Source organism: Eggerthella sinensis, from assembly GCF_003339815.1.
Taxonomy (GTDB): domain Bacteria; phylum Actinomycetota; class Coriobacteriia; order Coriobacteriales; family Eggerthellaceae; genus Eggerthella; species Eggerthella sinensis.
In genome coordinates, this window is record NZ_PPTT01000002.1 from 1 (window position 1) to 57671 (window position 57671).

Annotated in this window: 49 protein-coding genes and 2 pseudogenes (1 of these 51 running past the window's edge); 15 read left to right on the top strand and 36 right to left on the bottom strand. The window is 63.9% G+C overall.

Translation table 11 applies throughout. The features are described 5' to 3' along the window. Positions 1–30 precede the first annotated feature (30 nt). Together C1876_RS00985 and C1876_RS00990 are read right to left on the bottom strand one after the other, a co-directional pair. A complete protein-coding gene (locus C1876_RS00985; protein WP_114544867.1) occupies positions 31–369 on the bottom strand; it encodes a P-II family nitrogen regulator in 339 nt (112 codons plus the stop codon). 13 nt (positions 370–382) lie between these two features. Then, positions 383–1657, bottom strand: a complete 1275-nt coding sequence (locus C1876_RS00990; RefSeq protein ID WP_114544868.1) for an ammonium transporter — start codon at positions 1655–1657, stop codon at positions 383–385. Positions 1658–1833: 176 nt separating this feature from the next. On the opposite strand from C1876_RS00990, the gene C1876_RS00995 reads away from it, so the two are divergent. Continuing rightward, on the top strand, positions 1834–2361 hold the full coding sequence (locus tag C1876_RS00995; protein WP_114544869.1) for a GNAT family N-acetyltransferase: 528 nt from the start codon (positions 1834–1836) through the stop codon (positions 2359–2361). 76 nt (positions 2362–2437) lie between these two features. Then, complete coding sequence (locus C1876_RS01000) at positions 2438–2614, top strand: YegP family protein (protein WP_114544870.1); 177 nt, start codon at positions 2438–2440, stop codon at positions 2612–2614. A 103-nt stretch (positions 2615–2717) separates the two neighbouring features. Here C1876_RS01000 and C1876_RS01005 read toward each other — a convergent pair whose 3' ends face one another. The 7 genes from C1876_RS01005 to accB form a co-directional block, all read right to left on the bottom strand. Next, positions 2718–3770 (bottom strand): inorganic phosphate transporter, encoded by a 1053-nt coding sequence (locus C1876_RS01005; protein WP_114544871.1) that lies wholly within the window; start codon positions 3768–3770, stop codon positions 2718–2720. Positions 3771–4016: 246 nt separating this feature from the next. Further along, the gene (gene dxs / locus C1876_RS01010) at positions 4017–5894 is read right to left on the bottom strand and encodes a 1-deoxy-D-xylulose-5-phosphate synthase (protein ID WP_114544872.1); all 1878 of its coding nucleotides are present in this window, start codon (positions 5892–5894) and stop codon (positions 4017–4019) included. 18 nt (positions 5895–5912) lie between these two features. Beyond that, complete coding sequence (locus C1876_RS01015) at positions 5913–6173, bottom strand: exodeoxyribonuclease VII small subunit (RefSeq protein ID WP_114544873.1); 261 nt, start codon at positions 6171–6173, stop codon at positions 5913–5915. Then, positions 6163–6711 carry a transcription antitermination factor NusB gene (nusB, locus tag C1876_RS01020; RefSeq protein ID WP_114544874.1) on the bottom strand — a complete coding sequence of 183 codons (549 nt, stop codon included), beginning with the start codon at positions 6709–6711 and terminating at the stop codon, positions 6163–6165. The genes C1876_RS01015 and nusB overlap by 11 nt, the downstream gene beginning before the upstream one ends. Positions 6712–6735: 24 nt before the next feature. Beyond that, on the bottom strand, positions 6736–7083 hold the full coding sequence (locus C1876_RS01025; protein WP_114544875.1) for an Asp23/Gls24 family envelope stress response protein: 348 nt from the start codon (positions 7081–7083) through the stop codon (positions 6736–6738). Continuing rightward, on the bottom strand, positions 7080–8432 hold the full coding sequence (gene accC / locus C1876_RS01030) for an acetyl-CoA carboxylase biotin carboxylase subunit (RefSeq protein WP_114544876.1): 1353 nt from the start codon (positions 8430–8432) through the stop codon (positions 7080–7082). The genes C1876_RS01025 and accC overlap by 4 nt, the downstream gene beginning before the upstream one ends. Beyond that, positions 8432–10324 (bottom strand): acetyl-CoA carboxylase biotin carboxyl carrier protein, encoded by a 1893-nt coding sequence (accB, locus tag C1876_RS01035; RefSeq protein WP_114544877.1) that lies wholly within the window; start codon positions 10322–10324, stop codon positions 8432–8434. The genes accC and accB overlap by 1 nt, the downstream gene beginning before the upstream one ends. 253 nt (positions 10325–10577) lie before the next feature. On the opposite strand from accB, the gene C1876_RS01040 reads away from it, so the two are divergent. Further along, positions 10578–10868 (top strand): helix-turn-helix domain-containing protein, encoded by a 291-nt coding sequence (locus C1876_RS01040; protein ID WP_244909983.1) that lies wholly within the window; start codon positions 10578–10580, stop codon positions 10866–10868. Between the two features lie 62 nt (positions 10869–10930). Here the strand turns inward: C1876_RS01040 and C1876_RS01045 are convergent, their stop codons facing one another. The 16 genes and pseudogenes from C1876_RS01045 to C1876_RS01120 form a co-directional block, all read right to left on the bottom strand. Further along, entirely contained in the window at positions 10931–12685 is a 1755-nt protein-coding gene (locus C1876_RS01045) for an FAD-binding protein (protein WP_114544879.1), read from the bottom strand. Between the two features lie 136 nt (positions 12686–12821). Beyond that, positions 12822–14246: a helix-turn-helix transcriptional regulator gene (locus C1876_RS01050; protein WP_148044495.1), complete on the bottom strand. Its 1425-nt coding sequence runs from the start codon at positions 14244–14246 to the stop codon at positions 12822–12824. Positions 14247–14325: 79 nt separating this feature from the next. Further along, positions 14326–14886, bottom strand: coding sequence for an elongation factor P (efp, locus tag C1876_RS01055; RefSeq protein WP_114544881.1), 561 nt, complete (start codon positions 14884–14886; stop codon positions 14326–14328). Positions 14887–15089: 203 nt separating this feature from the next. Continuing rightward, a pseudogene (locus C1876_RS01060) lies at positions 15090–16211 on the bottom strand (M24 family metallopeptidase); the annotation flags it as partial. A gap of 249 nt (positions 16212–16460) precedes the next feature. Then, positions 16461–16931: pseudogene (gene aroQ, locus C1876_RS01065) on the bottom strand (type II 3-dehydroquinate dehydratase); the annotation flags it as partial. Then, complete coding sequence (aroB, locus tag C1876_RS01070; RefSeq protein ID WP_114544882.1) at positions 16861–17985, bottom strand: 3-dehydroquinate synthase; 1125 nt, start codon at positions 17983–17985, stop codon at positions 16861–16863. The pseudogene aroQ and the gene aroB, both read right to left, overlap by 71 nt. Then, a complete protein-coding gene (locus C1876_RS01075) occupies positions 17967–18536 on the bottom strand; it encodes a shikimate kinase (RefSeq protein ID WP_244909984.1) in 570 nt (189 codons plus the stop codon). The genes aroB and C1876_RS01075 overlap by 19 nt, the downstream gene beginning before the upstream one ends. Continuing rightward, entirely contained in the window at positions 18533–19705 is a 1173-nt protein-coding gene (gene aroC / locus C1876_RS01080) for a chorismate synthase (protein WP_114544883.1), read from the bottom strand. Before aroC ends, C1876_RS01075 begins: the two co-directional genes overlap by 4 nt. A 120-nt stretch (positions 19706–19825) precedes the next feature. Further along, the gene (locus C1876_RS01085; protein WP_114544884.1) at positions 19826–20770 is read right to left on the bottom strand and encodes a shikimate dehydrogenase family protein; all 945 of its coding nucleotides are present in this window, start codon (positions 20768–20770) and stop codon (positions 19826–19828) included. Beyond that, the gene (locus tag C1876_RS01090) at positions 20767–21360 is read right to left on the bottom strand and encodes a YqeG family HAD IIIA-type phosphatase (RefSeq protein WP_114544885.1); all 594 of its coding nucleotides are present in this window, start codon (positions 21358–21360) and stop codon (positions 20767–20769) included. The genes C1876_RS01085 and C1876_RS01090 overlap by 4 nt, the downstream gene beginning before the upstream one ends. A gap of 18 nt (positions 21361–21378) precedes the next feature. Further along, positions 21379–22530, bottom strand: a complete 1152-nt coding sequence (gene mltG / locus C1876_RS01095) for an endolytic transglycosylase MltG (RefSeq protein ID WP_114544886.1) — start codon at positions 22528–22530, stop codon at positions 21379–21381. Between the two features lie 16 nt (positions 22531–22546). Further along, a complete protein-coding gene (gene ruvX, locus C1876_RS01100) occupies positions 22547–22966 on the bottom strand; it encodes a Holliday junction resolvase RuvX (protein WP_114544887.1) in 420 nt (139 codons plus the stop codon). Between the two features lie 246 nt (positions 22967–23212). Beyond that, a complete protein-coding gene (alaS, locus tag C1876_RS01105) occupies positions 23213–25849 on the bottom strand; it encodes an alanine--tRNA ligase (RefSeq protein WP_114544888.1) in 2637 nt (878 codons plus the stop codon). A 110-nt stretch (positions 25850–25959) separates the two neighbouring features. Further along, complete coding sequence (locus tag C1876_RS01110; protein ID WP_114544889.1) at positions 25960–27249, bottom strand: AI-2E family transporter; 1290 nt, start codon at positions 27247–27249, stop codon at positions 25960–25962. Between the two features lie 35 nt (positions 27250–27284). Then, a complete protein-coding gene (locus tag C1876_RS01115; protein ID WP_114544890.1) occupies positions 27285–28094 on the bottom strand; it encodes a DUF948 domain-containing protein in 810 nt (269 codons plus the stop codon). Positions 28095–28198: 104 nt separating this feature from the next. Then, entirely contained in the window at positions 28199–29539 is a 1341-nt protein-coding gene (locus tag C1876_RS01120) for a replication-associated recombination protein A (RefSeq protein WP_114544891.1), read from the bottom strand. 345 nt (positions 29540–29884) lie between these two features. On the opposite strand from C1876_RS01120, the gene C1876_RS01125 reads away from it, so the two are divergent. The 3 genes from C1876_RS01125 to C1876_RS01135 all read left to right on the top strand — a co-directional run bounded on the left by C1876_RS01125 (position 29885) and on the right by C1876_RS01135 (position 31234). Then, a complete protein-coding gene (locus C1876_RS01125; RefSeq protein WP_114544892.1) occupies positions 29885–30250 on the top strand; it encodes a winged helix-turn-helix transcriptional regulator in 366 nt (121 codons plus the stop codon). Positions 30251–30339: 89 nt separating this feature from the next. Continuing rightward, on the top strand, positions 30340–30852 hold the full coding sequence (locus tag C1876_RS01130; protein WP_114544893.1) for a YbhB/YbcL family Raf kinase inhibitor-like protein: 513 nt from the start codon (positions 30340–30342) through the stop codon (positions 30850–30852). Between the two features lie 4 nt (positions 30853–30856). After that, a complete protein-coding gene (locus tag C1876_RS01135; RefSeq protein ID WP_114544894.1) occupies positions 30857–31234 on the top strand; it encodes a VOC family protein in 378 nt (125 codons plus the stop codon). Between the two features lie 49 nt (positions 31235–31283). Here C1876_RS01135 and C1876_RS01140 read toward each other — a convergent pair whose 3' ends face one another. From C1876_RS01140 to C1876_RS01150, 3 genes are all read right to left on the bottom strand, one after another. Then, positions 31284–31910, bottom strand: a complete 627-nt coding sequence (locus C1876_RS01140; protein ID WP_114544895.1) for a hypothetical protein — start codon at positions 31908–31910, stop codon at positions 31284–31286. 2 nt (positions 31911–31912) lie between these two features. Continuing rightward, positions 31913–33607 (bottom strand): FAD-dependent oxidoreductase, encoded by a 1695-nt coding sequence (locus C1876_RS01145; protein WP_158544546.1) that lies wholly within the window; start codon positions 33605–33607, stop codon positions 31913–31915. 215 nt (positions 33608–33822) lie between these two features. After that, the gene (locus C1876_RS01150; RefSeq protein WP_158544520.1) at positions 33823–34695 is read right to left on the bottom strand and encodes a MarR family transcriptional regulator; all 873 of its coding nucleotides are present in this window, start codon (positions 34693–34695) and stop codon (positions 33823–33825) included. Positions 34696–34799: 104 nt separating this feature from the next. Here C1876_RS01150 and C1876_RS01155 point away from each other — a divergent pair, with 104 nt between their 5' ends. Further along, complete coding sequence (locus C1876_RS01155) at positions 34800–35015, top strand: helix-turn-helix domain-containing protein (protein WP_114544898.1); 216 nt, start codon at positions 34800–34802, stop codon at positions 35013–35015. 37 nt (positions 35016–35052) lie between these two features. On the opposite strand, the gene C1876_RS01160 is transcribed toward C1876_RS01155, so the two are convergent. The 6 genes from C1876_RS01160 to C1876_RS01185 are packed head-to-tail and all read right to left on the bottom strand — an operon-like array spanning position 35053 to position 40877. Then, the gene (locus C1876_RS01160) at positions 35053–36468 is read right to left on the bottom strand and encodes a sensor histidine kinase (protein WP_114545047.1); all 1416 of its coding nucleotides are present in this window, start codon (positions 36466–36468) and stop codon (positions 35053–35055) included. Positions 36469–36476: 8 nt separating this feature from the next. After that, the gene (locus C1876_RS01165) at positions 36477–37169 is read right to left on the bottom strand and encodes a response regulator transcription factor (RefSeq protein ID WP_114544899.1); all 693 of its coding nucleotides are present in this window, start codon (positions 37167–37169) and stop codon (positions 36477–36479) included. Between the two features lie 45 nt (positions 37170–37214). Continuing rightward, the gene (pstB, locus tag C1876_RS01170) at positions 37215–38093 is read right to left on the bottom strand and encodes a phosphate ABC transporter ATP-binding protein PstB (protein ID WP_114544900.1); all 879 of its coding nucleotides are present in this window, start codon (positions 38091–38093) and stop codon (positions 37215–37217) included. Beyond that, on the bottom strand, positions 38086–39069 hold the full coding sequence (pstA, locus tag C1876_RS01175; protein WP_114544901.1) for a phosphate ABC transporter permease PstA: 984 nt from the start codon (positions 39067–39069) through the stop codon (positions 38086–38088). Before pstA ends, pstB begins: the two co-directional genes overlap by 8 nt. Beyond that, positions 39069–39929, bottom strand: coding sequence for a phosphate ABC transporter permease subunit PstC (pstC, locus tag C1876_RS01180; RefSeq protein WP_114544902.1), 861 nt, complete (start codon positions 39927–39929; stop codon positions 39069–39071). The genes pstA and pstC overlap by 1 nt, the downstream gene beginning before the upstream one ends. Positions 39930–39962: 33 nt before the next feature. Next, positions 39963–40877 (bottom strand): substrate-binding domain-containing protein, encoded by a 915-nt coding sequence (locus tag C1876_RS01185; RefSeq protein WP_114544903.1) that lies wholly within the window; start codon positions 40875–40877, stop codon positions 39963–39965. 219 nt (positions 40878–41096) lie between these two features. Between C1876_RS01185 and C1876_RS01190 the strand changes: the two genes are divergently transcribed. After that, positions 41097–41309: a TOBE domain-containing protein gene (locus tag C1876_RS01190; protein WP_114544904.1), complete on the top strand. Its 213-nt coding sequence runs from the start codon at positions 41097–41099 to the stop codon at positions 41307–41309. Positions 41310–41392: 83 nt separating this feature from the next. On the opposite strand, the gene C1876_RS01195 is transcribed toward C1876_RS01190, so the two are convergent. Together C1876_RS01195 and C1876_RS17805 are read right to left on the bottom strand one after the other, a co-directional pair. Continuing rightward, positions 41393–41989: a hypothetical protein gene (locus C1876_RS01195; RefSeq protein WP_114544905.1), complete on the bottom strand. Its 597-nt coding sequence runs from the start codon at positions 41987–41989 to the stop codon at positions 41393–41395. A 10-nt stretch (positions 41990–41999) separates the two neighbouring features. Then, positions 42000–52481 carry an SHIRT domain-containing protein gene (locus C1876_RS17805; RefSeq protein WP_114544906.1) on the bottom strand — a complete coding sequence of 3494 codons (10482 nt, stop codon included), beginning with the start codon at positions 52479–52481 and terminating at the stop codon, positions 42000–42002. Between the two features lie 727 nt (positions 52482–53208). On the opposite strand from C1876_RS17805, the gene C1876_RS01205 reads away from it, so the two are divergent. The 7 genes in view from C1876_RS01205 to C1876_RS01235 are tightly spaced (at most 50 nt apart) and all read left to right on the top strand, a layout consistent with a single transcriptional unit that may run on beyond the window. Further along, complete coding sequence (locus C1876_RS01205; RefSeq protein WP_244909985.1) at positions 53209–53952, top strand: transglutaminase-like domain-containing protein; 744 nt, start codon at positions 53209–53211, stop codon at positions 53950–53952. 50 nt (positions 53953–54002) lie between these two features. Further along, on the top strand, positions 54003–55055 hold the full coding sequence (locus C1876_RS01210) for a type II secretion system F family protein (protein ID WP_114544908.1): 1053 nt from the start codon (positions 54003–54005) through the stop codon (positions 55053–55055). Between the two features lie 3 nt (positions 55056–55058). Next, positions 55059–55385, top strand: coding sequence for a hypothetical protein (locus C1876_RS01215; protein WP_114544909.1), 327 nt, complete (start codon positions 55059–55061; stop codon positions 55383–55385). An 8-nt stretch (positions 55386–55393) separates the two neighbouring features. Continuing rightward, the gene (locus tag C1876_RS01220; RefSeq protein WP_114544910.1) at positions 55394–55906 is read left to right on the top strand and encodes a DUF4860 domain-containing protein; all 513 of its coding nucleotides are present in this window, start codon (positions 55394–55396) and stop codon (positions 55904–55906) included. Continuing rightward, the gene (locus C1876_RS01225) at positions 55906–56370 is read left to right on the top strand and encodes a hypothetical protein (RefSeq protein ID WP_114544911.1); all 465 of its coding nucleotides are present in this window, start codon (positions 55906–55908) and stop codon (positions 56368–56370) included. Before C1876_RS01220 ends, C1876_RS01225 begins: the two co-directional genes overlap by 1 nt. Next, complete coding sequence (locus C1876_RS01230) at positions 56367–56831, top strand: FixH family protein (protein WP_114544912.1); 465 nt, start codon at positions 56367–56369, stop codon at positions 56829–56831. The genes C1876_RS01225 and C1876_RS01230 overlap by 4 nt, the downstream gene beginning before the upstream one ends. Positions 56832–56850: 19 nt before the next feature. Continuing rightward, positions 56851–57671, top strand: the 5' portion of a protein-coding gene (locus tag C1876_RS01235; protein WP_114544913.1) for a type IV pilus twitching motility protein PilT. It continues 253 nt past the right edge of the window; 821 of the gene's 1074 nt are visible here — the first part of the coding sequence; its start codon is at positions 56851–56853; the stop codon falls past the right edge of the window.

Genomic DNA, 57671 nt, shown 5'->3' on the forward strand with positions numbered 1-57671 from the left:
GGGGGCAAGGAGCAAGGAGCAAAAGCCCCTCTACACTGCCGCTTCCCCTTTCTCACCGGTGCGTATGCGCACCACTTCTTCCACTGGGGAGATGAAGATCTTGCCGTCCCCCACCTCTCCGGTGCGCGCGGTGGCGCGGATGAGGGCCACGAGGGCGTCCACGTCGGCATCGTCTACCACCAGCTCGAACTTCACCTTCGGAATCATGTTGAGCAACACCTCGGTGCCGCGGTAGTACTCCTTCCACCCGTGTTGGTTGCCGCAGCCCTGCACCTGCGAGATGGTCATGCCCGACACGCGCGCGGCGAACAGGGCTTCCTTGAGCGGCTCAAGCTTCTCGGGCCGCACGATGGCCGTGATCTTCTTCATCCAAACGCTCCTCTCAGTCCAGGCCCACGTAGGCGGGATACGCGCTCTCGCCATGCACGGCCACGTCGAGGCCCTGAGCCTCCTCTTCCTCGCTCACGCGCAGGCTGCCCCTGAAGCACGCCCGCACGATCGCACCCAGCACGAGACCGGCCACGCTCACGAACGCCACGGTGACCAGGATGCCCAGCACCTGCGCGCCCAGCAGCGCAGGGTCGCCCGTGTAGAACAGGCCGCCAGAGTCGGTCCACGACAGCTCGGGCACGCAGAACAGGCCGGTCAAGATGCCGCCCGTCACGCCGCCGACCGCATGGCATCCGAACGCGTCAAGCGCGTCGTCGTAGCCGATCTTCACCTTGAGCAGCGAGATGGCGCCGTAGCACACGGGCGACACGATGAGCCCCATCACCACCGCGGCCCACGGTTCCACGAACCCTGCAGCCGGCGTGATAACCACGAGTCCCGCCACAAGACCGGTAGCCGCACCCACGAGCGTGGCCTTGCCCACGCGCACACGCTCGACCACCATCCAGGACAGCAGGCCCGCCGCCGAAGCCGCCACGGTGTTGAGCAGCGCGAGCGCCGCCACGCCGTCGGGGGCGAATTCCGAGCCCGCGTTGAACCCGAACCAGCCGAACCACAACAACGCCGCGCCCAGCGCCACGAACGGCACGTTGTGCGGGCGATAGCTCAGCACCGCGAAGCCGCGGCGCTTCCCCAGCAGCAGGCACAGGACGAGGCCCGTGAGGCCCGAGCTGATGTGCACCACGTCGCCGCCAGCGAAGTCGAGCGCACCGATCACATCGCCGATGAGGCTGCCCTCGCCGCCCCACACCATGTGCGCGAGCGGCGCGTACACTGCCATCACCCACGCCGTCAGGAACAGGCACAGCGCGCCGAACTTCATGCGCCCCGCCACCGCGCCCGTGATGATGGCGGCCGTGATCATGGCGAACGCCGCCTGAAACACGACGTCGGCCAGCACGGGGTACGCGTCGTGGCTCAGCGCTTCGGGAGCCTCGCTCGTCATGGCGGCCACGAGGCCCTGCAATCCCAGCTGATCGAAGCCTCCGAAGAACGGAAGGGAGCCGTCGCCGCCGTACGCGAACGACCATCCGGCCACCACCCACACCACGCCCACGATGCCGAGCGCGGCGAACGTCATGATCATCGTGTTCACCACGTTCTTGCGTCGCGACAGGCCCCCGTAGAAAAACGCGAGCCCCGGCGTCATCAGCAGCACGAGCATCGCGCACCCCAGCATGAACGCGGTTGTTCCGGCGTCAACCATACGCATCTACCTCCTTCGATCGTTGCCCATTCCGTTGGGATCGCCCCGATGATGCCACGATATGCGCAGGTGAACGGCCATACCGCTCAGAGTTAACACGTCGAAAAAGGACTGGTAACAAACTCGAAGCGCACACGTTACAATAGGAGGGTTCGCACGATTGAAAGGTATCCGCCATGAGCATCGCATTCGACCCCATCGAAACCGACGACGACCGCGCGCGCCTTGCCGCGCTCGCCGACGAAATCTGGCACGAGTACTGGCCCGCCCTCATCGGCCCCGAGCAGACCGACTACATGGTGGCGAGCTTCCAGAGCCTCGAAGCCATCGAGCGCGACATGCGCGAACACGCCTACGAATACTGGTTCATGCGCGCGGAAGACGGCGGGCGCATCGTGGGCTACACGGGCGGCCATGCCGAGCCCGAGACGAACCGCTTCTTCATCTCGAAGGTGTACCTGCTGGCCGACGAGCGCGGCAAGGGGTTCGCGTCGAAGGCCATCGCGTTCTACGAGCGGCTTTGCCGCGAGCGCGGGTTCGAAGCGATGTATCTCACGGTGAACAAGCACAACGACCTGGGTATTCGCGCGTACCTGGGCAAGGGGTTCCAAACCATCGACGCGGTTGAGACCGATATCGGCAACGGCTTCATCATGGACGACTACATCATGGAGAAGCGAGTTGATCCTCAACCCCTGGTTTAATCGCTTGAGCTGGCACGATCGAGGTTACCCGGCGGTGTATGATCGTCGCACCAACTAAGAGAAAGGGTGCGGTCGTATGGGAAAGTTCGTGATCAAGACCACCGATTCGGGGTGCCATTTCGTCCTGAAAGCCGACAACGGCGAAGTCATCGCCACGTCGCAGGTGTACAAGTCCAAGGAATCCTGCAAGAAGGGCATCGAGAGCGTCAAGAAGAACGCCCCCGAAGCCGACGTGGTGGAAGAGGAAGCGTAAGCCGTCCCTCGCCTCACCACCGCGCTTATTCCCCATCTTCGCTCCGAAAACACGCCTCAGCGCACGTGGCGTGTTTTCGGAGCGAAGATGGGGTTTCTTTTCCCTAGAAGAACATCAAGAACAAATGCGTGAAGGCGAACGCTAGCAAGCCGCAGCCGGGGAAGGTGAGGACCCAGGTGAACACCATGCGTCCGGCAAGGCCCCATTTCACCGTGCGCAGGCTCTTCTCAGCGCCGACGCCCATGATGGCGGTGGTTTTCGTGTGCGTCGTGGACACGGGCATGCCGGTGAACGTGGCAAGGCCGATGCAGAAACAAGCCGACAGGCACGCGGCGAAGCCCTGATACTGCTCCATCTTCACCATGTTCATGCCCACCGACTTGATGATCTTCTTGCCGCCCACGGCCGTGCCGAGCGCCATGGTAGCCGACACGAGGATGATGAGCCAGAAGGGGAATTCGACGTTCGCGTCCACCGCCCCGCTCATGCCGATCATGATGCCCAGCATGCACAGCGAGAGGAACTTCTGGCCGTCCTGCGCGCCGTGCAGCACGGCCACGCCGGCGCCCGAGATGATCTGCGCCCACTTGAAGAAGGAGTTGGCCTTCGCGCGGCTGGCGCGCCAACACAGCTTCTTGATGAGCCTCGTGAACAGCCAGCCGGTGCCGAATCCCAAAAACGTGGAAATAACCAGACCGTAGATGACCTTCATCCACTCGTCGCCGTTCACGCCGGCCAGGCCGCCCTGCAGCGCGATGGCCGCGCCGGTGATGCCCGCGATGAGCGAATGGCTTTGCGACGTGGGAATGCCGAAGTACCACGCCGTCACGCCCCACACGATGATGGCCACCATCGCCGCGGCAAGCGCCACGAGCGCAGCATGGTTGTCGCCTCCGAAATCGACCATCTTGAAGATGGTGAGGGCCACCGCCGACGAGACCATCGTGATGGCGGCGAGGCCCACGAAGTTGCATACCGCCGCCATGGCGATGGCCGGCCCCGGCCGCATGGCCTTCGTCCCCACCACGGTGGCAATGGCGTTGGGAGCGTCGGTGGCGCCGTTCACCACGGTCGCGCCCAACGTCAGCACGACGATGATGGCAAGAACAGGATCCCCGATGAACGCTGCGGCGAACGCCCCTAAATCATAGCCCATGCCGCTCCCCTTCCGTCAGGGGTGCGCACGCGCTTGCGGTTGCTTTCAACTGCCGTCCCTTTCCGTTACCAAACAAGACAAAGCACTCGGAGCCATGATAGAGATACATTGTCAGGATTGGGCAACGAAAAGATCAAGTTTAGGTAAAATCGCTCGTCGAACGCGTATATCGGGCGCGGCGAATGTAAAGAAAAGCGCCGACCGCGGCAGGCGGACGGCGCTTCAACAACACGTTGAAGAAGGCGGTTAGCGTCCGAGACGCTCCCGCACCAACGCGGCAATACCCTCGGCATCGAGGCCCAAATCGTGCAGCAGATGATCGGTCTTGCCCTGCGGCACGAACCGGTCGGGAACGCCGAGCGTGAGCGTGGGGACGATGCGACCCTGACGCGCCAGTTCGCCGATCACGCCCTCGCCCACGCCGCCGGAGAGGATGCCGCCCTCGACGGTGACCACGAGCTTCGTCTCGGCCGCGCGGGCGATAGCCTCGGCGTCGAGCGGCTTGACCCAGCGCATGTCCACCACGCGCGCGTCGATGCCATCGAGCGCCAGCAACGCCGCAGCGCCCTTCGCCCGCGACACCATGCGCCCGAATGCGAGGATGGCCACGTCGTCGCCTTCGCGCACCACGCGCGCCTTGCCCTCGTCGAGCGTCTGCGCAACCTCGGGCAGCGCCACGCCTTCGGCCGCACCGCGCGGATAGCGGATGGCGAAGGGGCCACCCAGCTCGAGCGCCGTGTGCAGCGCGTGGACGAGCTCGGCTTCGTCGGACGGCGCGAGCACCCGCATATTCGGGATCATGCGCATGTACGCGAGGTCGAATATGCCGTGGTGCGTAGGCCCGTCCTCGCCCACGATGCCGGCGCGGTCGATGGCGAACACCACGTCGAGATCCGGAAGCGCGTTGTTGATGATGACCTGGTCGAACGCACGCTGCAAGAACGTGGAGTAGATGGCCACCACCGGCTTCTTGCCGCCGAGGGCCAACCCGCTTGCCAGGCCCACCGCGTGTTCCTCGGCGATGCCGGCGTCCACGAAGCGGTCGGGGAATTCCTCGGCGTACGCGTCGAGGCCCGTGCCGCCCTTCATGGCGGCCGTGATGGCCACGATGCGCTCGTCGCGCCGCGCCTCGGCGGCCAGCGCCTTGCCGAACACGCTCGTGTACGACGGAGCCGACGCGGGCTTCTTCTTCACCTCGCCCGTGGCGATGTCGAACGGCGCAATGCCGTGGAACTTCTCGGGGTTCTCCACCGCGGGCGCGTACCCGGCGCCCTTGCGCGTGACCACGTGCACGAGCACGGGCACGTCGGTGGACAGCACGGTTGCCAACGTCTCCTTGAGCAGCCCGATGTCGTGGCCGTCGATGGGTGCCGTACACAGGATGCCCAGCTGTTCGAAAATCATCGAACGCGGAATGACGAACTGCTTCATCGATTCCTTCATGTTGCGTCCGAAGTTCGCCAACGCGGTGCCGAGGGCGCCACTGCTCTCAAGCACCTCCTGCACGGAGTCGCGCGTTTGGCGGTACTGCGTGGAAGCGCGCATGTAGCCGAGATGCTTCATGAGCGCACCCACGTTGCGCGAGATGGACATCTCGTTGTCGTTGAGGATGATCACCATGGGTGTCTGCGCCTGACCGATGTGATTGAGCGCCTCGAAGGCCATGCCGCCCGAGAGGGCCGCATCGCCGATGACGGCCACGATCTTCTCGTCGCCGCCCGACAGGTCGCGCGCTTCGGCCAAACCGAGCGCCACCGACAGCGAGTCGGACGCGTGGCCGGACGGGTGCACGTCGAAGGGGCTCTCGTCGGGCTTCGGGAAGCCGGACAGGCCGCCGTAGGTGCGCAGTGTGGAGAAGTCGTCGAGACGACCGGTGATCAACTTGTGCGCGTAGGCCTGATGGCCCACGTCGAACACGATTTTGTCGTGCGGGCAATCGAGCATGCTGTGCACGGCCAGGATGATTTCCACCGCACCGAGCGAGGAGGCCACGTGTCCGCCCGTCTCGGACGCAACGGTGACGATCTCCTCGCGCACTTCCTGCGCCAGAATGGAAAGCTCCTCGTTCGTGAGCAGCTTGAGGTCGGCGGGCGATGACACCATATCGAGAATACGCGTATCCATATGCATCCTAACCAGGGGCTACGCCGAAACCGGCGCGCCCGCCTCCTCGGCAGACTCCGCGTCGGAGGAAACGTCCGACTCCTCGTCCGCGTCCTCGGCGCCATGCTGCGCTTCGATATTGTCTTCAAGCAGGTCGCTCGCGCGAAGCCCCAGGCCCACCGCTTCCTCGTAGAGGGCGAGGGCGTCGTCGAGCGCGAGATTGTCGTCACCCACGGCGTCGACAATCTCGTCGAGCCGCGCCTTCACCGACTCGAAGCTATCGTAAGATTCAAGCGCCATGAGCAGACTCGCAATCGGAAGCGGCTCCCCCATCTTGCGCTGCGCAGGGGGCTTCCGGGTCGCACGCCTCATCCGCGGCGCAAGGGGTGGGGCTCGGGACGGCAGGGTCTGCGTCCGCTTCCCCCTCGAGCATCTTGGCTATCCTACCGAGCACGCCGTTGACGAATCGATGCGATTCGTCTTCGCCGCCGAAGTCTTTCGCCAGCTCAACGGCCTCGTTGATGGTCACCGAGGTGGGCACGTCGTCGACGTACATCATCTCGAAGGTGGCCAGGCGCAGGATGGAGCGGTCCACGATGGGCATGCGGGCGAGCGACCAGTTTTCCGACGTCGCCGCCAGATGGTCGTCGATTGCGCAGCGGTGCGATTCCACGCCGAGCACAAGCTTCAGCGCGTACTCGGGCAGCGGACCGTCTTCCTCAAGACGACGATTGCCCTCGGCGATGGCCGCGGGCGATTCGTCGGTTATCTCGCTCGTGTAGAGCACCTGGAGCGCCGCACGGCGCGCGCTTGTTCGTTCATGTCGTTTTGCAGCCATATAAATCTTTCAATGCCTCCGAGCCTAGCGGGCGAACTGCATGCCTTCGATGTATACGTCTACGGCACCCACGGGAATGCCCACCTGGCTGGTCACCGCATCGGAGATCGCCTGGCGAATGTTGGCGGCGAGGTCGGGCAGCACATAGCCGTAGTACACGTCCACGCGAATGGAAATGTGCAGCTTCTCTTCCTCGTCAACCGTGATATCGATGCCCTGCGTGGACGGCTTGCTGCCGAACACGGAGCGCAGGCCGCTCGTGGAGGACGGGCCGATCGAGGCCACGCCGTCCACTTCGCCCACCGCAATGGACACGATGGTTTCGACGACGCCCGGCGCAAGCGCCATGCCGTCGACGTTCAAATCTGTCATAGTACATCTCCCATCTGGGTTTCGATGAAATCGGTGGTCACATCGCCCTCGCAGAACACGGCGTTGTCGAGCACGCGACGATGGAACCCGATCGTGGTCTCGATGCCCTCGATCACGAACTCGTCGAGCGCACGGCGACCGCGCTGCAGCACCTCCTCGCGATTCGACCCGTACACCACGAGCTTCGCCACAAGCGAGTCGTAGTAGGGCGAGATGCGGGAACCGGTGCGCACGTAGCTTTCCACGCGCACGCCGGGCCCTGCCGGAGCCTCGAACTTGGTAATGGTGCCCGGGCACGGACGGAAGCCGTGCTTGGGGTCTTCAGCGTTGATGCGGAACTCCATCGCGTGGCCCATCGGCGAGAACGGCGCACGGTCGGCGCAGCTCATAGGCTCGCCGGACGCGATGCGCAGCTGCTCCTTGATGATGTCGGTGCCGGTGATCTGCTCGGTCACCGGATGCTCCACCTGCACGCGCGTGTTCATTTCCATGAAGTAGAACGACCCGCGCTCGTCGAGCAGGAACTCGATGGTGCCCGCGTTCTTGTAGTTCGTGGCGCGCACGGCCTTGATGGCGGCCACGCCCATGGCGCGACGCAGGTCCTCGGTGAGGGCCGGCGAGGGCGCTTCCTCGATGAGCTTCTGATGGCGGCGCTGCACGGAGCAGTCGCGCTCGCACAGGGCGATGTTGTTGCCGAAGTCGTCGGCCAGCACCTGAACTTCCACGTGGCGCGGACGCAGCACGAGCTTCTCGAGGTACACGCCGTCGTTGCCGAACGCGGCACCGGCTTCGGTGCGCGCGGCCTGGTACTGCGCCTCGAGGTCGGCCGGGTCGTGCACTTCGCGCATGCCCTTGCCGCCGCCGCCTGCCGTGGCCTTGATGAGCACGGGGTAGCCCACGGCGTCGGCGAAGGCCTTGGCCTCGGCCGCCGTGTCGATGCAGCCGTCCGAACCGGGAACGGTGGGAACGCCGCAGCCCTTCATGGTCTCGCGCGCCGAGCTCTTGTCGCCCATGCGCTCGATGCACTCGGGCGAGGGGCCGATGAACACGAGATCGTTATCGGCGCAGGCGCGGGCGAAGTCGGCGTTCTCGGCGAGGAAGCCGTAACCGGGATGCACGGCCTCGGCGCCGGTCGTCTTCGCGGCCGCGATGATATTCGGGATGACGAGGTAGCTCTTGTTCGCCTGAGCGGGGCCGATGCACACGGCCTCGTCGGCGTACTGCACGGGATAGGTTTCGGCGTCCTCGGTCGAGTAGACCGCGACCGTCTTCACCCCCAGCTCCCGACAGGCGCGCATGATGCGCAGCGCAACCTCGCCGCGGTTGGCGATCAGAATCTTGTTAAACATTATGCCGTCTCCGGGGCCGGGGCAGGTGCGCCGTGCGGCTCGATGTAGAACAGCACCGTGCCGAACTCGACGGGCGAAGCGTCCTCGAGGCAAATCTCGCGGACGGTTCCCATTTCCTCAGCCGTGATCTCGTTCATGAGCTTCATGGCCTCGACGATGCACAGCGTTTGGTTGGCGGCAACCTCGTCGCCCACCTGCACGAACGCGGGCTCGCCCGGTGCGGGGGACGAGTAGAACGTGCCCACCATGGGAGCCGTCACGGCATACCAGTCGCTCGGACGATCGGTCTCGTCGGCAGCGGCGGCCGGCGCAGCAGCGGCGGGAGCCTGGGCAACGGCGGCAACCGGGGCGGCCGCAGCAGCCACAGCAGCGGCCTCAGCCGACATCGTACCCGGCATGCGCACGGCGATGCGCGTGCCCTCTTCCTCCACTACGATCTCGCCAACGCCGCTTTCCTCTGCGACGCGAACCAGCTCGCGAATCTGATTGATGTCCACGTAATCGTCCTCCTTGGTGTGGCTCGACTCCTGCTCCATGAGGAAGTCGACCTTCTCCGATGTACGGTGCTTGCTCAGGAACGTGCGCGCCTCGTTCGGGAACAGGGCGTACATAAGCACGTCTTCCTCGCTCTTCGCGAGGTCGCCAATCTCGTCCTCCACCTGGGAGTACGTTGTCGTTACCAGCGAACCGGGCGCCACGTCGGGCGGCAGCATCTCGGAGTTGCCCACGACCTTCGCCACGATATCCTTGTCCATGCGGCCCGGCGCCTTGCCGTAGTACCCGCAGATGTAGTCCTTCATCTCCTTGGACACGACGCTCCAACGCTTGCCGGTGAGCACGTTGAACACGGCCTGCGTGCCCACGATCTGCGACATCGGCGTGACGAGGGGCGGATAGCCCACTTCGGCGCGCACCTTCGGAATTTCCTTCATCACCTCGGGCAGGCGGTCGGCCGCGTTCTGGATTTCCAGCTGCGACACGAGGTTCGACATCATGCCGCCCGGCACCTGGTGCGAGTACACCTGCATGTGCGTGAGCGACGAGACGCCGCGCTTGTAGTGACCGCGCTTGCGCACGCCTTCCCAGTATTCGGCGATCTCGAACAGCAAATCGAGGTCGAGACCCGTGTCGTAGCGGCTCTCCTGGAGCGCGGCGACAATCATCTCGACGGCCGGGTGCGAGTTGCCGAATGCGAGCGGCGCGCTGGCCGTGTCGGCAATGGCGGCGCCGGCTTCGGCAGCCTTGAGGATGTTGGCGGGGGCCATGCCGCCCACGTAGTGACAGTGGATGTGCAGCGGCAAACCGATTTCAGCGTTGAAGGCCTTCACCATGCGCTCGGTGCGGTACGGCGTGAGCATGCCGGCCATGTCCTTGATGCAGATGGAGTCGGCACCGAGGTCCTTGAGCTTCTGACCGTAGTCGAGGAAGCTGTCCAGCGTGTGCACGGGCGACATCGTGTAGGAGATGGCACCTTCGAAGTGGCCGCCGCATTCCTTGATGGCTTCGGCGTTGTCGACGACGTTGCGAATGTCGTTGAGCGCGTCGAACACGCGGAAGACATGCACACCATTGCGCTTCGCGGCCTTGATGAAGTGATTGCAGATGTCACGCGAATAGTGCTTGTACCCCACCAAGTTCTGACCGCGAGACAGCATCGAGAGCGGCGTGTTCGGCGTCTGCGCCTTGATAGATCGCAGTCGCTCCCACGGGTTCTCGTCAAGGAAGCGCATGCACGTGTCAAACGTCGCACCGCCCCACGCCTCGATGGCCCAATACCCGACACGGTCCATTTTAGGCAGAATCGGCAGCATGTCGCCGATCTGCATACGCGTGGCCCAGAGGCTTTGCTGGCCGTCACGGATGGTGGTATCCATGATCTGAAGCCTTGGCATGAACTCACACCCCCTTCGGTTTGCAGTTAGTCAAAGATCGAACCATGAATTATAGAGTAACCCCTCGCCGCACGAGTCACAACGGAGCAAATTCACCGACAAGCAACAGATTTTGAGCGGCGGGAGGTCACCGAGGGTGCGCGTGCACGAAAACGCGCTAAAAAAGACGGGCAGTTGTATCCAACCGATTACGGGTCATCAGGCGTGCCGTCGTACCCTTTTCCCCATGGCTGGTCAGAGCAAAAAGGAAGCGATGGCGAACGAGGATATCCTCGTGCAGCTCATTGCGGCCGATTTCGGCAAACGCCTGCACGAAGCGCGCGATCGCGAGGGGCTTCCCCAAACCATGCTGGCCGAAATGATCCAGACGAAGCACCCGCGCGTCAGCAACCTCGAAGGAGGCCTCGTCGACGTGCGCATCTCCGACATCGTGAAGCTTGCCCGCGCCCTCGACGTGAACCCCGGCGCGCTGCTCGACCTCACCGCCTACGAGCTGAAGGACTATCCCCCGTCCAAGCCCCCGTCGGGGCATGCCCGCCCCTAACGCCGCAACGCCCCCGCACGCCGCCCAACAGCAGCGGGATGCGAGGGCTTGTCCTTGAACGCCTACCCCAGGGGGTTGGCGTTTGCGTAGCTTTCTCCGAGAATCGACGTCATGGGAACGTCGCCCATCCAATCATCGGCAACCGTTTTGCCCAGGCGATGCTCCACCAGATGCCGAGCGGCCGCACACGAGCACCACAGGGCTACCGGCTGGTTCGTACCGCCCCCGTACACCTGGCTATCCCATCCCGCCGTTGCGATGCCCGACGCGTACAGGCCGGCGATCGCCTTCCCGTTGGGGTCCACCACCTGCGCGTGCGTGTTGATGTGGATGCCGCCGTTCGTGTTGTAGGCGTTCACGCCCGCTTTCGCGGCGTAGAACGGCGGGGTCTTCAGCGCCCAGATGAACTCCTGCGGCTTGCCGTACTCGTCTTCGGCACCTTCCGAGGCGGCATTGTACGCCTCGATCGTTTTGATGAACCCTTCCACGTCGAAGCTCTCCACGTCCGCAGCAAGAGCTCGGCCCAGTTCCTCGATGGTATCGGCCTGGTAGAACCAGTCCCTGTTCTGCACCTTCTCGATTTCCGCGCGCACCTCAAGCGGCGTGCCCTGCTTCGTCGCGCTGTCGAAGCCGTTGTGGCCGTTCTGCCACTGCCCCGCCTCCCACTTCTGGATGTACGATTCGTCGAACAGCGCAAACGCCTGACGCTGCGATAATACGACCTGCGGAATGCAGGTGAAGAACAGCTGCGACCCCGTGTTGAAGCCGAACGATTCGTCGTAGAAGCGGTTGCCGTACTGGTTCACGAAGACGCTCGAGAACTGGAAACCGGCAGCGGTGTTGAGATCGGAGTTGAACCCGCACGGGTCGTCGGCGGTGCCGATGCCCGCGAAGAAGCCGTCGATGGTCTGCAGCCCCGTGCGGCCGTGCGCGGTTTGCTCCACCATGAGGTGACCATCGCCGTCCTGCCCGATACCGAGAGGCATAACCTTGCCCAGATCCACGTTCGAATAGAGTTTGAGCAGTTCAGGATTGGTGTTCATGCCGCCCGACGCGACAACGACGGCTTTGGCGTTGAGCTGCACGACGTTGCCGTCGGCGGTCTTGTACTGCACGCCCGTCACCTGGTAGTCGTCTTCCATGACCAGGGCGAACGCTCGCGATTCGGTGCGGATGTCAACGCCGAGGGCTTCGGCTTGCGGCGTGAGCGCCGCAATGGCGGACGCGCCCGAACCGCCCTCGTAAAGGGGCTGCCCGCTGCCGTAGTCTTTGAGCGGCACCCCGTGCTTGCCGAAGAGCCAATCCGAGCAATCGCCCTGCTGCGTGCGCAACGCGTAGAAGAGCGAAGCATCCACGACGAAGTTGCGCTGGATCATATCCGCCTGCACCGCCGCACGCGCCTCCTCGGGGGACATGTTGAGGAATCCGGCACCGCCCTCGGCGAAGTTCGTGTTCCCGCCGAGGGTGCTCTGCTTCTCGAGCATGATCACGTGCGCATCGGGGTCCTGCTCCTTGGTGAGCATCGCGGCGGTGAAGCCGCCCATGCCGGACCCGATGACCACGACGTCCGCATCCTCGGTCGTGCTCGGGGTAACCGGAATGCCCACGCCGTCGGGGTTGGCGTATCCCGCTCCGACACCCGTCGCGTCGGACGCTCCGCGCGCGCCGCCCTCGTCTGCGCTGCTCGGCGTTGCCGTGGCGACCGATGCTTGCGGCGCGCACGCCGCCAACATGGACCCCGCTGCCGCGGCGGCGCCTGCGACGATGCCGCCCTTCAAGAACGTGCGTCGATCAAGATTCTTCGTGTGTTCGCCCATGGCGAATCCCTCCTTCGGGTTGTGATAGCACCTGCCGAAGGATTCTAGGAACGGCTTTTTCAGCCGACAATCGCGAATTACGTGTGATTCTCTTTCCTGCCGTTGACCTGGTGAATTGCAGGTCCGAATAGCGCGCTCACCCTTTTTTCGCGACGTCGCTCAGCTTTTCGAGCAGCTCCTCGCGCGACGACACGTCGGCCTTCTTGTAGATGTTTCGCACATGGGTCTTCACCGTGTTGTCCGAGACGAACAGCTGCTCGCCGATTTGCCGGTAGGGCGTGCGCTTCATGAGCAGTGCCACGATCTCCACCTCGCGCGGGCTGAATCCGAACCGCTCCGCCCATTGGTCCGCGGTATCGTCGGCGGGCTCCCCTTTGCTCCGCAGGGCTTTTGCGCGCCAATACATGAGCAGCGTCACCGCAAGCAGCAGCAGATACATCAGCCCGCTCGAAAAGGCGTTGGAGAAGTGCGCAGGCACAAGCGCTCCGAGGAGCTGACCCACCTGACTGCTGAAGAACAGCAGCGCCACGAGAAACGTCAGGCCGTGCCTCCGGTCGTGCACGGCCAGCACCGCCGCAAAGTACCACATAAGGTTGAAGAAGCAGGCGAATCCACCCGTATTGATGGCCATCGGCACCGTGGCGTTCACGCCTTGCAGCGAGACGAGCAGCATGCCCGTGGCAACCAGCGGTACCACGAACAGGAGGCACTGCTCGAACAGCGACTGCCTGTTTTGAAGGAAGAACACAGCCACCAACAGCAGCGCGCAGATGCAGGCGCCGAGGCACTCCGATTCCATCCCTCGCTGAATGCTCGCCTCGTCGAGGCCGCCGATGGCAAAGGTATGGATGAGCCCGTACGCGAACCCGGTGAGCACGGCAAGCACCACAAGCGGCTTGACGGTCATGTCCACTCTCGTACGCGGAAGAACGTCTTCGGCAACGGCAGAGCGTTGATGCGATCGCGCATAGGCGAAGAACAGCGCGGCGGCACCGAGCACGAACGCGGCGGCACCGAGCATTTCGATCACCACTGAAAGCCGCGAAAACAGCAAGAAGAGCGCGACGCCGGCGACGGATTCCACCGCGAACGCCATCGGCATATAGCGATACCCCATGCGCGCATGCAGTTCGCCGTACAACACGAGCGCAAAGCTGTTGCCCACGCCCGACAGCACCGCGCCAACCGCACCCGTCAGCAGATTAGCGCCCGAGAAGGAAGACAGCAAGAGCAGCCCGAGGGCACCCGACGTGCATATCGCGAAGATGAGGTAGGTTCCGCGCCATGCTGCGAATTCGAATCGCGGCTTGCGCCATGAAACGACGGCCATCACGCCGAGCGCGACCACCGTCCCCGCAAGCGTGAGCACGAACCGCCCATCGTAGCCGCTGATGAACGAGTCAACGGAGGCAATGCGCGCATTCCACAGCAGCAGATAATGGCTCCCCCACCAGGCAATGCTTCCAAGCACCAAGAGGAAGTTACGCCTGAACGCACCAAGAGCTTCAACGAACAGGCCCCTTGCCTGCCGCACATCTTCTGAAAGGACGTCTTCTTGCACGCAGCCTCCTTGCCAAAAAGGGCGCCCGTACAATCGGGCGCCCTTTCCACTGCTAATCTTCGATGCGCTGAAGCGGTGCTTAGACGCGCTTGATGAAGCGGCCGTCGCGGGTGTCGATCTGGAGGGTGTCGCCGGGCTCGACGAACATGGGCACCTGCACGGTCGCGCCCGTCTCGAGCGTGGCCGGCTTGGAGCCGCCCTGCACGGTGTCGCCCTTGAAGCCGGGGTCCGTCTCGGTCACTTCGAGCTCGACGAACATCTGCGGCTCGATGCTGATCAGCTCGTCGCCGGCGTACAGCAGCGTGGCCTCGTCGTTCTCCTTGAGCCACATGGCCGCGTCGCCCACCACGTCAGAGGGGATGGAGGTCTGCTCGAACGTGTCGTTATCCATGAAGTTGAAATCGGCACCGTCGTTGTACAGGTACTGAAGCTTCTTCGACTCGAGGCGCACGGACTCCACCTTCACGCCCGCGTTGAACGTGTTGTCGATGACGCGACCCGTCTTGATGTCGCGCAGCTTCGTGCGGACGAACGCGCCGCCCTTGCCGGGCTTCACGTGCTGAAACTCGACGATGGTGCAGAGCTTGCCGTTGTACTCGATGCACATGCCGTTCTTAAAATCGGCGGTAGAGATAGCCATACTCGGTATTCCTTTCGTTCACGGGCATCCGCTGCGTGCCGCGGGGCCCGATCAGCGTTCAAACTGGTTCATTATACTCACCGAGCGCGTCGCTGCCTATACGGCGCGCGCACCATCAGAAAAAAAGCAGCTTGCGCACCCCGGCTGCGTGCAGATCGACGCCTGCGCTGCGAGCCGACGATACCTTGAACAGAAGCCGTCGCCTACAGGATGACAAGGTCGTGCGTCGATTGCGTGAAAACTTCGAAACCGTCGCTCGTGAGTACGCCGCAATCTTCGAGACGCATGCCGAATTCGCCCGCGAGGTACACGCCCGGCTCAACCGTCACGACATTGCCGGTAACGAGGGGGTTCTCGTTGCGCGGCGACAGGACAGGCTGCTCGTGGATGTCGATGCCCACGCCGTGACCCAGCCCGTGGCCCATCTTGCCGGCGAAGCCGTGCTCCGCGAGCACCTGTTCGGCAAGCTCATGCATGGCCTTGCCGGTGACGCCGGGGCGCAGGGCGGCTTCCACCTGCTCGTTCGCGCTGCGGATGGCCTCATAGGCCGCGCGCAGACGCGGGGACGGATCGCCGAGGAACACGGTGCGCGTCATGTCCGAGCAGTAACCGTGCGCGCGTACGCCGAAGTCGAGCACGACGCACTGCCCCGCCTCGAGCACCGTTTGGCCGGGGATGGCATGGGGGCTGGCACCGTTCGCGCCGGTGGCCACGATGGACGAGAACGCGAGGCCCTCGGCGCCGTGGCGCAGCATGAAGTCCTCGAGCTCGATCTGCACGGCGCGCTCGGTCATGCCGGGACGCATGTACTCGATGATGTGGGCGAACGCCGCGTCGGTGATGGCTTGGGCGGCCTTCATGCGCGCGATTTCGTTCGAGTCCTTGACGGCGCGAAGGTCGAGGATGAAATCGGACGTCTCGCGAAGGCGCGGGCGGGCGGGCGCATCGGCGAACGCGTCTTCGAGCGCGCGGTAGCCGGCAAGGGTCATGGAATCCTCGATGCCGAGCACCACTGCATCGGCCTCGGCGGCAGGCTGCTGCGCGTGGCGCGCGGCGAACGCGTTGGCCACGAACGCGGCATGCGCGATGCGCGTGTCGTCGACGGCGATGACGCCCTCGGCGACCGCAGCCGCGCGCGCCGCCTCGCTGTAGCGCGAGTCGGTGTGGAGCACGGCATCGTGCGGCGTGACGAGCAGCGCGTGGGCCGACTCATCGTCGAACACGTCGTCGAACGCCGTGAGCCAGGTGATGTTCGAGGTGTCGCGCACGAAGAACGTGCGGATGTCGGCGTCAGCGCAAGCGGTGCGAAGCTGGGTGAGCCGCGGAAGAGAGAGGGATGGGAGGGGGGTGGGCTTGTCCTGCGGCGCGCCCGCTTGTCCCTCGTCATCCTGCGCTTCACCCCCTTGCGGCTCGTCGTCCTGCGCCTCACCCTTTTGCGCCGGCGATGAGGCTACGGGACCAGAGAGGCTTTCGGCCGGCGCAAGAGAGGGGGCGGGGGCAGCCGGCGCAAGGGCCGGGGTGGCTTCTGCGTACCTGTCCCCTAGCCGGTCGCGCTTTCCCTCGAGCAGGACGTCGATGGCGTCGCAGTATCCTTTGAATCCGCGGCCTTTGATTTGCGCTACGCATACGGGGGCTATGACGGAGATGCGGCGGAAGGGCTCGCGATTGTCGACGTCGGAGATGTGGACTTCGACGCAGGGGATGTCGATGCCGCCGACGGCGTCGCGCAGGGCGTAGGAGTAGTGGGTGTGCGCACCCGGGTTGTACACGATGCCGTCGTACACGTCGCGCGCAGCGTGGATTTTGCGGATGAGCTTGCCTTCGCCATTCGCCTGGAAGCAGGTCACGGACACGCCGCGGCTCTTGCCGTACTCCTTCACCTCGCGCTCGAGGTCGGCCAGCGTGTCGTGCCCGTACACGGACGGCTCGCGCACTCCCAGCATATCGAGGTTCGGCCCGTTGATCACGAGAATCTTATTCATGGGGTTGCTCCTTCGAGCGTTGCCAGGCGGCGAGGTGCTCGAGGATGATGTCGTCGTCCACATCGGCGAGCTGCCAAGCGCCCACGTCCTGCGGCAGCACGAACCGCACCTGCCCGTGGCGGGCCTTCTTGTCGCGCTTCATGGCTTCCAGCATAGCGGCCGGGTCGGCCGACCAATCGAGCGCAGGCAATCCCAGCTCATCGAGCAGACGATCCTGCGCTTCCACGAGATCGAGCGGCGCATCCACCAGCGAAACGGCCATGCGCGCGGCGAAGCGCATGCCCTCGGCCACGGCCGCGCCGTGCGAGAACGTGCCGTAGCCCGCGAGCGATTCCACCGCGTGCCCCAGCGTGTGGCCGTAGTTCAGGCATTCGCGCACGCCCTTGCTCTCGGATTTGTCGGCGGCCACCACGTCGGCCTTGAACACCACCGAACGCGCGATGGCCTCTTCCACCACCACCTCGTCGCGCGCCGCAAGCGCACCGGCAGCGTCCACGAGCCAGAAGAAGAATTCGTCGGAGTCGATGACGGCCGATTTCGCGATTTCCGCGCAGCCGCACGCCCATTCGCGCTCGTTGAGCGTGGCCAGCGTGGCCGTGTCGGCGCACACGTACGCGGGCTGCTTGAACGCGCCCACGAGGTTCTTGCCCGCGGCAAGGTTCACGCCGGTCTTGCCGCCCACCGACGAGTCCACCATCGACAGCAGCGTCGTGGGAACCTGCACCACCGCCACGCCGCGCATGTACGACGCGGCCACGAAGCCGGCGAGGTCGCCCACCACACCGCCGCCGAGCGCCACCACCACGCAGTCGCGCCCGAGCGCCAAACTGGCCATGGCTTCCCAGATTTCGCCCGCCACCTCGATGGACTTCGAGCCCTCGCCCGCCGGCACCGCGATGTCGCTCACGCGGAAGCCCGCCTGCACGAGCGACTCCTTCGCCGCGGCGCGGTAGAGCGGCGCCACGTTCTCGTCGGTGATGATGAGCGCGCGCTCGGCCTCGGCCAATGCGGGCACCTTGCGCAGATGCGCGCCCAGCTTCTCGAGCACGCCGGCGCCGATGCGCACGTCGTAGGCCTCTTCGCCGGGGATGTTGACGATTACTTTCGTTGCAGGCACAGGATGCCCTCCTTCTCAAGCGCGCTTTGCACCTCGCGCGCGATGGTCACCACGTTCTTGCCGGCGGTGTCAACGGTGAGGTCGGCCACCTCGGCGTACAGGGGCAGACGCTCCTCGGAGGTTCTGCGGGCGGCGTCGATGTCCTGGAACAGCGGACGCGTGGACGTGTCGCTGATGCGCGATTTCGCCTCGTCAGCCGTCACCTGCAGGTACACGACGAACCCGGCATCGCGCAGGATGGCGCGGTTCTCGTCGCGTTTCACCACGCCGCCGCCGCACGACACAAGCAGCGGCTCCTTGCCCGCCAGTTCGCGCAGCACGTCGGTTTCGATGGCGCGGAACCCGTCCTCGCCCATCTGCGCGAAGATCTCCTTCACGCGCTTGCCCTCGCGACGCTCCAGGTACGTGTCCATGTCCACCGAGGCCACACCGCACGTGCGGGCGAGTCGTCGCGCCACCGAGGTTTTGCCGGCTCCCATGAATCCTACGAAGAACACGGGGCGCGCAAGCTCCCCCACCACGCGGGGGCGCTTCGACGCGTCGTTCCTCATCGGGCCATCGTCCTCAGACGCTGACGATAGGCCTTCACGGCCGCCTTGATATCGGCCATGTTGTCGCGGCCGAACTTCTCGAGGTACGCCTCGGCCAGCACGAACGCCACTTCGCTCTCGGCGACGACGGCGCAGGCGGGCACGGCGCACGTGTCGCTGCGCTCCTTCGACGCCTCCTCCACCTCAAGCGTGTCGAGGTTCACCGTCTCAAGCGGCGTCATGAGCGTGGGAATGGGCTTCATCGCGGCCGACACGATGAGGGGCATGCCCGTCGTCATGCCGCCTTCGAGGCCGCCGGCGTTGTTCGACGTGCGCACAAAGCCGGCTTTCTTGTCGAGGGCGATGGGGTCGTGCACCTCCGAGCCCACGCGGCGCGCAGCCTCGAAACCCAGGCCGAACTCGACGCCCTTGATGGCGGGAATGGAGAACAGCGCAGCTCCCAGGCGCGACGTGAGGCGATCGCCCGCCGACGCGTAACCGCCCACGCCCGGCACGAGGCCCGTAACCACCACGCGGAAGGTGCCGCCGAGGCTCTCGCCCGCTTCCTTGGCACGGTCGATTTCCGCCTTCATTGCTTCGGTGGCCTTCTCGTCGGGGCAGCGCACGTCGCTCGTCTCGATGGCGAGCGGCTTGTAGTCGGGCGCGTTCATGAGCGCGTCGTCCTCTTCGAAGGACGCGGTGCCGATGGACGTGACGTACGAGAACACCTCCACGCCGAGGTCAGCCAGAAACTCGCGCGCGATGCCCGCCGCCGCCACGCGCGCCGCCGTCTCGCGCGCACTCGCGCGTTCGAGGATGTTGCGGCAGTCGGACGTGTCGGTTTTGAGCGCGCCCACCAAGTCGGCGTGACCGGGACGCGGCGTCACTTCGCGCGCGAGGTCGGACGGGGTGTCGCCGAACGCGGCCATGCGGTTCGTCCAATTCTCCCAATCGCGGTTGCGCACCACGAGCGCGATGGGCGTGCCAAGCGTGCGACCGAAGCGCACGCCTGACGTCACCTCCACGGTGTCGCGCTCGATGCGCTGACGACCGCCGCGGCCATAGCCGGACTGACGGCGCGCGAGATCGGTGTTGATCTGCGATTCGGAGATCTTCAGGCCCGCGGGCACGCCATCCACGATGGCCGTGAGGCAGGGGCCGTGGCTTTCGCCTGCTGTGAGGTATCGCATAGTCTGTCGCTTTCCGAGATAATCCCGAGCATGTTCATACGGTATTGTACCCCACCGCTCCCCCGTGCAACACGAGAAGCGGCCAGGTGAGCAGCGAACGTTATGCGTGCCGCGCAGGCGCTACAGATCGAAGTGCGCGGCGTCGGCCATGAGGGCGAACAACTCGTCGTCCGACAGGCTCACGTCCACCTCGGCCAGATCGCACACGGCGTGCACCGTGGCCACCGCCTGCGCCACGAGCATGCCCGCGCCGTCGTGCACCGTGCAACCCGCAGCACGCGCCGCCTGCACGAGCGCCGTCTCGCCATGGCCGTACACCGCATCGAACACGGTCTGCCCCACGCGCAGGAGCGCGGTGTCGAAGGGAGCGTCGTCGCCCTCGTTCATGCCGAGCGGCGTCGCGTTCACCACGAGATCGACGGCGGCCAGAGCTTTCGTCGAAGTCGTGTAGCTGCCGAATTTGAACGTGGTGCGCTCGTAGGCCGTGCGGAAGCTGCGATGGTGCGCCTGCGCGGCCGGCAGGTCCACCGTGGCGTTCGCCAAGAGGCCGAAGCGCTCGACGTAACTCTCGAGCACCGAGCGCGAACGCTCCTTGTCGCGCCCGACGAGCATGACCACGTCGGCGCCCGCGACGGCGCACGCGTGCAGGATGGACAGCGCCGTGGGGCCCGTGCCGCACACGGCCACGCGCTTGCCCGCGAAGCTGAAGCCCGTGCGCTCAAGATACGAGACGCAGCCCTGACCGTCGGTGTTGAAGCCGATGAGCGCGTTGCCCTTCTTCACCAGCACGTTCGCGCCCAAAGCGAGCTTCGCCGTGGCCGCCTTCGCCGTGGCCGCCGCGAAGGCGAGCGGCTTGTACGGCGTGGTGATGTTGATGGACAGGAAGTCGCGCGCATCGAGGAAGGCGCGTGCCTCGTCCTCGGTGGCGCAATCGGCAAGCTCGTAGCGCCACGGCAGCCCGAGGCGCTCGTACACGGCGTTGTACATCGCCGGCGAGAGCGAGTGCGCGATGGGATGACCCAGCAGGTACAGGTGCTCGGCAGGTCGTGCAGCGGTATCGGTCACGATGATCCTTTCGCTCGCTCGTTCATATCGGAGGCGGCGTGCGCCTCGAGTGCATCCTCCTCGCAGGGAACCGCGTTGTGCGAGGCGGACGCGGCGCCTTCGGGCTGACGCTCGCCCATGACGGCGCGCTCGAAGTTGCGCAGCAGCAGCGTGTGGGGCAGGTCCTGCTCCACGAGCGGCGCCAGCAGATACGCTTTCATGCCGAGGAGATGCGCGCCCATGACGTCGGTGACCAGCTGATCGCCGATGACCACCGTCTGAGAGCGCTTCGCCCCCAGCTTGCGCAGCGCCATGAGGAATGCGGGCGGCAGCGGCTTGACCGCTTTCGCCACGATGGGCAGCGACAGGCGGTTCGCCAGCTGGTACACCCCTTCATGCCAGTTGTTGGACACGAGGCAGAACGAAATGCCCGCGTCGCGCGCCTTCGCCAACCAGAACCCCACGTCGCGCGGCACTTCGTGCGTGTCGCGCGTGAGGATGGTGTTGTCCACGTCCAACAGTACGTTGCGGTAGCCCTGCGCTAGCAGGTCGCGGTCGATGTCGATGCGCGAGATGCGCGCAAAGTAGCGGTCGGGTTCGAGAAACGTCATAGCGGTGTGGGGTACGGCCTACGAGAACGTTTCTTGGTGCTCGTCGTACGTCTCGCTGAAGTAGTACTGGTCGCCTTCGAAGTAGAAGAAGAAGTACTTGCCGAGCGATTCCTGGTCGGGCGCGCACACGGCCTGCAAGCTGTCGATGCTGGGCGAGCAGATGGGCGTGGGCGGCAGACCCGTGTTGGCGTACGTGCTGTACGGTGTTTCGGCGTGCACTTCCTCTGCGGACGGGTCGTGACCCACTTCGTAGGCGGTGGTGGCATCGCTCTGGAGGAAGCCGTAGCTCGGGTCGCCCAGGGTGCTCAGGCGGTTGTAGAACACGGAGGCCACCTGCGCGCGAATCTGCTCGTCGCCGCTCGACTCCTTCTCCACGATGGAGGCCAGGTTCACGGCGTCGTAGACGGTGAGGCCCTGGCTTTGCGGATAGGACCAATTGAGGCTCGCTGTCTCGGTCTGGAACTGGTCGAGCATCATGCGGACGACCGTATCGGCCGTGGCTTCGTCGGAAATCTCGTACGTCTTCGGGAACAGGAAGCCTTCCAGCTTGTTCGTGCCCGCATCGGCCAAGAACGCGTAGTCGGCCGCGTACACACTGGCATCGGACGACGCGGCAGTGAAGTCGTCCACCGAGATGCGGCCCTCCGTGAAGTCGGACACGCTCTGCGCGATCTGCGCGAGGGTGTAGCCCTCGGGGATGGTGGGCGCGTTCGTCTTGGGGCCGGCCTTGAGGTCGTTGATGATCTGGTCGAGCGTGACGCCGCCCGCGAAGGTGTACGTGCCGGGTTTGAGCTGCGAATCGACGCCCAACTCGTTCACGCGCTTCGTGAAGTCGGACGCGCTCGTGACGAGACGCGCCTCTTCCAGGTCTTTGCCGACAGCCTGAGCACCCTCGCCGTCGGCCACCACCACGGTGGCTTCCTGGCCCTCGGCCAGCAGCTCGACGGGCTGAGCGGAGCAGCTGTTGAACAGCGTGAGCGCGCCGAACGCCAAACCGCCGATCACGACGATAGCCAAGATGGCGGCGAAAATGACGGGGCCCTTGCTCTTCTTCGGGCGGATGTAGCTGGTATCGTACGTTCTGAACTGGCGCTCGCCACGGGCATGCACGGAGCGGGCCGCATGATTGGGGCGCTGGGAATAGGTGACTTGCTTCCTGTGCTGGGGCATGGACTTTCCTCTACTTTCACCAAGCCTCGCGGCGCGCGTCAAGCCACGCCTGCAAAAACAAACTCGCGGCTATCATATCTATTTTGCCCCGCATGGCCTTCTCGGTGAGGCCCTTTTCACGCAAACTCCGTTTGGCCTCCTGCGAGCTCAAACGCTCGTCGACGAACTCGTGGGGTATGCCGCAGGCAGCGGAAATCTTCTGCGCCGCAGCTCGTATGCGTACGGCCTGCGGCCCCTCCGTGCCCGCCATCGTGTACGGCAGCCCGCACAGCAGCAGTTCCGGCTCCCAATCCTCAAGCACCCGCTGAAACGGTTTCGCGCACGTGAGCACCTCCGAAGCCGGCAGCACCACCACCGGAGAAGCCACCCGCTCCCCCGGATCGCTCACCGCCACGCCCACGCGCGTCTCGCCAATGTCCAAAGCCATAATTCGCATGATGAGCCTTTCTGGGGGGATGGGGATGGAAGGGGGTGCTTGGAGGACGTCGCCGGTTGGTGCGCCTCTCAGCTTGGTCTCTCAGCTTAGCCTCCCCCTGTTGCGCCTTCCCGATATTGCGCCTCCCCCTATTGCGCCCGATGGGGGTCTTGCGGACCGGGTAGAGTCACTTCGGGCGCAAGGGGAAGGGTGGGTGCAAGGGGGGGTGTACGAACGAGGAGGGGCGGCTGAGCCGCCCCTCCTCGTTTACAGCAGCAGTTCTCGTGCGGCCTCGAGCGCGGCCTCGATGCCGGAGGCGTCCTTGCCGCCGGCTTGGGCCATGGCGGCTTTGCCGCCGCCGCCGCCCTTCACATTGGGAGCGATGGCCTTGATGATGGCGCCCGCGTCGAAGCCTGCGTCCACGGCCTCCGGGCTGCCGGCCGCCAGCAGGATGGGCTTGCCGTCCTTGCTCGCCGCGAGCACGGCTGCGCCCGGCTTGCCGAGGCGCGCGCGAACGACGTCCCATGCGTTGCGCATCTGACCCGCGTCCGCCTCGCCGAGGCTGCCGATCACCACGGGATAGCCGGCCTTGGCATCGGCGGCGCTGCTCAGAAGCGCGGTGATGCCGTCGTCGGCGATGGTCTGCAGGTTGCGCTTCATCTTCGCCTGGAGCTCTTTGAGCGTCTTCACGTTCGCGGCGGTGCGCTCGCTCACGTCGAGCAGCGGCACGCGCAGCTCTTCGGCCGTCTCCTTGAGCTCGGCCTCCATGCGGTTCATGTACGCGAGCGCGTCGAAGCTGGTCACCGCCTCGACACGACGCAGGTTCGCGCCCACGCTCGTCTCGGTGGTGATCTTCACGAAACCGATCTCGCTTGTGGCGGACACGTGCGTGCCGCCGCACAGCTCCTGCGAGAACCCTTCGATGTCGAGCACGCGCACAAATTCGCCGTACTTCTCGCCGAACAGCGCCATGACGCCGGCTTCGCGAGCCGACGCGAGCGACGTCTCGTAGGCGTGCACGGGATGGTTCTCCATGATCTTCTCGTTGGCCAGGCGCTCCACTTCGGCAATCTGCTCGGTCGTCATAGCCTCGAAGTGCGTGAAGTCGAACCGCAGGCGGTTGTCCGCCACGTAGCTGCCGGCCTGCTTCACGTGGTCGCCCAGCACCTGGCGCAGCGCCCAATGCAGGATGTGGGTGGCCGTGTGGTTGCGGCGGATGCGCTCGCGGCGCGGCACGTCGATGGCGGCGTGCACGGTGTCGCCGGCCACGATGCGGCCGCTTTCCACCTGCACGGTATGGGCGATGAGGCCCTTCTCCGGCTCCTTCGTGTCAAGCACGCGCACGGTGGCGTCGTCCTTGCTCAGCGTGCCGGTATCGCCGATCTGACCGCCCTTCTCGGCGTAGAACGGCGTGGCCTCGAGCACGATGCGACCCTCGTCGCCCGCTTCGAGCACGTCCACCTGCTGGCCGTCCTTCACGAGCGCCAGCACGCGCACGTCCGCGTCGTTCTTGGTGTAGCCGAGGAACTCGGTGGCGCCCACGGCCTCGAGGATCTCGTTCATCACGCCGCCGTACGTGGACCAAGCCGCCTCGGCGTCCTTCGTGTTCGCCGCGCGAGCGCGTTCGCGCTGCTCTTCCATGCAGCGGCCGAAGCCCTCCATGTCCACCTCGATGCCGCGCTCGTCGCACAGCTCGCGCGTGACCTCCACGGGGAAGCCGTACGTGTCGTGCAGCGTGAACGCGCGGTCGCCCGGCAGCACGTCGCCTTCGAGCTCGGCCAGCGCTTCGTCGAGGTACGCACGGCCCTGACGCAGGTTCGCGCCGAAGCGCTCTTCCTCGGACAGGATGACGCGGCGCATGAGCTCGCGATTCTCCACGATTTCGGGGTACACGTGGCCCATGAGGGTCACGATCTCGTCCACGTACTCGTTGAGGAACGGCTTGTCGAGGCCCAGCAGGTGGCCCTTCATCACGGCGCGGCGCAGCAGGCGGCGCAGCACGTAGCCGCGGCCCTCGTTCGACGGCAGGATGCCGTCGGCGATCATGAACGCCACCGCACGGCTGTGATCGGCCATGATGCGCAGGGACAGATCGGTGGCGGCGTCTTCGCCGTACACAGTGCCCGTCAGGCTCTCCCCCACGGCCACGAGCGAGCGCAGCACGTCGGTTTCGTAGTTGGACTGCACGCCCTGCAGGATGGCCGCGATGCGCTCGAGGCCCATGCCGGTGTCGATGTTCTTCTTCGGCAGCGGCACGAACGAACCGTCCTCCTGGCCGTCGTACTGGGTGAACACGAGGTTCCAGTACTCGAGGAAGCGGTCGCAGTCGCAGCCCGGCGCGCAGTCGGGACTGCCGCAGCCGAAGCTTTCGCCCTGGTCGTAGTAGATCTCCGAGCAGGGGCCGCAGGGGCCGGTGGGTCCGGCACGCCAGAAGTTGTCTTCTTCGCCGAGGCGCGAGATGTGGTCGTCGGGCACGCCGAGCTTCTTCCAAATCTCGATGGTCTCGTCGTCGTCAAGGTAGACGGTGAAGTACAGACGCTCGGCGGGCAGGCCCAGCACCTCGGTGGAGAACTCGTACGCCCAGGCGCACATCTCCTCCTTGAAGTACTCGCCGAAGCTGAAGTTGCCCAGCATCTCGAAGAAGCTCTGATGGCGGCCCGTCGTGCCGATGATGTCGATGTCGTTCGTGCGCACGCACTTCTGCACCGTCGTCGTGCCGATATAGGGGGTCTCGAGGTGCTTCTGCTGCAGGAAGTAGGGCTTGAACTGCACCATGCCGGCACTCGTCAACAGCAGCGACGGATCGTCGGGGATGAGCGAGGACGACGGCCACCGCTTGCAGCCCTTCTCCTCGAAAAAGCTCAGGTACTTCTCGCGGATTTCCGCGCTGGTCATGTACTTCATATTCGTTTCTTTCTATCTCCTCGGGGACCGCGTCAGCGCGGCCCGCTGTTCCACTATCCTCGCGCAGACGCCCCGTCCGCGCTCCCCCGCTCGCGCCGCCGAGGGCTCCGTCAGCGCTTCTTGCGGTGCTGCGCCTTCTTCTCGGCTTCCGCCTTGCGCTGCTCGACGCGCTCGAACGCCGCCGACACGTCGGGATGCGGCGCTGTGGCATCGGCGATGGGGTCGACGTCGCTATCGGCATCGGCGTTACCCTGGAAGAACACGCCGTCGGACGACACAAGGCGCCTGCCGGTGCGTTTTTCGAAATAATACACGAAAACGGCCTTCGCAACGGCCACGGAGGGGATCGATGCCAACATGCCCACAAGCGAGCCCATGAAGCCGCTCATTGCGCCGCCGATGGCAGAACCCGCCATCAACGCGATGATGGTGAGCGCCGGGTGCACGTCCACCGAATTCGCCATGATCTTCGGCGATACGAACGTGTACACGATCTGCTGGATGGCGATGGTGCCCACCAGCGCGATAAGGGCAACCCAGGGGCTCACGAACACGCCGACGACGGCCGCGAGCGCGCCGCCCAGCCACGGGCCCACGATGGGGATGATGTTGAGCAGGCCGGCGATGCCGCCGAGCGCCGCGTAGTTCGGGACGCCGATGACGCCGAACAGCACGCCGCAGCCCACGCCGATGACCGCGCACTGCATGAGCGTGCCCTTGATGTAGCCGCCCATGACGCGCGTGAACGTGACGTGCAGCATCTGCAGGTCTTCCTGGCGCTTCGGGCCGGCCAGGCGCATGCTCTCGCGACCGAGCGCCGGCAGCTCCATGAGAATCCAGAACGCCACCACGAGGGCGAAGCCGATGGCCACGAAGCTGTTCACCACGCCGGTGCCGATGGCCACGACGCCCGTGGTGCTATCGCGCACGAACGAGGAGGCCCAATCGCCGAGCGCCTTGAGCGCCTGCGTGAGGTAATCCTGCACGGTGCTGTTCGACAGCACGTCGGCGTAGCGGGCGTACAGGTCGTTGCCCCAGCCGATGATGGTCTGCACGTAGCCGGGCACGCTCTCGACAAGGCTGGTGAACTGGCCGCCCAGGCCGAACGCCGGGGAGAACAGCATGAGGCCCACGAGAGCCAGCAGCACGAACATGAGCACGTAGGCGATGGTGGTGCCGGCAACGCGCGGCACGCCGAGCTTCTCCAGCTTGTTCACGGGGCCGCGCAGGCAGAACACGATGACGGTGGACCAGATGACGATGCCCACCGGCACGCTGAGGATGTTGAACAAATACACGAGGACGGCCGTGAGCAGGATGCCGCCCACGATCGTCCACACCACGAGGAAGCTGCGCTTCGCTTTGTCTGTTTTTGTCGCTTCGGAGTTGGGGTTCTCCACCGAGCCCGCCCTTTCGTACCGTCTGACGCCTGCGGTTACTTGCCCTGTTCCGTATCGGCCGCCTGCGCGCCCTTGCCGTACGTGAAGTACTGCTGCGCGGCGTTGGCGTCGGCGGTGGCGGCGGTTGCCACGGCGTCCACCATGGAAGCGGCTGCTTCGGAGGTCTTGTCGGCGGCGGCGCGCTTGGCCTCGGCCTTCTCCTCGCGCTCGACGCGCTGCTCGGCACGCTGCTCGCGCTGATCGGCGACGGCTTCCTGCGCGGCCTTGACGGACGTGGTTACCACGCCTTTGACCACGTCGGTTGCGGACACGGGCACGTCGGTGTTGTGGGAGACCGCATGCGCGGAAGCGGCCTGCTCGACGGAGCGCGGGGCCGCAGGCTCGTCGGCCGCACGTTCGGCCTTTGCCTGGCCGAGCGCCACCGATTCGTCGCTCGCGCGGCGCGACTTGAAGGCGTTGCGCACGCGGGACGTCACGTTGTTCACGAGCTCCACCGGGGCGTTCGTCACCGTGTCCACCGCTTCGACGGCCGACGATACCGAGTCGGTGATCTCGTTCACGTCTTCGAGGATCTGGTCGATACGCATGATCTCGAGATTGGCGGCATCCACCGTGAGCGACACGCGCTCCACGAGCGGGTCGACCTTCGCCGCGACGGGCTCGAGCGACGCCGTGATGCGCTCCACGCTTGCCAGCGTAGGCTCAACCTGCTTCTGCAAATCATCCACCGTCTTGCGCGTCTTGCGGACGGTCATAACAAGCTCGATGACGAGCCACACCAGCACCGCTCCGACGATCACATAGATCACCGGCAGCGCAATGCTGAGAACTTCGCTGATATCCACCGTAGGCCTCCTGTTCCGAAGCTATTACTATAGCACGAGCACCTTGGATGATATACAGACCGAGGTCAACTTTTCACCCTGCTTCCACAGGAGTAGGAAATCGGTTACCTTCCGCGCGACGTGGGGTTTTCTCCGGAATCCAAGCGGTCGCGCGCAAACGTCTCGCTGCGGTACGCCTCCCACCCGCGATCGCTCGAACGGTAGAAGCATCCGCGGTCCAGCCCTTCGGGCAGGTAGCGCTGATTCACCCACCCGCTGGGGTAGTTGTGCGGGTACTGGTACGCGCCGTAGTGCTCCGAGCCGGGACGATGCCGATCGCGCAGGTGATCGGGCACGTTGCGCGACGGGCCCCTGCGCACCTCGTTGAGCGCCGCGTCGATGCCGGCCTCGGCCGCGTTGCTCTTCGGCGCGAGCGCGAGGTAGATGGCGGCTTGCGCCAGGTTGATGCGGCATTCGGGGTAGCCGATGACCTCGGCCGACTTGAACGCGGCCTCGGCGATGAGCAGGGCCTGCGGGTCGGCGTTGCCGATGTCCTCCGATGCGGCGATGAACATGCGGCGCGCGATGAACTTCGGGTCTTCTCCCCCGTCGATCATGCGGGCGAGCCAGTAGAGGGCGGCATCGGGGTCGCTGCCGCGCATGGACTTGATGAACGCCGAGATGACGTCGTAGTGCATGTCCTTGTTCTTGTCGTAGGGCAGCGCGCGGTGCGGCGTGGCGGCCCGCACGTTGTCCTCGGTGACCGTCGCGGGCTTCTTCGCCGTGCCGGGCTCAACCATGCCGGCGGCCAGCTCGAGCGTGGTGAGCGCCGCGCGGCCGTCGCCGCCGGCAAGCAGCACGATGGCGTCGCGCGCTTTGTCGTCCAGCTGGTAGCGGCCCGCGAGGCCCCGTTCGTCGTCGAGGGCGCGCCCGACGAGGCTGACGATGTCCTCGTCCGACAGGCCGTGCAGCTCGACCACGCGGGAACGGCTGATGAGAGCCGAGTTCACCTCGAAAAACGGGTTCTCCGTGGTGGCGCCCACCAGCACGACCACGCGATCTTCCACCGCATGGAGCAGCGTGTCCTGCTGACTGCGGTTGAAGCGGTGAATCTCGTCGACGAACAGGATGGTGCGCAGGCCGAACGCCGACAGGCGCTTCTCGGCCGCGTCGATCTCGCGGCGCAGGTCCGACACGGTGCCGCCGATGGCGGACACCTCCACGAACGTGGCCTTCGTCGTTTCGGCGATGACGTGCGCGAGCGAGGTTTTGCCCGTGCCCGCGGGGCCGAACAGGATGACCGAGCTCAGCTGGTCGTGCTCGATGGCGTTGCGCAGCCACGAGCCGGGGCCCACCGCCTCGGCCTGACCGACCACTTCTTCAAGCGAGCGCGGGCGCATGCGCACCGCAAGGGGCGCGACTTCCGACTTCCGCTCGTTTTCCATATCAGTGAATAACGTATCCATGAGGGATATCGTACCACGCGAACGCCTGTTTGCCTACCAGGCATCTGAATCGTGAGGCGAAACACACAACAGAGCCGTTTATGGAATCGGTTAAACAGCAGGATGTCAAGACTTTATTTTGACCGCGCTACCCATATACTCAAGGTAGGTCCTGCCCTCGTAGCCATACTTTGCGATGGACCGATGCTGATACATGAGGGAGCTCAAGATAGCGCGTGAAATGGAGATTCGTATCCGTTGATACGAAAGCCAGGAAGCGGGCTGCGAGCACCCACCTTTTAAGGTGGGTTCATCCTTCTGGCCGGGGGTAGGGCTTTTCTTTGTCGAGCGCGCGAAGAGGTGCGTATGAAAATCCGCGAAGCGTACACCTGCCCGCTCGAACTCACCCACGACATGATCAAGGGCAAATGGAAGCCCATCATCCTGTGGCGCTTGCGTCTGGGCGGCACATCGCTTTCCAAACTTGAGAACGACATCGAGGGCATTTCGCAGAAGATGCTGTTGGAGCAGCTCAAGGAGCTCATCGAGTTCGGACTGGTGGACAAGCGCGCCTACGAGGGCTACCCTCTTCGCGTGGAATACTCGCTCGCCGCATCGCGCGGCGTGCGCATGCTGGAAGCGCTCAAGATCATGCAGGACGTGGGCATCGACTTCATGATGGAGAACGGCATGGAAGACGTGCTGCGCGCAAAGGGCGTCATCGAGGCGTAACGCCCGGTGCCGTACCCACGAAAAAGTGGGTAATGGGCGGGTGCGGCACCGTCGGCTACCATGGGCCCATCCGAAGAAAGGACGGCCCCATGCACATCACCAGCAACGGCATCATCGACGGCCACTTCGCCGACCGTTACGGCAAGCGCGGCGCGCAGTTCAACGAACACGGCATGCCCACGTTCTCCATCCCCTTCTCCATCCACGACGCGCCCGAAGGCGCCGCGACGTTCGCCATCGTGCTCGAAGACAAAGACGCCTACCCCGTGAGCGGCGGCTTCGTATGGATACACTGGATTGCCGCGAACATCGAGCGCACCGACATCGGCGAAAACGAGAGCGTGCTCGCGCGCGACTTCGTGCAGGGTGCGAACAGTTGGACCAGCATGCAGGGCGGCCAGCAAAGCATCGAGCTTTCCAGCTGCTACGGCGGCATGTGCCCACCTGACGCGCCGCACCTCTACGAGCTCACGGCGTACGCGCTCGACACGCGCCTCGACCTTGAGAACGGGTTCATGCTGAACGAGCTGTTCCATCAGATGGACGGCCACGTGCTGGCGCACGCCACGCTCAAAGCGCTCTACGACGCCGAAAAGGAATAACACCATGTACGCCATCGCCAAACTTGACCACCTCGTCATCACCACGGCGAATATCGGGGCCTGCACGGCGTTTTACCGGGCGCTCGGCTTCGAGGCGCGCAACGCCGGCGAGCGATGGGAGCTCTTCGCCGGCGACTTCAAGGTGAACGTGCATCTCCTGGGTCATGAGCTGGAGCCGAAAGCGCGCGCCGTGCAACCGGGCAGCGCCGACGTGTGCTTCGAGATTCAAGGGAGCATCGAGGACTGCCGCGACGAGCTCGAATCGCGCGGATTGACCATCGAACTGGGCATCGTCGAACGTCATGGCGTGCGCGGCGCCATGCGGTCGGTGTACCTGCGCGACCCCGACGGGAATCTGGTTGAGCTTTGCAGCTATGAGTAGCTTTCACCCCCCCCCCTGCGACCGATGGCGCAGGGGGGGGTCGTTTCGCTCAGGTGTGACACGTATGGCATTCGTAGACGCTGGCATGGTGGCACGAGAGGCAGGCGGCTTGCGATGCCTGCTCAACCGCCGCGGCGTCGGCGGTGCCTTCGCCGTGCATCGCGTGGCACGACGCGCAGGTCACGCCTTCGTCGTGGTCCTTGTGCGCGGGAAGGTCGTGCGGGTTCGCCACCGTGCCCTTGGTGTCGGTGAGCACGGTGCTCTCCGCGGTCGCATCCACGAGCGCAGCTTGGTCGTGGCACCCCGATGCCAGGCAGGAGGACCGTGCCACGTCCGTCTTCTTCAACTTGGTGGCGGGTGTTCCCGACGTGTACGTCGCATGCGCCGCGGTCAGGCCCGCTTCGTCGTCGTGGCACGTGAGACACGCCTCGTCGGCATGCGCGGCGTGCAGGCTCGTCGCGTCGGTGCGCGCGGCGGCCTCCGCTTCGTGGCAGCTCTCGCACGCCGCATCGGCGCTCCAGGCCACCTCGACCGCGGAAGCGCCGGCATCCGCCGATCCCGCATCGCCCGCCGCACCCGGCTCGGCGCCTTGCTGCGGCGCACAGCCCGCCGCACCGGCCAGCACGAGGGCGAGCGCCGCCCCGACGGCGGCCCGCCGCCTCGATCGCGCCGTCACGCTTACGCCTCGAGCGGCGTTTCCGCCGCCGCGTTGCGACCGGCAATGCGCCCGAAGTTGAAGCATTCGGCCAGGTTGGCGCCGAATATGCAGTACACCTGCGCGGCCGTGTGCCCAAGCGTGCCCGCCTCGTACAGGCGCGGAATCACCTCGCCGTGCGTGTCGAGGATCTGGGCGTTTCCGTTCTTCACCGGGCCGCCTTTCGTGGTGTTCATGCAGGGCATGAGGCGCAGCGCGTAGTACGGCGGCGTGTCGAGCGGCACGAGGTTCGGCGCGTCGTTCACCGTGGCGGGGCGATCGAACAGCGTGTCGACGCCGGCGGCGCAGTCCGCGTTGTACGCGTCGATGGTGGCCTGCAGATCGGCCGGGTCCATATGGTAGCCCTCGTCCGCGCTGTTCGCGTTCATGCGCTTCACGAGCTCCTCGACGGTGTCGCCCTTGAGAATCCATCCCTTCTCAAGCTCCTGCTTGTTGTCTTCGCTCCAGGGCTCCACCCCGCCCAGCTCCTTGTCGATCAAGCCGCAGCCGGCAGTTTGGTTGTTGTCGTACAGCGGGGCCGCCTCGAACTGCTTCTGGTCGATGAGCAGATAGAACGGGATGTCGCGATACGAGGAGTCGTACCCGAGCGGCAGCTTGCCCGGAATGTCGTCGAACAGCGCGAAGCGGTTGACGCTGCGGTGCGCGAGCGGCGTGCCGATGTTCGACGGATTTTCGCACATGAAGCGCTTGCCGTTACGGTTGACCCACATGAAACTGCCGGTTGCGCACGTGGCGCCGTTCAGGCCGAAGCGGCCCGTGACGTCGCCCGGGGCGGTGAACGTCACCCCGTAGGCGTCGAGCATGTTCATGTGCCACAGGTCGGCCCCTATTTCCTGGCCCATCTTCACGCCGTCGCCGGTGTTGAACATCCAGCCTTCGCGCGCGAGCGGAGAGGGCACCAGGTAGTTGCCGATCATCTCGTCGTTGCACTCGAACCCGCCGGTGCACATGATGACCGCCTTCTTCGCATGCACCGCCATCTCCGAGCCGTCGGCATGCCGGGCGCGGACGCCGATGACCTCGCGGGTGGACGGGTCCTGCACCAGCTGATACGCCCGTGCGTCGAACAGGATTTCGATGCCGTTGTCGGCCATGTACTGCGTGGCCCAGTCGAACACGGCCGTGCCGCTGTTCGTACCGTCGGCGTTGGTGAACCCCACCGCGCCGAACGCGTCGGACCCGGGCCAGTTCTTGTAGTCGGAGCCCAGCACGCTGCTCACATCGGTGTAGGCGATGCCGTGATCGTCGAGCCAGTCGGTGAGCGTGGCCCCCTCCTGCACGTACGTCTCGAACACTTCCTGGGGAGTCAGCCCCTTCACCTGCGTGCGCAGGTACTCGAGCGCACCCTTCGGGTCGAGCACGATGGAGGAGTACCCGGTGGAGATGCGCGTGGTGCCGCCGCCTTCCTTCGGCGCCTTTTCCAGGATGAGCACCTCGGCGCCCTCCTCGTGCGCTGCCGCTGCCGCCACGGCACCGGCGCCGCCGAATCCCAGCACGAGCACCTCGGTCTCGCGATCCCACTTCACGTCCGCCGCACCCTGCGCGCCCGAGCCCGCCGTTGCGCACCCTGCAACGCCGGCCACGGCCACCGCCGTCGCTGCAACGCCGGCGCCCCTCAAGAAGTCCCTGCGTGAAAAGCCTTCGTTCGCGTGCGCCATACCGCTCCTCCGTTCGTCTGCAGGCGGGGCCGCGCGCGTTGCCGCACGCGGCCGCCTTCCCCTTTTCGGGAACGATCGTCCCCGCATGCGATTCTAAGGAACGTACTCACACGGTTACAAGCAAAGACGCATGATGGGGCCCATCACGGATAGCGGGGTGCGCGCTTCGCCCCTCCCCCTCACGAGCAGGCGCGATGCTTGCAGCGAGCGCAGCGTTATTCGATATACGACGCGTACATGCGCATGTGCAACTCGTTCGCCTTGGCCTTGTCGGCGGGTCGCGCGTCGGAAAACAGCTCGGCCGTGGCGCGTTCCAGCTGCGCGGTGGCAAGCACCGCCACGACGGAGCCCTTGTCGGTGAGCGACACCACGTGCGTGCGTCGGTCGGCTCCGCGCCCTACGTCGACGTACCCCCGCTTCTCCAGGCGGGCCACCACCGGCGAGATGCTGCTGCGGTCGAGCCTGAGCTCGCTCGCGATGAGCGCGCAGGGCAGCGCGGACAGCCGGTGCTCGAGCAAGGCCAGGCAGCGGTACTCGGTGAACGTGAGGCCGGCGAAGCACGCGATGCGAGTTTCCCACCGGCGCAGGAAGCCGGCGATGCACATGAGGTACGACGGCGTGATCACCTGATGGCAGTGATGGTTGATCTCCACGGCGTCGATGCCGAGGTTGCGCATGACGCAGGGAAACGCGTGCATCGTCTGGTCGATGTCCGCATCGGTATGCGAGCGCCACACGGTGTTCGTCAGGTAGGCGTGCACGTCGCGGAAGCCCCGGTCGACCGCCGCAGCTCCGGCGTCCGTTTCCGAAAGCTGCATGATGCGGCGATCATCGGGGCTGCGCCGCTTTTCCAGCAAGCCTCGGTGCACCGCCCCGTTCGCCGCAACCACCACCGTGTTGTCGTTCGCCAGCGTCCCGCGCGGGAAATCGGCCAGCGTCATGCGTCCCTCGTGCGAGCGCACAGACGCCATCAGGCAGAACATGAGGTACGTCACGCCGAGCGAACGCTTGAGCAGCATGCCCAATTCGCGATGGAGGCCGTCCACGACGGCCGCCCATTGAAAGGTGAACAACACTTCGTCGTTCATGGATACACCACCTCGGCCATCCTCGGGAGAACGCCGGGCAAACATGCCCGGTATTGAGTTCTATAGGACACACTAGGGTGCATAGTACCAGATAATCTTTACCCATGTCACAGAACACCCGAAAAGCCATCGGCAACCGGATTCGAGAACTGCGGACGAGCCAGGGGCTTTCGCAGCAGAAGCTTGCGCTCATGGTGAACGTCGAGCGTTCCTACCTGGCGAAATTGGAGTCGGGAGCGCGCAATCCCACGATTGATTGCCTGGAGAAAATATCCTCCGGCCTGGGACTTTCGCTGGGAGAATTCTTCGAGGGCCTGTAGGCCCCCGAAGCGCGAAACGATTGCGTTGGCCCGGTTGTCAGGCAGCCGGAAAGCGCAGCACGAACGTGGTGCCGTGGCCTTCCGCACCCTCCACCTTGATGGTGCCGCGATGGTAGAGCACCGCGTGCTTGACGATGGCAAGGCCGAGCCCCGTGCCGCCCGTCTCCTTCGAGCGGCTCTTGTCCACGCGGAAGAAGCGCTCGAACACCTTGTCGCGCAGGCCCTCGGGGATGCCCGGGCCCGTGTCGCTCACGCGCACGACGGTTTCCCGCTGGGCGCCTGCGCCGGCACCCGCTTCCCCTCCCCTGCGCTCGGAACTCACCGTCATCGTGACGCTGCCGCCCTCGTGGTTGTAGCGGATGCCGTTCTCAATGAGGTTGTACAGCATTTCCTCGGCCAGGGTCTCGCTGCCGGCGATGCACGCCGACGCGCCTTCCACCTGCACCGTCACGTGCTGATGCTCGGCGAAGCTGGCCAGGCGGCCCGCCACGCGCTGCGCCACCGCGTACAGGTTGATGGACGCGGCGCCTTCGTTCTCGAAAGCGGACTCGTCGAGCTTCGACAGGGTGAGCACGTCGTTGATGAGCGAGCGCATGGTTTGCGCCTCGTCGTAGATGAGCGCGGCGAACTTCTGACGGTCGGCCGGCTGCACCATGTCGTTCTTCATGAGCTCGGCGTAGCCGGAGATTACCTGCAGCGGCGTCTTCATCTCGTGGCTCACGTTGCTCGAGAAGTCGCGGCGCATGTTCTCGGCCTCGGCAAGCTCGCTGTTTTGAGCTTTGAGCTGGCGCTGCTGCTCGTCGATGCGGATGAGCAGCGGGTCCATCTCCTCGTAGATCTCGTTGTCGAGCGGGTTGGCGAAGTCGAGCGCGTCGATGGGCTTCATGATGCGGCGCGTGAGCACCTTCGACAGCAGGAACACGAGGGCCACGGCCACCACAAGCGCGATGAGCACGGGCATGAGCATGTCGCTGAGGAACGACAGCAGCGAATGGCGCGTCTCGGACAGGCGCACGATGCTGCCGTCGTCAAGCTTCACGGCCGCGTACACGGTGTCGGTGCCGAGCGTTTCGGAGTAGCGCATGGTGACGGCTTCGCCCTGAGCGGCCGCTTCCTGCACCTCCGGGCGATCGGCATGGTTCTCCATGGCGCTCGTATCGGCGGCGCTGTCGTAGAGCACCGTACCGTCGGAGCCGATCAGCGTGTAGCGCGTCAAGCCGCTGAACTGCTCTTCGAGCGCCGGCGCGTTGTCGGACGACGGCGTGGCGTTCAGGTAGCGCGCCGCGTCCTGAGCGCTCGCGGCCAGCTCGGCCTCGGCATCGTGCTCGTAGGACACGTAGTAGATGGTGGTCATGGCCACCGATAGCACCATGATGATGGCAAGCGTGAACGCGAGCACGCTCGTGAATATCTTGCCGGACAGGTTCTTCACTTTGAAATGCGTTGGGCTCATGCGGGCGCTCACGAGGTGGGCTTGATGCAGTAGCCAACGCCGCGCACCGTGCGGATGAGGGCGTCGGCCCCCTCCTGCGCCGCGGCCAGCTTCTGGCGCAGCGTCTGCACGTGCACGTCCACCGTGCGCGTCTCGCCCACGTAGGTCATGCCCCACACGTCTTCCAGCAGCTGGCTGCGCGACAGCACGTGCCCCTGATTCTGCAGCAGCGTGTGCAGCAGGTCGAACTCCTTGAGCGTGAGCGTGATGGGCTCGCCCGCCACCTGCACGGTGTGGGACGACACGCACAGCTCGATGGGGCCGCATCCCAACTCGTCGTCGGCCACGACGGGCGGCGCGGAGGCGCGGCGCATGAGCGCGTTCACGCGCGACACGAGCTCCATCATGCCGAAGGGCTTGGCCAGGTAGTCGTCGGCACCCGCATCGAGGCCGCTCACCGTGTCGAACTCGGTGCCCTTCGCCGTCAGCATCATGACCGGCAGATGCTTCGTGGCCGGATTCTCACGCAGCATGTGGAGGATTTCAAGGCCGTCGATTTCCGGCAGCATGATGTCGAGCAACACGAGCTCGGGCAGGCGGTCCTTGCACGCGGCGAAGAACTCCCCCGCCGCCGGGAACCCGGCTGCGTCGAAGCCCGCCTGCTTGAGCGCGTAGACGGTGAGATCGCGGATATTGGTGTCGTCTTCAACGTAGTAAATCATGGGTTGTTCCTTCGAACCGCAGGTCGGTCGCCAGTTGCCACCATTCTAACCGAAACGACCGGCCACGTAATCGGCGGTGCGCGGATCAGCGGGATTCGTAAAGATGTCGTCGGTGGAACCGGCCTCCACCATCTCTCCGAGCAGGAAGAACGCCGTCTTGTCGGACACGCGCAGCGCCTGCAGCATGTTGTGCGTCACCATGATCACCGTGTACTTGCTTTTGAGCTCGCCCACCAGGTCCTCGATCTTCGCGGTGGAGATGGGGTCGAGCGCGCTCGTGGACTCGTCCATGAGCAGCACCTCGGGACGCACGGCCAGCGCGCGGGCGATGCACAGGCGCTGCTGCTGGCCGCCGGACAGGCCCAGGGCGTTCTTCTTGAGGCGATCCTTCAACTCGTCCCAGATGGCGGCGTCGCGTAGGCTCTGTTCCACGATGACGTCGAGGTCGGCGCGGTTCTTGATGCCGTGCGTGCGCGGGCCGAACGCCACGTTGTCGTACACGCTCATGGGAAACGGGTTGGGCTGCTGGAACACCATGCCCACGCGGCGACGCAGGTTGTTCACGTCGAGGGAGCGGTAGGCGTCTTCGCCGTCGAGCGTGATCTCGCCCTCGATGCGGCAGCCCGCCACGAGGTCGTTCATGCGGTTGAGGCTTTTCAGCAGCGTGGACTTGCCGCAGCCCGACGGGCCGATGAGCGCCGTCACCTGGTTCTGGGGAAACTCCAGGTTGATGTTCTTGAGCGCCTGGAAGTCCTTGTAGTACAGGTCGAGGTTGTGAACGCCCATCTTCACGGGCGCGTCGACGGGCGCCTGACCCGCACGCTCAAGCGCGCGGTCGCGCGTGCGCGCCTGGGGCATATAGGTGTGCTCGATGGCCGGGGCAGTACCGCGACCTGTGATTTTATCCATGGTTGCGTTAGTCATCTTGGTTTCCTTTGCTCATCTTCTTCGCGGCGAACGTGGCCAGGAGGTTCAAACCCACCACCAGCACCAGCAACACCACCGCCGTTGCGTACGTCTCGTTCACATGCAAGCCTTCGCTGGCCAGCACGTACATGTGCACGGCCAGGGTGCGCGTCGAATCGAACAGCGCCATGCCGCCCTGCTCAAGGAAGTTCGGAATCTGGGCGATGGAGCCTGCCGTGAAAATAAGGGCCGCCACCTCGCCCACACAGCGTCCGAGCGCCAGGATCACGCCGCCCAGGATGCCGGGCACGGCGGAGGGCAGCACGCAGCGGAACACCGTGCGCAGCCGTCCTGCACCCAGGCCGAACCCGCCCTCGCGATACGCGTCGGGCACGGCGATGAGGGCCTCCTCGGTGGTGCGCATGACCACGGGCAGCACCATGATGGCCAGCGTGCACGCGCCCGCCATGAGCGACAGGTTCCAGTGCAGCGCCGTCACGAAGAACAGCATGCCGAACAGGCCGTAGATGATGGACGGGATACCCTGCAACGTCTCGGTGGTGGTGCGCACGATCTGCACGAAGCGGCTGCCGCGCGGTGCGTATTCCACGAGGTAGATGGCCGATCCCACGCCCACGGGCACCGCCATGACCAGCGAGAGCGCGGCCATGAGCAGCGTGTTGACAAGCGCCGGCATGAGCGAGACGTTGGTGGAGGTGTACTCCCACTCGAACAGGCTGGGCGTGAGGTACGGCACGCCGTTGACCAGGATGTAGCCCACCAGCACGAGCAGCACGGCCGAGGTGAGCAGCGCGCCCAGGTACACCACGAGGCGCAGCAGACGCGACACGATGCGCCGGGTGGCGCGATGGCGCGATTCGGCGGCCGCGAACAGGGAGTCGATATGATCGTCCGAGCCGGCAGGCGCGGGCGCGGGCGTCGGGGAGGGAGGCGTGGAACCCGACTCGTAGGCTATGGTGAGTTTCGGACTCATTACTTCAGCTCACCTCGCTTCTTGATAACGTTGAACAACATGGTGATGAGCAGGATGAATACGAACAGCACCACACCGGTTGCCACGAGCGCCCCGCGATGCAGGTCGGCCGCGTAACCCATTTCCAGCACGATGTTCGCCGTCATGGTGCGCACGCCGCTGAAGATGCTCTCGGGGATGATTGGCTGGTTGCCCGCCACCATGATGACGGCCATGGTCTCGCCGATGGCGCGCCCCACGCCCAGCACCACGCCGGCCATGATGCCGGAGGTGGCGGCGGGCACCACGACGCGGAACACCGACCGCTCGTGGTCGGCGCCCAGCGCGAGCGCGCCTTCGTAGTACTTCTTGGGCACGGCGTCGAGCGCGCTCTGCGCCACGGTGATGATGGTGGGCAGGATCATGATGCCCAGCAGCACGGCCGCGGCCACGAGCGACAGCCCGTTGCCCGGCATGTTCGAGCGGATGAAGGGCACGATGAGCACGAGGCCGAAGAAGCCGTACACCACCGAGGGGATGCCCGCCAGCAGCTCCACACCGGGCTTGAGCACGGCCGCGATCTTCCCGCTGGCGAATCGCGACAGGAAGATGGCGCACAGCAGGCCCGTGGGAACGCCCACGAGGATGGCGCCAGCCGTCACGTAGATGCTGCCCACGATCATGGGGAAGATGCCGTAGATGTCGTTGGCGGGGCGCCACGTGGTGCCGAAGAGGAATTCCGGAAGGCCGATCTGCGCGATGGCCGGCACGCCGTTCGCGAAGAGGAAGACGCAGATAAGGGCAACCGCGAGGACGGAGATCCCCGCGGCGGCCACGAACAACGCCTTCGCCACGCCTTCTTTAATATGAACGTGAGACATGCGAGTCCTTTGCATTCAATCCTGTGTCCGGCCTTAGGCCAGGGCGTCTTCCCACGTGGCAAGCTCGCCGGTGTAGATGCCCTTCACCTGATCGGACGTCAGGCTGTCCACGGAGGAGCCGGGGTTCACGATGACCGCGATGCCGTCCTGCGCGATGACCTGCGCCGACACGCCGCCCTTCTCGGAATCCTTGAGCTCGCGGGACACCATGCCGATGTCGCACGTGCCCTCGGTGGCCATGTTCACGCCGGTGGTGGAGTCGGACTGGTTCACTTCGATGGTCACGCCGGAGTTCAGCGCCTTGTATGCCTCAGCCAGCTTCTCCATGACGGGGGTGACCGACGAGGAACCGGCCAGGACGATCTTGCCCGACTTGCCCGACGCGGTGTAGGAACCCGCGTTGTCAGCCACGGAGATGTAGCCGTTGTCCTCGACCACCTTCTGGCCGTCGGCGCTCATGATGTAGTCGATGAAGTCCTGAGCGACATCGGACACGCCGGCCTTCGACACGATGTTGAAGGGACGCGCGATCTTGTACTCGCCGCTCTTCACGTTCTCGGCCGTGGGCTTCGCGCCGTCGATGTCGAGCGCCTTCACCGTCTCGTTGAGCGAGCCGAGCGAGATGTAGCCGATGCCGGCCTCGTCGCCCGCCACCGACGTCATCATGACCGACGTGGAGTTCGTGATAGCCGCCGACGGGGTGGTCAGATCGACCTTGTCGCCGTTGGCATCTTTCTCCTCGATGCCGAACAGCTCGACGAAGGCGCCACGCGTGCCGGAACCGTCCTCGCGCGAGTACACCGACACCTGGCCGGAGGGGCTCGTCGACGACGCACCGTCGCTACCGCCCGTTGCCGCCGCGTCCCCGCCGCCCGCGCAGCCGGCAAGACCCAGCACGCCAAGCGCAAGCACCGCGCCCATCGCTACCATCAGCAGTCGTTTCTTCATGTGGTTCGTTCCTTTCTTTGGCGCCTCGAGGGCGCATGGGGTATCACCTTGAGCGCGAGCCCGAGGCTCGCTGCGACAACCATAATGAGGAACCAGCATCAAAGGAGTGTTGGAAGACGGTCAAATCTGAGTAAAGTTTGGCCGTGCGCGCCCTGTTTGCACGCGACCGGGCAGGGTACAATAGACCGATAAGGGGATTTCATCACGAAGGGGGACTTCATGAAGCTTTCAGCGCGGAATCAGTTGAAGGGCACCGTCACGGCCATCCATCCGGGTGCGGTGAACGCCATCGTCATCCTCGAGCTGGACGGCGGACAGTTGGTCACGTCGTCGATTTCGATGGGCTCGCTCAAGGACCTCGACCTGCAGGTGGGCCAAACGGCGTACGCCATCGTGAAGGCGTCGAACGTGATCATCGGCGTGGACGACTAACGGCGCACAGCGGCGAACATGCAGCGGCCCCCTTGGAATTCCAAGGGGGCCGCTGTCGTTTCTGCTTGGTGGCGGTTGGCCGCTTAGGCGGCCTGCTCGAGCTCGAGCGAGGTCAGGATGCTGGCCAGCTCTTCGGGCGTGTCGAAGGGGCGCTCCTCCTTCGTTTCCACGATGAACACCTCGCCCTTCCACGTCTTCTGCTCCGTCTGAGGCGCGGCAGCTGCGGGCTGGTCGGCGGTGGCGGTGGCGGTGGCGGTGGCGACATCGGAAGCCTCGTCCTTGCGCTCTTCGGCTTCGAATTCCTTGGTGCGGACGAAGTATTTCACCTCGAACTCATCCTTCTCGGGAAAATCGGCTCGCTCGAAATCGTACTTCAGGCTTTGCAGGATGCCCGCGATGGTTTCGCGCATCGGCGCAGCACCCTCGAGCTTGACGAGCCCCTTCTCGCTGTTGAACGCGGCACCGTCGCCCACGTACACCGTGCGGATGCGTCGACGGCGCGTGCGCTCCATCTTGACGATGACGCCGACAGCCACCGCGATAACCGCCCACCACACGATGGACAGCACGAGGTCGAGCGGCTCGTCGATGCGGTTGAGGCCCAGGAAGAACCACAGCCACAGGAAGAACGCCGAGGCCAGGGCCAGCAGGACAAAGATGATGACGTTGCTTTTCTTCATGGTTGCCCTCCTACTCGCCCAGTCCGGCGGCCAGCGTCGCACCCGCGGGAACGCTCTTCGGCATAACCGGAGCCGCGACGTCGCCATCGGTGGACGGAGCGCCGGGAGCGGGGTCGCCGCCGCCGGTCAAATCGTCTTCGTACTTCTTCAGCTTACGCGAGAACAGCCCGCGACGCAGCGCCACGCATGCGGCGTACACCGCCGTCACGATGATGCCGAGAATGATGTACCAATGCACCCAGCACCAGGCGTGAACTCCGGCGAGCGGCGTTTCGTTGTCGCCGATCTCGGTTTCGCGCGGCTCGGTGTTCTGAGCCAGCGGCGTGGCGTTGTCGCCGATCACCGTCTCGGCCGCCGTTGCCAGCGCGTCAACGACCGGCGCGATGATAGGCGTCAGCGGGTTGTCCGCCGGCGGCGTGCCCGGCGTCGGCAACGGCGTAGGCGTCGGTGTCGGAGTCGGCGTGGCCGGCGTAGGCGTAACCGGAGTCGGAGGCGTCGGGGGCGTCGTCGATGCCACGTATTCCGCCGTGTACGTCATGTCTCCCGTCACCGGAGGAAGCTCCGTACCCGTATACAGGACGCCATTCGCGTCACGCCATCCGGCAAAGGCGTACTGCGTCGTACCTTCATCGGGACGCGTCGGAGTGGCGGGAGCGACAACCGCATCGTTATAAACATACGTGCCCGTGCCCAGCTCGGTTCCTTCGTAATCGACGAAGTTCACCACGTACTGCGCTGCAGCAAACTCCCATGCGCCCGTAATGGTCACGTTGCCAGTCACCGCGAAGTCCTCGGCATCCCAGCCGCCAAACGTCCATGTGCCGGTAGCGTCACTCACCGTCGTGCCCGGAACAAATGCGGTATCAACGGCAAACGGAGCATTGTACGCGAACGATCCACCAGACGGAATCACCGCCGTCGCAGGGGCGTTCGTCCACTGATATACCACAGTATACTCGGCCGGCTCGTACGTCCACCTACCCGAGATCACCGTATTCTGCTCGCCCATCACACCGTTGTTCGGATCGGTCCATCCGCTGAACGTGTACACGCCGCTCTCATCGGTCACCTGATATCCCGCGTAATACTGCCCATCAACGGCATACGACTGGTTGAACGCCAAACCATCGATCGACTGCGGCAGAATTGCGCCGCCCGGAATATTGTCAGTGCCCCAATCGTAGCTGACGCCGTACGCCGGCACCGTCACAGACTGGAAGGACCAAGCACCCTGCACGGTAATATCGGCATTACCCATGGTCCCATTACCGGGATCAGTCCACCCGCTGAACGTGTACACGCCGTTGATGTTGCCGAACGCATCATGCGTATTCACCGGCTGATATGCTGTCGCATCAACCGTATACGGCTGGCCATTAACGTACGTTGCGCCATTAGCCGGCAGCGTGTAGACTGCCAACACCTCAGGAGCCGCGGTGCCCCAATCGTAGTACACACGGTGCGCATCAACCGTCACGGCCTCATAGGCCCAGGCACCCGTCACCACGACGTCGTTCTCTCCCATGACGCCGTTGCTCGGGTCGTTCCAGCCGGAGAACGTCCAGCGGCCGTCCACGTTGCCGTAGGCGTCCTCGTGCTCGACGGTCGTGCCAGCCGCGAAGGCCGCGTCGACGTCGTAGGGCTGGCCGCTCACGTACGCGTTGCCGTCGGTCGGCAACGTTTGGGCGTACTCGCCGTCGGGCGCGTTCGTCCATTCGTACGACACGCCGTGTTCGTCGACCGCTACATCCTCGTACGTCCACGATCCGCCGACCGTCACGCCGCCCTCGACCATCGTGCCGTCGTGCTCGTCGTTCCAGCCGCCGAAGATCCAGCGGCCGTCAACGTTGCCGTAGGCGTCCTTGTGCTCGACGGTCGTGCCAGCCGCGAACGTCGCGTCCACCTGATAAGACTGGCCGCTCACATACAGGCCCGCATCAGTGGGCAAGGCCTGAGCGTATTCGCCCGTAGGCTCGCCCGTCCACTCGTAAGCCACTCCGTACGCAGGAACAACCAAGGCCTCGTACGACCAGGCTCCCGTAACCGTTACATTGTTGTCGCCCATCACACCAGCATTCGGGTCGTTCCAGCCGGAGAACGTCCAGCGGCCGTCAACGTTGCCGTAGGCGTCCTTGTGCTCGACGGTCGTGCCGTTCGCGAAGGAAGCGTCGACGTCGTAGGGCTGACCGCTCACGTACGCGTTGCCGTCAAACGGAATGACTTGCAGGTACTCGCCCGTCGGGGCGCCCGTCCACTCGTAGCTCACGGTATGGGTATCTACCGTCACCGACTCATACGACCAGGAGCCTTCGATGACGACATCGCCGTTGCCCATGACGCCGTTGTTCGGGTCGTTCCACCCGCCGAACACCCAACGCCCGTCAACGTTGCCGTAGGCGTCCTTGTGCTCGACGGCCGTGCCATTGCTGAACGTCGCGTCAACATCGTAGCCTTGGCCGTTCACGTACGTGTCGCCGTCGATGGGGAGCGTCTGGGCATATTCGTCCGTCGGCTCACCAGTCCAGCGATAGTTCACGGCGTGGGTGCCCACCGCCACATCCTCATACGTCCACACACCCGTGATGGTGACATCGATATCACCCATGACACCGTTATTCGGATCGCTCCATCCACCGAACGTCCAACGGCCGTCAACGTTGCCGTAGGCGTCCCTGTGCTCGACGATCGTGCCGTTCGCGAACGTCGCGTCGACGTCGTAGGGCTGACCGTTCACGTACGCGTTGCCGTCGAACGGAAGCGGCTGCGCATAGCCGTCGCCCGACGGAGCTCCCGTCCATTCGTACGTAACAAGATGCGTGTTAACATCTTCAGACGAGTAGCTCCACGCACCCCGAACGACCACGTCCGACGTTCCCATTACGCCCTCGTTCGGGTCGTTCCACCCGCCGAACACCCAACGCCCGTCCACGTTGCCGTAGGCGTCCTCGTGCTCGACGGTCGTGCCAGCCGCGAAGGCCGCGTCGACGTCGTAGGGCTGGCCGCTCACGTACGCGTTGCCGTCGGTCGGCAACGTTTGGGCGTACTCGCCGTCGGGCGCGTTCGTCCATTCGTACGACACGCCGTATTCGTCGACCGCTACATCCTCGTACGTCCACGATCCGCCGACCGTCACGCCGCCCTCGACCATCGTGCCGTCGTGCTCGTCGTTCCAGCCGGAGAACGTCCAGCGGCCGTCCACGTTGCCGTAGGCGTCCTTGTGCTCGACGGTCGTGCCAGCCGCGAAGGAAGCATCCACCTGATAAGACTGGCCGCTCACGTACGCGTTGCCGTCGGTCGGAAGCGTCTGGGCGTACTCGCCGTCGGGCGCGCTCGTCCATTCGTATACCACGCCGTACGTCGGTACCGAAACGGCCGCGTACGTCCAAGAGCCGTTCACCTTGACATCGTCGTTACCCATAATGCCGTTGTTCGGGTCGTTCCACCCGCCGAACACCCAACGCCCGTCCACGTTGCCGTAGGCGTCCTCGTGCTCGACGGTCGTGCCAGCCGCGAAGGCCGCGTCGACGTCGTAGGGCTGGCCGCTCACGTACGCGTTGCCGTCGGTCGGCAACGTTTGGGCGTACTCGCCGTCGGGCGCGTTCGTCCATTCGTACGACACGCCGTGTTCGTCGACCGCAACTTCAACGTACGTCCAAGCTCCGGTCACTACCACGTCTTCGTCGCCCATGACTCCATCGTTCGGCGCGTTCCAACCGCCGAATGTCCAACGCCCGTCAACGTTGCCGTAGGCGTCCTTGTGCTCGACGGTCGTGCCATTGACGAAAACGCCATCGACATCGTACGGTTCGTTGTTCACGTAGCGCTGCGGGTCAACGGGAAGAGTCTGCTGATACTCACCCTCAGGAGCGTTTTCCCAAGCGTACGTCACGCCGTGATCGGCAACGGCGACGTTCTCGTATGTCCACGATCCGCCAATGACGACGCCCCCTTCGACCATCGTACCGTCATGGGCATCGGTCCAACCGGAGAAGGTCCAACGACCGTCGACGTTACCGAATGCGTCTTTGTGCTCGACGGTTACGCCAGCTGCGAACGTCGCGTCGACGTCGTAGGGCTGACCCTTCACGTATTCGTTTCCATCGGTGGGAAGCGTCTGGGCATAGTCGCCCATCGGCTCATTCACCCATTGATACACGACGCTGAAGGCAGACACTTCAACGGCGGCATACGTCCAAGTGCCCGTAATCACCACGTTGTCGTTGGCCATGACGCCGCCATTCGGGTCGTTCCATCCCGAGAACGTCCAGCGTCCATCGACGTTACCATATATATCCTTATGCTCTACCACCGTGCTCGACGTGTAGCTGGCGTCAAGTCCGTAAGGCTCGCCGTTCACCAAGCCGCTCACGCCCGCGGGCTTCGATGCGCCTTCGGGAGCGTTATCTCCCCAATCGTAGGTCACATCGTGCGTCGCAACCTCAACCGGCTCGTACGACCACGTTCCCCCTACCGTTACGTCGGAAGCTCCCATCATGCCCTTGTTCGGGTCAGTCCAACCGCTGAACATCCAACGGCCGTTCACATTGCCGAAATCGTCGTGCGTTTCAACCACGTCGTAGGTCGTCTGGTCGATCGCATACGGCTGACCCAGCACGTACCCGTTCGGATCGACTGGGATGCTGTACGTATCCAGCACCTCAGCGCCAGGAGTACCCCAGTCGTAATGCACCTTGTGCGTCTGTACCTCAACAGCGGTGTGCGTCCACGAACCCGTGATGACCACGTCGCCTTCGCCCATAACGCCGTTGTTCGGATCGGTCCAACCGCTAAAGGTGTAATAACCGTTCACATTACCGTACTGGTCTTTGGAGTCGATACGCATGCCAGCCGCATAGGTAGCGTCGACCTCATACTGCTGATTTTTGACATACTGATCGGGGTCCACCGGCTTCAATACGTCGTCGGGGATATTCTCAGTGCCCCAATCGTAGGTGACACCGTGCATCGCGACCGCCACCGGCTCATACGCCCACGAGCCGATAATCACGATATTTTCGTCGCCCATCGTGCCGTTGTTCGGATCGGTCCAACCGCTGAACGTCCAAACGCCCTTTACATTAGTATAGGCATCGAGTTCTTCAATGGTATATCCGGCAGGATAGCTGCTCGAAACCTCGTATCCTTCGCCCTTGACGTACGTACGCTTGTCCAGGGGAAGCGTCGGGGCGTAGTCGCCCTCAGGAGCGTTTTCCCACTGATACGTGATCGAGTGCGTCGCAACCTCCTGATCCTCATACGTCCACATACCGGTCACCGTCACGTCGGATTCGCCCATGACCCCGTTGCCGGGATCGGTCCACCCGCTGAACGTCCAGCGACCGTCCACGTTGCCGTAGGCGTCTTTGTGCTCAACGGTCATACTGTTCGTAAACGTCGCGTCGACGTCGTAGGGCTGGCCCTTGACGTATGTCGTCTCATCAACCGGAAGCGTCTGCTCATATTCGTCCGAAGGAACGTCCCCGTTCCATTCGTACTTCACCTTATGAGGTGCAGGTACAACTTCTTCGAAAGACCACGTGCCGCTCACCTTGATAGACTCTTCGTCCATGGTCCCATTGCCAGGATCCGTCCATCCGCTGAACGCGTACACGCCGATGATGTTGCCGTACGCGTCATGAGTCTCGATGCGCGTCTCGTCCGTGTAGTTGGCATCAATACGGTACGGCTGGCCCTTCACAAGACCGATGATATTCGACGGCAGTGATGCCCCGTCGGGAATGGAACCCGTCCAGTCGTACGTCACATCATGTTTCGCAACCGCGATCGATTCCCACGTCCACGTGCCGGTGATCTTCACACCATCGTTGTCCATTACGCCATGATTCGGATCGTCCCACCCGCTGAACGTCCAACGGCCATCCACGTTGCCGTATGCGTCATGATGATCGATCGTTGATTCAGGCGTGAATTGCTCGTCAACCTTATAAGGTTGATTTGGCACATACATATTCGGATCAACCGGCGCAGAAGGCTCATCGGCGCTGCTCGGCGTCTTGCCGTCCCACGTCCAATCGTACTCCACGCGATTCGACGGCACCGGAATACTCTGGTGCGTCCAAGTGCCCTTGATAGTCACATCATCCGTGATCGTGAGCGTTCCCGACGCATCCCAACCGCTGAAGGTGTAGACGTCGGTGACGTTGCCGTACGTGTCTTTCACGCTCACCTGATAGTTTTTAGCATACGTGGTATCAACGACGAAGGATTCGTTGTACAAGAGATCGTCTTTGCCCGCAGGAAGTTCGACGCCATTCGGAACGCTTCCACTCCACTCGTAGGAGACTTCGTACACATTCTGCGTCGATTTCGCATACAGATCGAGCGAACGCGTCGTCCCTTCGAAGAGGCTGAGTTCGAGCGCACTACCGGCATTCACCTGCTCACCGTTCATGCTCTCAGCCGTGTTCCACCCCGTATAGGTCGAGCCAAGCGCCGAAGGCAGCTCCCGAACCGCGAGGTTCTCGATCAGGTCGACGCCCGACGGCATCACGATCGTGCCGGTTTGTCCAGACGAGATGGTACCCACCTGCGCCCCACCCACCGGCTCTGCCGTGCCCGACGTAACATCGAAATAATTGACCGCGTACTTGGGCGTGAGGTAGATGTCCACCGTGCTATTGCCAGCCACGTCGCCAAGCGAAACGGCTCCATCCGCGCCCTGCGCCAAGCCGCCATCGGAACGCACGACGGTATTGAGCACCCATTCATCGCTCGTGTTCGCCACAGCAAGGTTCACCTTGTTGTCGTATTGCCAGGCGAAGTACAGCTGTTCGGTGGCAACTTTTTGCTCAGGCTCCCACATGCCAGCCGTGATATCGCCCGTAAGCAAGGCATGATCAACCGTGCCGTTCACATCGATGTAGTGCGTCTTGACCGTCACCATGCCCTGGCGATATGCGCTTCCGTTAGCGGGATCGACGTTATTCACGCCAACGGTGCCGTCTGACAAGTCGTTACTCTGCGGACTGCCTGCGTACGCAACCCGAATGTACATATTGTCGCGAGAGCCAGACGTATTCTTGTTGGTCAGGTCCCAATATAAGAAGTGTTTCGTGACCCCTTGGGGAGCCCCGTCGATACCAAGCTCCTTGAACTGGACTGTTTCAGGCATCCAATCCAAACGCGTGGGCGTAGCGGCAGGATCCGTGCCAGCCTTCACCTCGAACGTCGTGGGAGCACCCGCAGGATGAACCTCGACCCACCCGATCTTCGAAGGATCGTTGTTTTCGTATGTCTGAACGTCGTAATAGACATCATACACATCGACCCAGATCGCATACACCGTCTTGTCGCCATCCATGACAATCGAGCTCATAGGCTCAAGCGAATCAGGATCGGTTGACCACCCCTTGAACGTGGCCTTCTTGTTGCTCAAACCGTCGCCTGAAGCGAACGTCGTGAACGTCGTGCCCTTCTCCATCTTGACCGCGCTCGGCGCCACGCCTGTGCCACCATTCAGGTCGTACGTGAGCGTGACCATCTTGGCAGTCTTCACCACAACACTGTGGTTCGAAGTCACCTTGGAAATCACAGGGTACACGTACGTGCCGTCAGAGCCAACCGCCTTTGCGATCTCGGACTCGCTCAATTCTCTGTTGTCGATTGCGATACTCTTGATGGCATAGCCTTCAGCAGGCGTGAATGCCATCGCCTTCGATGAAGACCCGCTGTACACCGTCTGCCCGCTATTGGTAACCGTACCGCCATTGTCAATGATGCCATTGATGTTATAGCGATCCTTGTACTTTGCGTACACGTTAATATCGTTAGTTACGTTGACGGCATCTTTGCCAACAGAGGTTCCACTGAGATAAGTCCAGGAATCGAACCCACCTTGACTGGTATCCGGAGCATTGTCGAGGATGTTAAAGCCGCTACCGTCTTGCACGATCTCGGTCTTCACCAACTCGCCATTGTCGTAGTAGTTCACATTCCAGTACTTGCCCACGGTATACAGCATGCCATCGACGTGCCACGCCGTGCTCGTATTGATAATCTTGTACCAACGCACGCCCTGTGCTTCGCCAATGCTGATGTTGGCAATGTCAGCAATGGCATTAGCGCTTGGAGCGCTGGTAATGTAATCGTTGACGTTTTTAGAACCGTCAAGCTTGTAGTCAATTGTTATATTGCCATCTGTCGTCTTAATACCACCTTGGCCGACATAATAGTAGTTACCGGAGTTATTAATATCGCCACCGATATCCGTAACCGAAGGTTTCAACAAGAAGAATTCCGCCGTGGTCTCCTGACCGTATGAAGCTGTAGCTGAGATGGTATAAGTATTCCCACTCTTGCTGAAAGCCGACTTGTTAATAGTAACGACCGATCCCAATGGATACGTGTCGTTATCAACCGTCCAGCCACTCAGCTTAGAGCCGTTATTCCATATCTGAACCTTCTCTTGCTTGTGGAGCTGGAACGTGATGGTACCGTCGCCGTTATCAACGCCCGAAACGGCATCGAGTTGGGTATTGCTGTTATGTCCAACAGACGTATAGTTGATCTTCACGCGCACCGGAGACGCGTTCTCCGTCTTCTTCCACTGCGCGAAGAGCGAGACGTTCGAGCCCACTTCGATAGCATCGCCCGGTTCGAAGCTTTCGCCGCTACCGTCAGCGTTCGTCGTCCATTTCGTAAACGTATAGTTCGTGCTGTTATAGCCATCGATGGCATCGAATGTTTTCTCAGAAGGTGCCATCTGGTACACCGCATACGTATTCACGGCATCGACGATTTCGCCCTTGCCTGTCTTGCCGTCGTAGGTGAACTTCTTAGCATCAGTGGGATAGTTCGAGTAGAACGATACCGTGTACGCAACCACCGTCACGACGAATTGGTTGGACACCACATTGCCCACCTTGGCGGTGATAACGGCCGAACCGCCTGAAACACCCGTGACCAGACCGTTGCCATCCACCGTAGCGGCGGCAGGATTGCTCGACGACCACGTAAGCTGCGGAGCACTAACGTTATCCGGGCTCACCGCGGCAGTCAGCTGCGTCGTTTGCCCCACGGCAACCGAAGAATCGCCTGACACAACGATGGCCTTGACACCCTGTCCATCGGAGACGATCTCGATTTCTATGTTGTCAGAGTTATTGCCATAATTGTGATAGACGGTGATATGGCCTTCGCTTATGCCCTTCAAAACCGCCTTGCCTTTGCCCTGATCGCTGATCGACGCATCGCTCGTACGGTCCCCCGGGAACACACTCCATTTGTGACCGTTGTTCGCACCCTTACCTAAGTCACTCTGAAGCTCAATCGACTTGCCTACGGTAACCGTCGAAGGGCCGGAGATCGACTTGCTCGAAACCTCCATACCGCCCACTACGTAAATCGTGAAGTGGTCGACATCGAAGCTCTGGATGGCGGTGTCGGCTTGACGGGTGCCGATGGTTTCCACGGTGGACGCGTCGTCGCTGACGCGGTAGACGCCCACTTCGTCACCTTCGACGTTGCTGTCGAAGAAGCACACGTTCACGGCACCTTCGGGCTGAATCTCGTTACCGTCGGCATCGAGCAGCGTCACGTCGATGGCCACGGCGTTCTCGAGCACCTTGCCCTGGCTCTCAACCTTTTCGGCCACAGCATCAACGACGTCCTGACGATCAATCTGCACAGCTTGGACGGTGGTGCCTTCGGGGAGGATGCCTTCGGCGGCCGTCACTTTGACGGTGGTGCCGCCCACGGTGGCGTAGCCTTCGAACGCGGGGCTGCTCACGTCGGCCTCAACCTCGACGACCTCGTCGTCGACGGCAGGTGCCTCAACGGCGGACTCGTCGGCAACATCGGTGGCCGGCTTGTCGCCCTCCGGGGTCTCGACGTCTTCGGTTGCTTCGATCTTGGTGTCGCTCGTGATGGGCTTCGTTTCCACGGCGGGCTCATCGGCGGCAACGGCCTTTGCCGTCGCGGTCACAACCAGGGTGCTGTCCACGTACTCGGCTGCGATGGTGGAGATGCCGTCCTGGGTGGTGACGGGCACGTCCGCGTTCGCAGCGTTCTTCGCGGTGATGGATTCCAGCTCGAAGCCGGTGTCGGCGCTGGCCGAGAACTGCAGCTCTTTGTGCAGCTCGGTGGTGAGGGTTTTACCGGAAAGCACCTGGTCCTTCACGGACACGTAGGCGTTCTCCATCTCGAACGTCACCACGGCCTCGTCGACGGCCGTGGTCACGAGCGGCTCCGACGGCGTAGCCGCAGGAGCGTTCGTGTCGGATGCGTCGGATGCGGCGGCGTCGGTGCCGTGTTGCACGGCTTCGCTCACCGCTTGCTCATCGGAGGCATCGACGGCCTGCTCGGACGCCTTGGCCGGCTGCTCGGTGGCAGTCTCGTCGGCCGGGGCTTGTTCGCCCTCGTTGCCGGCGAATGCAAAGATGTTCGTCATCGACATGACGAGCACCACCGACATGAAGACAGCAATGAACTTGCCTTCAAACGTATTTTTCAAATCCAACATTCTCTCCAACATATGATCACCCAGACTCTCGCCAGTTACGCTTGAACGGCCTTAGGGGCGGAAGATCCACTCCTCCGCGCAGCCATCCAAGCACATAAGACGTGTTGTATGCGTCAATGAGCTCATACGTTGTCGAATATGCTGAAGCATTATGCTCAAATGTGGTAGGTTCTCGGGCGAGTATCTTGCATGAAAGCACGCAAAACAAGGGCCTGAAAACCCACGCATATTCTACCACGATGAGTGACAAATGTATTCAAAATGACCTCATTAAATCGAAACTTACAAGCGCTTCTTTTCAACGATTATTTTCGCAGGTAAGCATCTGGTTTCCGACACTCCCCCCTGCGTATGTACAGCGTGCGTTCATGCGCGTTTCTTACGATGATATTCCCATCCCGAAGCCTTCCGCCAGGAAGGGTATAATGCCTCTGAGTACACTCCCTTATAGAGAGGTTGCATGCGCACAATCGGCACCATAGCCGCAGGTCGCGGGCGACGCGCTAAAGCCGACGCGCCGCCGTTTTCGTGCGTACGCCTCTCCCGCAGCGCCGCACGCGCAACCTGCGCCGCGCTGCTCGCGGCGACGCTCGCCCTCAGCGGATGCGGCGCAACGACGCCAGACGGCCCGGGAAGCACCGGTTCAAACGGCGAAGGACAAACGAGCGGCGCGGCCTTCGAACGACCGGAACTCGCCCTCTCCCCTTTCGACGAAACCGCGGCCACCGGAAACAACGGCGTGCTCTTCGACACCTCGCACCTATCGGAAGGCTACGTAGCCGTGCTGGCCACCTCGTCGGTGCGCCTCAAGTTCCAGGTATCGTCCAACGGTGTCGACTACTACTACGACCTGCCCAGCGACGGCACGCCCATTTCATGCCCCCTCACCGCGGGCAGCGGGTCGTACACGTTCACGGCGTGGGAGAACACGACCGGGCAGCGCTACGCAGAGCTCGACAGCATCACCGATGTGGAAGTGTCGCTCGCGGACGAATTCCAACCGTTCATCCGGCCGAGCATCTACTGCGACTACGACGCCTCGAGCAAGAGCACGAAGCTCGCCAACGATCTGACCGCCGACGCGCAGAACGAGGGCGACGTGCTGCGCAGCATCTACGACTGGATTGTTGACGACATCGCATACAACGAGGGGAAAGCCGCGCAGCTTGCCGACGCGACGGGGTACCTTCCCAGCCCCGACGCCACCATCGACGAAGGCTCGGGCATCTGCTTCGACTACGCTTCGTTGGCGGCCGCCATGCTGCGCAGTCAAGGTATCCCCTGCAAAATTATCACGGGCTACGTTTCGCCCGATGATATATACCATGCTTGGAACATGGTGTATATTGACGGCACCTGGGTGGACGCCCGCATTGACGTCAAGCAGAACACGTGGACGCGCATCGACACGACGTTCGCCGCCGGAAGCGGATCGGTCTATGTCGGGGACGGCACCACGTACACCGAGCAATTCACGTACTAGCACGAGCAGGCGATTCACGTATGAGCACGAGATAAAGGAGCGCGTAGGACATGGCCACGAAGATGCTTGAGAGCAGCGCTGTTTCCGCCTTCTGCGAGAGCGTCGCCGTCATGCACTCGGCCGGCATTCAGATGGACGAAGCCGTCTACCTGCTGGGCGACAACATGGAGGACGCGGCGTTCAAGCGCGCGTGCGACGACGTGTACAAGGAACTCATCACCGGCAAGCCGCTGGCGCGCGCCATGCAAGATTCCGGCTGCTTCCCGTCCCATGTCGTGGACATGGTGGGCGCGGGCGAGCACGCGGGGCGCCTGGAAAACGTGCTGTGGAGCTTGTCGAAGTACTACGACGAAGAAGACCGCCTGTACGCGAAGATCAAGAACGCCATCGCCTACCCCGCCGCGCTGCTGTGCGTGATGTCGGTCATTCTCCTGTTCACCGTCATCGTCATCCTGCCCGTGTTCGTGGACGTGTACCAGGGCCTTTCGGGCGATTTGACCGCCGGCTCGTTCGCGTACGTGAACGCGTCCATCGTCATCGGATGGATCGCGCTCGGCGTGACGCTGCTGTGCACCCTGCTCGTTTTGGTTGGCGTGCTGGCAAGCCGCACGCCGAACGGACGGCAGCGGCTCGTACGCCTCTTCGAGAAGATGCCCCTCACGCGCGGACCGCTGCGCCAAATGGCCATCAGCCGTTTCACCGCCGCGCTGGCCACCTTCGTGGCCGCCGGCGTGAACACCGATATCGCCATGGAGAAGGCGGTTGCCATGGTGGATCACGCGGGCCTGAAATCCCTGCTTGATCAGGCGCGCGACGAGATGATCGACCCGACCAAGGGCAAGAGCCTCGCCCAGGCCATCTTCGACAACAACGTGTTCGAGCCCATGTACGCGCGCATGCTCGTGGTGGGCACGCGCTCCGGAAGCATGGAGACGGTGCTGGCAAGCCTGTCCGACACGTTCTTCGACGACTCCATCGCCCGTATCGACGGCCTCATCGACAGCGTCGAACCCACCCTGGCCGCCTTCCTCACCGTGAGCGTGGGCGCTACGCTCATCGCCGTCATGCTCCCGCTCGTGGGCATCATGGGATCGATCGGCTAGCCTATGTACCACGAGCTCACCAAACAGGAGATCAGGAAGCGCACGTACAAGCGCATGGCGGGATTGTTCGCCATCGTGCTTGCCGTGGTGCTCATCTGGCTCGCTTCGAACGCCATCGGCGCTTCCCTGCGCGAGCAGGGCGAGCTTTCGGTGCGCAACGCCATCCTGAGCAGCGCGAAGCAATGCTGCGCCATCGAGGGGGCCTACCCTTCGTCGCTCGCGTACCTCGAGGAGAACTACGGCCTGGTTGTGAACCGCGCCGATTACGCGATCACCTACGAGGTGTTCGCCGATAACGTCATGCCGAACGTCGTGGTGTTGGCAAAATGAGGACCGATATGGTGCAAACGCTGATCCGAGCAACGGGTTCCAACCGCAGCGCCGAAGCGCGCGGCGGCAAGGTGCGCGGCCGCATGTTCATCACGCTGCTGTTCGCCGTCATCGCGTTGTTCCTGCTCATCGCCTTGCTGGTGGGAACGAGCGCCTACCGCGCCGTCAACGACGTGCGCTCCTCGTCCGACAACACCCGCCTGGGCCTGTCGCTCATCGCGAACTCCATCCGCGCCACCGACGAAACCGACGCCGTGGGCGTGGCCGACGGCCCGGAGGGACGTGCGCTCGTGCTGACCGAGCATCTGGAAAACGGCGACTACGAAACGCGCTTGTACGCGTACGAGGGCGCCATCGTTGAAGAATACACGCGCGCCGGCGCGGCGTTCACCCCCGAGAAGGCCCGCGAAATCGTGGCATCGAACACCTTCGACTTCACCTACGCCGACGGCCTGCTGACCGTGCACACCGAGCAGGGCTCCACCTCGGTTGCCCTGCGCAGCGTGCGAGGGGGTGTCTGATGGCTCTCGACCTCTCCCGCCTGCGCCGCTCTTCCGTACACGACCGCCGCCCGTGGCACGGCGCCGCGTTCATCGTGGAGTCGCTCGTGCTGCTCGTGTTCCTCATGGCCTCGCTCGCCGTGCTCATGCAGGTGATGGGCAACGCGCACGAGCGCGGCATCGAAGCCGATAAGCTGTCGAACGCCATCATCCTCGCGTCGAACGACGCCGAAACCTTCGCAGCCGACCCGACAACCGGCGATCGCACCGCCCAGTTCTCCCTGATGGACGGCGAGCTGGTTGAGCTGACGGGCGCGGAAGACGCCGCAAGCGGCGAGCAGTACGAAGTGGAGCGCACGGTGCAGCAGCATGCCGAGCAGGCGGGCACGCTCTACGAAGCGCACATCGAAGTGAGCAGCGGTGGCAACGCCGTGTACGAAGTGAACACGTCGCGCTACGTGTCGGGCGAGGAGGTGCAGCGATGAGCGGCTCCAACAGCACGGTGCGCATCGGCCCCATCAGCCTGTTCACGCTGGTCATCATCTTATGTCTGGCCGTGATGGCCGTGCTGTCGGCCACGACGGCGCAGGCGACGTACACCGCCGCCGAGAAGCAGGCGCTGTTCACCGACGACACCTACGCCAACGAATCCGCCGCTCAAAGCGCGGTTGCCGCCATCGACGCGGCGCTTGCGTCCGTGCGCGACGCGGGCGGCGGGCTCGATGCCGCGCTTGCGGCCGTCGACAAGGCGCTGCCCACCGACGCGGCCAGCGCGCAGCGCGACGGAGCATCGGTGTTCTTGACCTTCACCACCCCTAGCGGGCGCACGCTCGATGTGGAACTGACCATCAAAGCGAACGCAACGTACGAGATCAGCCAATGGAAAGCAACAACGCAGTGGACGAACGACGGCCCGAGCACCATGCTGTGGCCGGGCGCCGCGTAGACACGATAGGAGAAGCACGATGAAACTGGAGCAGCTCTTGCAAGAGATGGTCGATGCGAAGGCATCCGACGTCTTCATTATTGCGGGACTTCCCTTGGCGTACAGCGTGAGCGGCCGCCAGGTGCGCCTCGACTCGGCGCCGTTCAAGCCGGCCGACACCGAAGCGTTCGTCAGCGCCATCTACGAAGCCGCAGGCCGCAGCATGGCCCACTTCGTGGACAACGGCAACCACGACGAGGACTTCTCGTTCGCTGTGCCGGGCGTCGGGCGCTTCCGCGCCAACATCTTCCGCCAGCGCGGCTCGTTCGGCGCGGTCATCCGCGTTATCCCCTTCGGTCTACCCAATCCGGTGGAATATCACATCCCTGACGAGGTGCTGCGCCTCAGCACGTTCCAGAAGGGGTTGGTGCTGGTCACCGGCCCGGCAGGTGCCGGCAAGTCCACCACGCTGGCCTGCATCATCGACCGCTTGAACCACGAGCGCACCGGCCACATCATCACGATGGAAGACCCCATCGAGTACGTGCACAAGCACGGCTCCTGCATCGTCACGCAGCGCGAAGTGCCCACCGACGTGGCCTCGTACGGCGAAGCGCTGCGCTCGGCCATGCGCGAGAGCCCCGACGTCATCCTGCTGGGCGAAATGCGCGACCACGACACCATCGGCACCGCGGTGACGGCCGCCGAAATGGCGCAGCTGCTGTTCTCCACGCTGCACACCACGGGCGCGGCCGGCACGGTGGACCGCATCGTCGACGCCTTCCCCGCCTCGCAGCAGCGCCAGATTCGCATTCAGCTGTCCATGGTGCTGCAGGCCATCGTGTCGCAGCAGCTCGTGCC

Bases quoted from the DNA above. Each gene is read 5' to 3' on its own strand.
- C1876_RS00985 (WP_114544867.1), bottom strand. From the start codon at position 369: ATGAAGAAGATCACGGCCATCGTGCGGCCCGAGAAGCTTGAGCCGCTC.
- C1876_RS00990 (WP_114544868.1), bottom strand. From the start codon at position 1,657: ATGGTTGACGCCGGAACAACCGCGTTCATGCTGGGGTGCGCGATGCTC.
- C1876_RS00995 (WP_114544869.1), top strand. From the start codon at position 1,834: ATGAGCATCGCATTCGACCCCATCGAAACCGACGACGACCGCGCGCGC.
- C1876_RS01000 (WP_114544870.1), top strand. From the start codon at position 2,438: ATGGGAAAGTTCGTGATCAAGACCACCGATTCGGGGTGCCATTTCGTC.
- C1876_RS01005 (WP_114544871.1), bottom strand. From the start codon at position 3,770: ATGGGCTATGATTTAGGGGCGTTCGCCGCAGCGTTCATCGGGGATCCT.
- dxs (WP_114544872.1), bottom strand. From the start codon at position 5,894: ATGGATACGCGTATTCTCGATATGGTGTCATCGCCCGCCGACCTCAAG.
- C1876_RS01015 (WP_114544873.1), bottom strand. From the start codon at position 6,173: ATGGCGCTTGAATCTTACGATAGCTTCGAGTCGGTGAAGGCGCGGCTC.
- nusB (WP_114544874.1), bottom strand. From the start codon at position 6,711: ATGGCTGCAAAACGACATGAACGAACAAGCGCGCGCCGTGCGGCGCTC.
- C1876_RS01025 (WP_114544875.1), bottom strand. From the start codon at position 7,083: ATGACAGATTTGAACGTCGACGGCATGGCGCTTGCGCCGGGCGTCGTC.
- accC (WP_114544876.1), bottom strand. From the start codon at position 8,432: ATGTTTAACAAGATTCTGATCGCCAACCGCGGCGAGGTTGCGCTGCGC.
- accB (WP_114544877.1), bottom strand. From the start codon at position 10,324: ATGCCAAGGCTTCAGATCATGGATACCACCATCCGTGACGGCCAGCAA.
- C1876_RS01040 (WP_244909983.1), top strand. From the start codon at position 10,578: ATGGCGAACGAGGATATCCTCGTGCAGCTCATTGCGGCCGATTTCGGC.
- C1876_RS01045 (WP_114544879.1), bottom strand. From the start codon at position 12,685: ATGGGCGAACACACGAAGAATCTTGATCGACGCACGTTCTTGAAGGGC.
- efp (WP_114544881.1), bottom strand. From the start codon at position 14,886: ATGGCTATCTCTACCGCCGATTTTAAGAACGGCATGTGCATCGAGTAC.
- C1876_RS01075 (WP_244909984.1), bottom strand. From the start codon at position 18,536: ATGAGGAACGACGCGTCGAAGCGCCCCCGCGTGGTGGGGGAGCTTGCG.
- aroC (WP_114544883.1), bottom strand. From the start codon at position 19,705: ATGCGATACCTCACAGCAGGCGAAAGCCACGGCCCCTGCCTCACGGCC.
- C1876_RS01090 (WP_114544885.1), bottom strand. From the start codon at position 21,360: ATGACGTTTCTCGAACCCGACCGCTACTTTGCGCGCATCTCGCGCATC.
- mltG (WP_114544886.1), bottom strand. From the start codon at position 22,530: ATGCCCCAGCACAGGAAGCAAGTCACCTATTCCCAGCGCCCCAATCAT.
- ruvX (WP_114544887.1), bottom strand. From the start codon at position 22,966: ATGCGAATTATGGCTTTGGACATTGGCGAGACGCGCGTGGGCGTGGCG.
- alaS (WP_114544888.1), bottom strand. From the start codon at position 25,849: ATGAAGTACATGACCAGCGCGGAAATCCGCGAGAAGTACCTGAGCTTT.
- C1876_RS01120 (WP_114544891.1), bottom strand. From the start codon at position 29,539: ATGGATACGTTATTCACTGATATGGAAAACGAGCGGAAGTCGGAAGTC.
- C1876_RS01125 (WP_114544892.1), top strand. From the start codon at position 29,885: ATGAAAATCCGCGAAGCGTACACCTGCCCGCTCGAACTCACCCACGAC.
- C1876_RS01130 (WP_114544893.1), top strand. From the start codon at position 30,340: ATGCACATCACCAGCAACGGCATCATCGACGGCCACTTCGCCGACCGT.
- C1876_RS01135 (WP_114544894.1), top strand. From the start codon at position 30,857: ATGTACGCCATCGCCAAACTTGACCACCTCGTCATCACCACGGCGAAT.
- C1876_RS01145 (WP_158544546.1), bottom strand. From the start codon at position 33,607: ATGGCGCACGCGAACGAAGGCTTTTCACGCAGGGACTTCTTGAGGGGC.
- C1876_RS01150 (WP_158544520.1), bottom strand. From the start codon at position 34,695: ATGAACGACGAAGTGTTGTTCACCTTTCAATGGGCGGCCGTCGTGGAC.
- C1876_RS01155 (WP_114544898.1), top strand. From the start codon at position 34,800: ATGTCACAGAACACCCGAAAAGCCATCGGCAACCGGATTCGAGAACTG.
- C1876_RS01160 (WP_114545047.1), bottom strand. From the start codon at position 36,468: ATGAGCCCAACGCATTTCAAAGTGAAGAACCTGTCCGGCAAGATATTC.
- C1876_RS01165 (WP_114544899.1), bottom strand. From the start codon at position 37,169: ATGATTTACTACGTTGAAGACGACACCAATATCCGCGATCTCACCGTC.
- pstB (WP_114544900.1), bottom strand. From the start codon at position 38,093: ATGACTAACGCAACCATGGATAAAATCACAGGTCGCGGTACTGCCCCG.
- pstA (WP_114544901.1), bottom strand. From the start codon at position 39,069: ATGAGTCCGAAACTCACCATAGCCTACGAGTCGGGTTCCACGCCTCCC.
- pstC (WP_114544902.1), bottom strand. From the start codon at position 39,929: ATGTCTCACGTTCATATTAAAGAAGGCGTGGCGAAGGCGTTGTTCGTG.
- C1876_RS01185 (WP_114544903.1), bottom strand. From the start codon at position 40,877: ATGAAGAAACGACTGCTGATGGTAGCGATGGGCGCGGTGCTTGCGCTT.
- C1876_RS01190 (WP_114544904.1), top strand. From the start codon at position 41,097: ATGAAGCTTTCAGCGCGGAATCAGTTGAAGGGCACCGTCACGGCCATC.
- C1876_RS01195 (WP_114544905.1), bottom strand. From the start codon at position 41,989: ATGAAGAAAAGCAACGTCATCATCTTTGTCCTGCTGGCCCTGGCCTCG.
- C1876_RS17805 (WP_114544906.1), bottom strand. From the start codon at position 52,481: ATGTTGGAGAGAATGTTGGATTTGAAAAATACGTTTGAAGGCAAGTTC.
- C1876_RS01210 (WP_114544908.1), top strand. From the start codon at position 54,003: ATGGCCACGAAGATGCTTGAGAGCAGCGCTGTTTCCGCCTTCTGCGAG.
- C1876_RS01215 (WP_114544909.1), top strand. From the start codon at position 55,059: ATGTACCACGAGCTCACCAAACAGGAGATCAGGAAGCGCACGTACAAG.
- C1876_RS01220 (WP_114544910.1), top strand. From the start codon at position 55,394: ATGGTGCAAACGCTGATCCGAGCAACGGGTTCCAACCGCAGCGCCGAA.
- C1876_RS01225 (WP_114544911.1), top strand. From the start codon at position 55,906: ATGGCTCTCGACCTCTCCCGCCTGCGCCGCTCTTCCGTACACGACCGC.
- C1876_RS01230 (WP_114544912.1), top strand. From the start codon at position 56,367: ATGAGCGGCTCCAACAGCACGGTGCGCATCGGCCCCATCAGCCTGTTC.